Here is a 50772-nt window from a genome sequence, read left to right as displayed (position 1 = left end):
ACTCGGGGGAGGGTCCGTGAGGGGGTGTCCCCCTCCCGGTAACGGTGTTTTGGGACAACTTCTCATCCAAACTTTCGGCATACTCTAATCGGAGAGCATAATCCCTAGAAATCTGCCATATGAGGCCTATCCTAGGCGTTGAGGGTGAAACGGCTTTCCATTGAGTATCGCCATTGGGGGAGGGGCCGACGGGGAGGGGGCGTGCCCCCCTCCCCTGTCTCCACATTGTAATGGATCTCTTTAACCCCCACCACCCGCGCTTCGCGCTCCTCCCGCCCCCAAGGGGGCGGGCAGTGCGTGGCGATAGGCGATGGAAATCCGTGCATGGGGTTATGCGATATTCCGATGGGAACGACAGTCTGCAGGATGCGATGGCCCGGAGAGTGCGACGTTCCAACGGAACGGAGAATGGAGGGAGAAAGTGGTTCTTGTCAACCTCAAGTATACGTACCTTTCAGACCGGGACCCGGCCGCCCTGAGTGCAGAACCCTCTCTACCCCTCCCGGCGAAAAACCCCCTCCACCTCGGCCCGGGGGAGATCCTGCCCCCTGATCCGCATCCGCCAGCGGTGCGTCCGAACCGAGACCGCTGCGAGCGGCGCGAAGAGTTCCGCCGTCTCGGCCTCGGTGAAGTAGTGGGTGATGATGCCCCCGCCCCGCCGGAACGTCCACGGCTCCGTCTCCGTCCCCTTCCCGGCGCGCATATCCTCGACGGAGAAACTCCTGAAGAAGAGCGTTCCGCTGGGCCTGAGCACCCGGACGGCCTCGGAGGCTATGGCCGTTCTGCCCCGCAGGGGCAGGTGGCCGGCGATGTGGACCAGGAAGACCGCGTCGAACGCCTCGTCCCGGAACGGCAGGTGCCGGGCGTCCGCGACGGCGAGGTCGGCCTCTGCCGTCCCGGGGCGGCGCCGGGCGAGGGCGACGGCCTCGGGAGATATATCGACCGCGGTCACGCGCGAGGATCGCCGGGCGAGGGCTTCGAGGGTCTTGCCGTTTCCGCAGCCGATCTCAAGGACGGCGGCATCGGCGGGGATCTCCGGGAGCGGCGCCGGTGCTCCTCCCCAGAGGTTGCCCCGCCTCCGGTAGTCCTCGTCCCAGGGGGATGGTTGGGCGGTCACTGATCAGAGGTCGGCGCCGCTCCCGGATAATAGTTCGTGCAGGCGCAGTTCCTCTCCTCGGAATGAACCAAAATCTCGAATATCGGTTCCGGAGAAGATTCTTCTCTGGGTAGGTGAGACTTATGTTGCTGTGGATCTCCCGGACGCCGTTACAACGATACTGGCCCTCCTCTTCGTTACGGCCACGTTCTTCCTCCCCCCCCCGACACCGTTGGACGCCACTGGTCCCGGTACGCCTGATCCCGTCCAACCGCAGCCGGTCGCCGCTCAAAACCTCTCCTCTGTTCTCGTCGGGGTTCAGGAGCGGCTTCAGGACGGTCATCTTCTGAACTTCACGTCCGGTTCACCCACCATCCTCGATGAGAACGAGACCGAACCGCAGGTTGAGAACAGCACACCAGACGTCATTGAATACGACGACGATGAGCTTGTTCGACTGGTTGAAGATAACAGCGTGTCGCTCATGCTGCTCTCCTTGCAGAACATGTATGCCCTCTATGCCTGGGACGAGAAACTGGCACAAGAAAGTGGTGCAGAGCTCCAGAAGTTTGCAGCAATCCTCCTCGGGGAGTCGGCAGGTCTGGATCTTTCAGACGACGGAGAATCCCTGAAAGCCTCCTTCACCGCTGCTCTTGAGTTATATGAGGCTGCCGGCCGGATGCTGCAGGGTGACACTCCCCTCAACAGCACGATAGTGGATGGGGCATTTGAAGCGAACCGGCAGGGGTCGAACCATCTCCGTGAGGCGTTCGGATACCTGCAACACCCGGTGCTGGATGCCCCGGAGGAGATCGTGGCGGTCACTCTCTCTCTGCCCCCGGTCTCCGCAGGATCCGCATCCTGGGAAGAACTGGCGCTCATGCAACGCTACGTCTACGAAGACCGTTACCGTGCGAACGATATCTCGCTGATGTTGGAGTCGGCGCGGTTCATCAGAGTATTCCACATGTTAGATGGACAGGGCAACATGGTTGCGGCAGAACCCGGAAGGATGTTCCTGCTCGTCGAGGTGAAGGTCACGAACCTGGGCCATAAAGGGGATAACAGGGTGTACACGATACGGACTCCGGCCCTGAAGGATTTTACTCTCCGGTATCGCGGGACAACCTATGCCCCGATGACACTGGCACCCGGGACGTCGCTCGGTGAGCCGTACGCCGCGGCGACCCTGAACCGGTATGAGGTGAAGAAAGGGTATGTCGTCTTTGATGTCCCTATGGCGCTCACGCTTGATGAATCCTCTGTCCAGGTGAAACTTGACGGTGCTTCTCCGGTCTGGGCGCTCGGCAAGACGCCATGACCTGCATTCCGGGTCCCTCGCCGGCGCGCTTCCTCTGGTCCCGGCATCCCATGGGGCTGCGCTGTGCCGGTGTGTAGTCTATCACAATGAATATCCATTCCGTACGCGAAACGTTTACCTGTAACAATGAGGGGTTCTCACAGAATATTACTGCTTTCAGTCGGCTTCATCGGGGTGCTCTTTTCCGCTCTTCTCCTATTCTCTGGAGCAGCCGCTACGCTCTTCCCCTTTCTGCCGGATGGAGGGGACGATGGTTCCGGGAACGCATCCCCTCTCGGGGAGCAGTTGGAGACCAATACGACCCTTCTCTTTGAACCGGTGAGCGGCGATGAGAGGTTGGAGTCGTTGATCGCCGGGGCCAGTATATCCCTCCTGGAGATCTCCAACGCGCAGATCTATTCTCTATATAAATGCGACTACACGGCACTCTGGGGGCACGCAGCCGATATGTCTTCACTTGTGGAAGACTACCGTGCAGAGGCTGAAGCCCTTGAGTTCTCTCCCGGTATGGCGCCCGCATACGAGCAATTTTTCGTTGCGCTCGACGAGTTTGCTGCAACTGCCGCCCTGTTTAACGGGAGCACACACCTGAACCAGAGTGTGACGGATGATGGGCTGCACCACCTTGCTCTCGGGATCGAACACCTATCCGGAGCCCTGCTGGACTGCAACCTCTCTCATACCGAAAGTCCGGACACCCCCGCCGTTCTGGCGAGCCTTGTCGAAGATACTGTTGCTCTGTTCCCCGACTCTCTGCAGATCGGTGAGCGATTCGTCTACGAAGATGAGCGTAAAGAGAACTCGGCCTCGTTGATCGTCGGCCCGATAACCTGGTCGAACGCGTTCCAGACCACGGGGACGAAGCAGGTGCGGTATGCTGCTGAACTGGGGAAGGCATATCTTCTGGTCACTGTTCGGGTTACGCACCTCGGTCATAAAGGGGAGGGCGCGAATACTGTCCTCCAGACCCCGGAGGAGAGCGCGTTTCTGCTTCACTATGCCGGCGAGACCTCTCGTCCATTGAAGGTGCCCGGGCCGACCACCCGGGGAGAGCCGTACTCAAAGGTCCGTCTCAACAGGCATGAGTCCACGGCTGGATACCTCTTCTTCGAGGTGCCGGATGACCTTGACCCCGCCTTTGCACACCTTCGGGCCAACATTGGCGGGGAGAGCCCGGCCTGGGTCCTCGGCGAGAGATCATGACCGCCTCACGGCGGTGCCTCTTCTCATCGTTGCAACCCCTTCTCCCGCACGAACCGGAGCGACGCCGAGTTCATGCAGTAGCGCTGGAATGTCGGCGGCGGCCCGTCGTCGAAGACGTGGCCGAGGTGGGCGTCGCATCGCCGACAGAGCACCTCCGTCCGGTTCATGAAGAACCGGGTGTCGAGATCCGTCCTGATGTTCCGGTCACAGACCGGTTTTGTGAAACTCGGCCAGCCCGTCCCTGACTCAAACTTCGTCTTCGAGGAGAAGAGGTGGTTGCCGCAGCAGACGCAGACGTAGAGGCCGTCCTCCTTGCAGTCGTGGTACCTCCCGGTGAAGGCCGGTTCCGTGCCCGCCTTCCGGGCAATGGAGAACTCTTCCGGCGTCAGCTGCCGCCGCCACTCCTCGTCGGACCTGACGACCCTCTCGACCTCCTCCATCTCCCCGGTCACGGCGTTGCAGACCGTCACCTTCCCGGTGGTCTCTATTGCCTCCCTGCTCATCGTCCCTGCTCTTGTCCGGAGATGAGATAAATCGTTCCCCATCCCTATCCGGGTGACGGGCTGTAACCGGCGGGCAGATCCCGGGATACATTTTCGTATTCGTTATATACCCGCCGGTCGATGAACCATCATGGAGAAAGACCTCCTCCCGGGAATGGGCCTCGCAACGCTTATCCTTCTCTGCTGCCTCCTCGGCACTGCCGTGACGGCAGGCTGCATGGGGACCCCCGCAGAGCCGGAACCACAGGACCTTACCCCGGAGGCGACGCCGGGTGCTTATACCACCTACTCGCCCGCCGGGCTGAAACCGTCGTTCTCAGCCGACGTCACCACGCCCGAGAAGCGTATGCGCACCGACGGATCCTGTTACTGGACCGTGACGGGGAGGGTGACCAACGACGGTGATGCGCCCGCAAGAAACGTCGTCGTCCGGTTCATGCTCATCGACGCTGAGAGCAATATGATCCGGGCGACCGAGACCGTTCTCGCTCCCCGGTTCCAGGCGGGCGAGATGAAGATATTCACCACCAACCCGCTCCCCGGCGACTGTGACCGGCAGTATCACGCCGAGATCGACGTCACGTACGACATCCCGTAAGGCTGCGGGTAAGGGTTATCCGGGATACGGGTTTACAGACCGGAGGAGATGAGATGAAGATACTTGGAATCAATGGAAGTCCCCGCGCTTCAAGGAGCCAGACGCTCCGGCTCGTTCAGGCCGTCCTCGACGGGGCAAAGAGCGCCGGAGCGGAGGTGGAACTCGTGGATGTCGCGAAGCTCCGGATCGAGTACTGTATCGGGTGCACGATCTGCTACGAGCGGGGGGAATGCGTCAGAAAAGACGATTTTGCCGAACTCTACCGGAAGATGCTCGATAGCGACGGGATTGTTCTCGGGTCGCCCAACTACATCAATTCGGTCACTGGCCAGATGAAGACGATGCTCGACCGGATGGCGGACGCCATTCACTGCCAGACGTTCATCGGGAAGTACGGGTGCGCCGTCTCCACGGCGGGCGGTTCCGGGGCGGACGAGGTTGTGGAGTACCTGAACGGGGTCATGCAGACCCTGGGTGCGAACACCGTGGGCGGCGTCGGCGTGGTTCTCGGCGGCGACCCGGAGACGATCGTGCCTGCGGAGGGGCGGGCCTACGAACTCGGCAGGAAGCTTGCCCGGGCCATCGAGAAGAAGGAGATCTACCCCGACCAGGAGGAGTTCCACGCCGAGATGCTGGACCGGATGCGGGCGCTGATCACGGCAAACAGGGATCGCTGGCACCACGAGTACGACTACTGGAGAGAGGCCGGGCGGATACCCTAACTCTCCTCCTTTGCGCGGATCTCTCTCGCGATCCGCTGCAGCCTCTCCCGGATCCCCGGCTGCTCCTCCTCGCTCTCCGCCTGGTCGAGGGCCGGGAGCGCCACCCCGCCCATCTGGATCAGGGCCCATTCGGCCCGCTTTCTGACCGCGAGCGCATCGTCCTTGAGCGCCTGAATGAGCGGGACGACGGCGCCTTCTCCCCCGATCCGGTCGATAGCCCGGACAGCGTTCGTCCGCACCTCGATCAGCGGATCGGAGAGCGCTTCCGCAAGCACCGGCAGCGCGTCGGCGCCGATCCACTCCACCTCGGCCCACCTTCCCTGTGCCATGAGGTGGAGCGTCCGTTCTTCGCCGGTCTCCGGTCTCCAGCCGCCCGCTTCCAGCGCCTCGGCGACCCCCGCCCGGAATGTCTCGTCCCCCATGCGGAGAGCGTCGATCAGGTGCCGGCGCATCGTCTCGCCGGGATTTTTCAGGGCCTCGAGTGCGGCGTACCTGACCCGATCATCCACGTCGTGGAGCGCCAGAACCAGCGGTTCTAAGGCGTTCAGGTCGCCGATGTAGCCGAGTGACCGTGCGGCGGCGATCTTGACCGCTTCATCCCTGTCCTGCAGCGCCAGGGCCAGCGGCTCGATCGCCTCTTTGCTCCCCATGTACCCGAGAGCCTCCGCCACGGTCGTCCGGACCTCGGGGTCTGGCTCCTGGTGCAGCGAGCCGATCAGGACTTCGATAGCCCGTTTGTTCCCGATCCGGCCCAGGTTGCGGGCGGCAACCATCCTGACATACCGGTCGCTGTCGTTCAGGGCCTCCATGAGCGGCGTGACCGCGGTCTCGCGCATGTCACCGAGGATACTGGCCGCAGCCGACTGGATATCCGGGTCTTCGTCCTTGAGCGCACGGATGAGGCCGTCCACGGCAGGACGCCCCATCATGATGAGGCGTGTAGCGGCACCGAGCTGCGTGTTCCAGTCCTTGTCCTTGAGCGCGCCGATCAGGGTGTCGATATCCTGCCGGCCCGACTGCTCGAACGCCTTCTTATCCTCCACCCGGACCTTCCTCGTCTTCTTCGGGGCGCGTTCCTCTTCCTCGACCTGGCTGCCGAGCGTCCTCCGCCATACGTCGATCACCTGCCGTTTTCTGAGGGCGGCCGCGGCCCTTGTCCTCACTTCCTCGTCTTCATCGTCGAGAGCGTAGCGCAGAACGTCGGCTGCACCCTTGTCCGGAATCTCCCAGAGGGCATCGATCGCTGCAAGCCTCACCTCCTTAGTGCCTGTTCTCAGCACAAGGAAGAGCGGATCGACCGCCATGGCGCCGAAGGTGCTCAGGGCCCGGGCAACACTCCACCGGACGTCCGGCGCACTGTCCCCGAGATGTGTGATGAGGACGGGGACCGACTCGGTTGCGCCGATGAGCCCTATCGCTTTCGCCGCGGTCACCCGGACGACCGGTAAGGGGTCGTCCAGTGCCTCTTCGAGTTCCCTGAGTGCGTCACGGCCGAATTCCGCGACGGCATCCGCCGCAGCGACCCGGACGCCGTGGTACCTGTCGCGGAAGAGGTGAATGAGCGGGTCAACCGCACGGCGGTCGCCGATACGGCCGAGCGCCAGGATGACGGCGATCCGGACGTCTTCTCTCGCGTCGCCGAGCGCCTTGACCAGCGCCTCGACACCGTCGGGGTCCTCCATCTCGCCGAGCGCCTCCGCGGCGGCGATCCGGACGCTGTAGTGGGGGTCGGAGAGTGCTTCGATGAGGTATCCAAGCGCTTCCTCCCCCATGCCCTGGAGCGCGGCGACCGCCGCGGTCCGGATGCTGGGGTCGCTGCTCCTGAACGCTTCAAGGCAGATCTCAAGCGGCGTCTTCTCGGGGACCGGCTCGGGGGGTTCGGGCGGTTCGACCGGCTCCTTCGCGATCTCCGGGATCACCAGTTCCTGCGGCTCGGTGTCTTCCTCCTCGGGCTGGTAGGTGAAGAGGTCCTCCTCTTCGGCCTCGCCGATCCCGGCGATCTCCTGCTCAAACTCGGTTGGGATGAGCTGGTCGAGCGAGATCGCAACCTCGGGAGTTGCCTCGAGATCGGCCTTCCAGCGTGCCTTGACCCGTGCCCACGCCGCCTCCGCCTCCCGGCTCTCCTGGATGAGGTCGCTGAGGCTCACGGGCGCCTTGGGTTCTTCCTGCGTCTGCTCTACGGGTATCTCCGGCGTCTCTTCCCGGGCCGGCGCCGGGGGTTTTTTGGCCGGTTCGTTCGGGGCGTAGTTCGGACGCCCGAACTGCTTCTCGAACCGTTTCTGGATAGCAAGTCCTTCTTTGAGTTCCTCACTGTACCGGGACTTATCCTCCAGTGCGGGCTGGGTCAGGGTCGCTTCTTTCTGGCGCTGCCGGATGTAGTCGAGGGCGGCCAGGGCCTGCCGTTTCCGTGCGGGGTCTTTCGACGAGGCTTCCATATTCAGGGCGTTGAGTGCAGGCTGCCCCAGTTGCCGCAACGCTTCGCTCGCACCGGTGCGAACGCCCGAGTACCCGATCCCCAGCGCACGGATGAGCGGCGGGATGGCCGGTCTTCCCATCCGGATCAGGTCTTTCCACCGTTCGCCTGCGATCAGGTACTCCGCTCTCTGCAGGTCGCTCTGCGGCACCCAGCCCAGTTTGTCGAGGGCCCATGCCGCTTCCATCCGCACCTGGTGGTGGGGGTCGCTCAGGGCATCGGCCAGCGGGGGTTTCGCCCGGTCGTCGCCGACCTCGCCGAGCGCCTCGATGACCCGTATGCGGACTTCGGGCTGGGGGTCTTTCAGCGCCTTGATGAGCGGCGTGACCACCCGGGAGTCGCGGATCTTTCCGAGGGTTCGTGCCGACTCGACCCGTATTCGGGGGTTCTCGCTCTCCAGGGCCTTGAGGAGAATCGGGACGGCCGCTCCCTGGAATTTGGCGAGTTCCTTCCAGTCTTCCCGGAGGTAGCAAAACCGCACCTGCTCCTGGACGTCTTCGGGCGACCATTGCATTGAGGCAAGCACGTTTGCGGCCTCCCTCCGCACCGAGAGGTTGGCGTCACCAAGCGCTTTCGTGAGGGGCGGAACCATCTTCCTGCCCGCCCCCTGTAGTGCGATCACTGTAGCGCGCCGGATTGCCGGCTGTTCGTGGTGCAGTGCGGGCATCAGCATCTCAACCATCGAGTTATCCGCCTCCGCGATGGTGTGGGCGATGGATGCCTGCAGGTCGGGGCTGGCTCGGAGGATCAGGGCGAGGAGCAGCGGGATAGACGGTGCGCCGACTGAGACGAGCGACTCGGTCATCCGGGTTCGCGACGCGGGACGGGCACGCTCGAGCGCCCTGAGTATATCCGGGATGGCGGGAACCCCGAGGACGGCGAGAGCCCGGGCTGCATCGGCACGGTTGCCGGGATCTTCGCCGTTCAAAACCGCAACCAGGCCGGGGTAGTCCTTCGCCTGCTGTAACCCGTCGATCTTCGTCCGGAACTTATCAAAGAATGCCATTTCTGCTGCCGGTAACATATGTTATCGGAGGTGTCGTCTAAAATCCCGTTTATTTAGATTATATTCGGTATCCGTTACAATAAATCTTCCATTTTGCGTCTCGCGGTGCACCGGGGCCGTGGCCGGGCCAGCCCGGCCGATGCGAATCTTTATCGGTGGATGGCCGGTATACCGGGACTCCATGGTACGGCTTGATATCACCCGGCTGCCGGGGATCGTGAAGGAACTCGCGCCGGAGACGGAAGAACTCGTTTCGCGGATCTACTCCTGGTACGTCGAACCCGGACGCCTGGTCCTCACCGACGCGATGCTTGAATGGGTGCGGGAGAAGTACGGCGATATCGAGACGCAACAGATCGTGAGGGTGACCAACAACCAGACCGGCGAGAGCACGCTATTTAATTCCGTTCGGGCGCGCCGGCCGGTTCTGACGCCCCGCGCCGAGGAGACGCGGGATCTCTCGGCACTCTCGGCGGAGGGGCCGTTCGCAGACCCTCTCGAAGAGACGCCGGCCGATACGTTCGGGCGGATCGACGGCGACCACTGGGTCACGGCGAGCAACATCGCCAAGTACGATTACCTCCACGCCGTCATCATCGCAAAGGGGACCGATCCTTTCGTCACCAGCGAAACGCAGGTCGCCGATATGATCAGCGTGGCTATCCGGTGGTGCCAGGACGCGAACCGCACCGACCCCCGGGCGGTCTACCCCTTCGTCGTCTGGAACTTTCTCTGGCGTGCGGGGGCGAGCATCGTGCACAACCATGCCCAGGTGCTGCTCACGCACCTCCCCTACACCGCTCCGGCACGGCTTGAGCGGGTTCGCGATGAGTACCGGTGCCGTTACGGGAGCGAGTACTACGACGACCTCTTCGCCGCCCATACCGCCGTCGGCCTCGGTCTCGTCTACAGAGGCGCCCGGGTCATGGCGCACCTCACCCCGAGAAAGGAGCACGAGGTCGCGATCGTCACGGAGTCGCCGCACGATATCGCCCCGGCTCTCGCGAAGGTGCTCGAGTGTTACCGCAACATCGGGGTGCAGAGTTACAACGCGGCGATCTACATGCCCCCGCTCGGGGAAGAGGGGTATTATGTCACGTGGGTGGTCGACCGGGGCGACCTCCATTCCCGGACGTCGGATATCGGGGGGATGGAGTTCTATGCCGGGACGCCGATCGTCGCGTCCGACCCGTTCCGCCTGATGGAGCACCTTATGGCTGCCATGCTGCCGTGACGTCAGCAGGGAATAGTGTCGTGCTTTTCGAGTTTCCTGTAGACGCCTTCGATCCGCTCGCCGACACGGCCCCACAGGAACTCTTTCTTCACTTTGTCGAGCCCTTCCCGGCCCATGGCGAGCGCTTTCTCAGGCGAATCGGCCACCCGGGAGAGCCCCCGGGCGATCGAGTCGGGGTGCGGGCGCACCTTGACCCCGTCGGTCCCGTGCTCGATGTTCTCCGAGAGCCCGCCGACATCGGAGGCGACGACGCACCGGCCGGCGCTCCATGCTTCGAGGAGCACAAGCCCGAACGGCTCGTTTCTGCTCGGGATGGCGACGATGTCGCTTGCGTTGAGGAGCGAGACGTACTCCGCGTCGGAGAGCCGCCCGAGGAACCGGACGGGGAGCGACCGGGCCCGGGTCTCGAGCCCCCGGCGCATCTGCCCGTCGCCGACGAAGACGAACTGGCCGTCGGCGTGCTCCCGGAGGTGGCCGGGAGCTGCGTCCACCAGCATGTCGGGCCCTTTCTGCCACGCAAGTCGCCCGATGAAGAGTATCAGCGGGGAGTCGGGATCAAGGCCGTGGCGCCGCTTTACCGCTTCCGGATCGACGTCTGCCTGGTAGTGGTCGGGCACGATGCCGTTATGGACGACATCGATCTTCCAGTCCGGGATCTCGTAGAGGGTCATGGCCTCCCGCCGGAGGGCCGTGGAGACCGCGGTTATGTGCTTTGCAATCGATGCACCGTAGCGCTCGATCCTGGATATCTCCGTAAACGGCCACTCGTTGCTGAAATTGTTCCCGTTTCTTCCAAACTCGGTCGAGTGGTAGGTGAAGATCGTCTCCCTGTTCCGGAGCCGCTGGAGCGCGTCGACCACGTGCCAGTCGTGGAAGTGCAGGAGGTCGAACGGCTGCGTGTCGAACTCGCCGAATCGGTCGAGCATCTTCCGGCTCATGTCGGCACAGTACCGGACGATGTTCTCTCCTGAGGGCCGGCAGTAGTGGTAGTGCACCCCGTTGATCTCGGCGTCCTTCTCCTCTCCCCGGGTGAAGAAATGGACCTCATGGTTCCGCGCCAGCGTCTCGGCGAGGTTTGTCGCCGCGTTTGCGAGCCCGCCGACCCGCTCCGCATACAGCGACTCCCAGCAGAAGAATGCTATCTTTTGACTCTCCATTGTCGTCTCCAAATACTATTCCCGCCCCGTTGCAGGCGTTCCGGCCGATGGATGATCGATCTTGCGCCGTCGCGCCTCATACTCCCTGAACGTTGATATATCTTTGGATTCTCAAGAAATGGCCTGAAAGGCGAGGGTTCCGTAACCCTGCCGGGGGTGCTGCAGGCGCCCGGTCAGGGAGAGAAGGACTCTTTCAGGCGCTGCTCGAGCCGGTGACCGTGCGAGCCCATCCAGTAGAGTTTCCGGCATGTGGGGCACCACGAGAACTCCTTTCCCCGGGTCGACCGCGGTGCGTAGCGTGCCTCCCGGATCTCACGCAGGGTTGCCGGACGGAGGCGCGTGTTGCAGAGCGAACAGCGGCTCAGCCGGATCTCGGGCTCGATCAGCCCGAGGCAGGCAACCTGCCGGATCTGGGCCATGATCGCTTCGGACTCGATGTAGACCGCCTGCTCGGCGCCCCGCCGTGCGAGTTCGCGGTCGCGGGTGAGGAGGATCCGGCCGTCCTGGAGGGCGATCTCAAGGAGGAGGGTGTCTTCCCGGGTGCTCCCGGGAGAGAGGGTGTTTGCGCTCATGGTGTCGTAACCCATGAACCGGAGGTAACGGGTGAGGGTTCCGAGCATCCGGTCGGTCAGGAACCTCCGGCGTTCACCGGATCTCTGAGACATACTCGATCCGCCCGCCGCATTCGGTGCAGGTATGGTCGTCAAGCCCCGTTATCCGGACGGCGTAGCCCGACCGCTCGATGACAACGCTGCCGCAGGCGGGGCAGTAGGTGTTCTCGTAGGGGTGGCCGCCGACGTTGCCGAGATACGGGTAGTGGAGCCCGAGTTCTTTTGCCCGCTCGTAGATCTTCTCAAGGACCCTGACATCGGTCGGCCGTGCGTCGAGCATCCTGTAGTCGGGATGGAACCGGGTGAAGTGCATCGGGGTCTCGGGGCCGAGGTTTTCGAGCACCCACCGGATGAGGGTCTCCATCTCGTCCATCGAGTCGTTCTGCCCCGGGATGACCAGGGTGACCGTCTCGATGTGCATCCCGAGCTCCTTTGCAAGTGCCGTCGCGTCGAGGACCGGTTGTAGCCGCCCCCCGCAGACCTTCCGGTAGAAGGTATCGGAGAACGATTTGATGTCGACGCGAAACGCGTTGAGCGTCCCTGCGAGCTCGCGGAGCCCTTCTTCGGTGATGTAGCCGTTCGTGACGTAGACCGTCCCGATCCCCTTCCGCCGTGCAAGCGTCCCCATCGCGAGGGGGTACTCGTGCCAGATGGTGGGCTCGTTGTAGGTCCATGCGATGCTTGCACAGCCCGACCGGCCTGCCCGTTCCACGCCCTGCTCCGGGCTGATCTCCCTGAGCCCCTCCATATCCAGCGTCTGCTGGGATATGTGCCAGTTCTGGCAGTGCTCGCAACGGAAGTTGCACCCGATGCTGCCGAGGGAGTAGGAGAGGGTTCCGGGCAGGAAGTGGTAGAGCGGCTTCTTCTCGATGGGGTCGACCGCCTCGGCGATGACCTTGCCAAAGGTGGCGGCATAGAGCGTGCCGCCGCGGTTGATGCGGACGCCGCAGACTCCGTGTCTGCCCTCCTTGATGGTGCACCGGTGTGCGCAGAGGGAGCAGTGGACAGTGCCCTCCTCCAGTTTCCGGTAGAGTCGCGCCTCGTGCATATGATCACCGCGTGTGGGGAACCATGATAGTTATTGCGGGCTACCGGTCGTCCGGCTCTCTGTCATCATACTCGACGACCAGCGCTCCGGAGTAGCCGCAACGCTTGCAGCGATAGATACAGCCCGTATAACCGCCGGTGACCGGCCAGATGTCCGTAGAGTTGCATACGGGACAGTAGAGCCTCTTCACAACAGGTATATGAGTAAATCAGGGATAATAATAAGGTAGGATGAAGAAGATCGTAGTATCTCTGGGTGGCTCGGTTCTGGTTCCTTCGCTTGAATCGAACAATATCGGTCGATATGTGTCTGTTTTGAAAAATATGGCCGAGGTGTGCCGCGTTTTCATCGTCGTCGGCGGCGGCGGAGAGGCGCGCCGGTACATCGGTGTCGCCCGCGATCTCGGCGCCGGGGAGGCGGTAGCAGACGAGCTCGGCATCCTGGTGACCCGGCTGAACGCGCGTCTTCTCATCACCGGACTCGGGGATGCCGCCTATCCGCGCGTTGCGGAGAATTACACGGAGGCGCGGGAGTTCGCAGAGACCGGCAAGATCGTCGTCATGGGCGGGATCACCCCCGCGCAGACGACCGACGCGGTCTCCGCGGTTCTCGCCGAGAGCGTCGGCGCCGATCTCCTGATCAACGCGACGTCGGTCGACGGGATCTACAGCGCCGACCCGAAGAAGGATCCCGGGGCGGTGAGGTACGAGCGCCTTACGCCGCAGGAACTCCTTGATATCATCACGGGGAGCCGGATGGATGCGGGCGCGAACATCGTGCTCGATATCGTGGCGGGAAAGGTGATCGAGCGGTCCGGCATCCCGCTCCTGGTGCTCGACGGCCGCGACCCGGAGAACCTCTGCCGGGCGGTCGTGGAGGGCGCGTTCGTCGGCACCGTCGTCTGCGAAGAGGGGTCGAACCCCCTGCTCTCCTGAACCCCCTCCTTCATCGGCAACTATTTTTGTCTGGCTCTCTAACGTATGGAGGTACAGGGGCAGTAGGGTAGCCTGGTCCATCCTAGAGCGTTTGGGACGCTTTGACGGCAGTTCGAATCTGCCCTGCCCCATCAGTCATGAACCGCACGACCGCCTGCGAGGTCCATCGCCGTCTTCTTGAGGAGTATCCGATCGTCGACGGCCAGCGCCATTTTCTCGAATTTTATAACCCCTACGAGACGCTCATCCTCACGATCCTCTCCGCGCAGACGACCGATCGCGCCGTCAACGCCGTCCGCGACGCTCTCTTCGCCCGCTACCCGACGCCGGAGGCGCTTGCCCGCGCGGAGCCCGAAGAGGTGGAGCCGCTCATCAGGACGATCGGGTTTCACCGCACGAAGGCCCGCCACATCGTCGGGGCGGCGAGGAAGGTCGTCGACGAGTTCGGCGGCGAGGTCCCGCGGACGATGGAGGAACTCCTGCAGCTCCCCGGGGTCGGGAGGAAGACCGCGAACATCGTCCTCTCCCAGGCGTTCGATATCAACGTCGGGATCGCCGTCGATACCCACGTCGCCCGGCTCTCAAAAAGGCTCGGGTTCACCGGGAGCAAGAACCCCGATATCATCGAGCGCGACCTCGTCGCCCTCTTCCCCGAGGAGGTCTGGGGGGACATCAACTACCTCCTGATCCGCCACGGGCGCGCCGTCTGCACGGCACAGAACCCAAAGCACGACCGGTGCGTCGTCGCGGACCTCTGCCGGTATTACCGGGAACTGCGAGACGAGGGGAAGTGAGGGGGCGTCGGGGGGATGGTCGCCGGGTACCTCCCGCTGCTTTTGGTTGGGGATGGATTTTCCCATGCGCCGGGTAGTAGCCATTTTTCAATCCCTATCGGGTTTTCTGATGAGCTGTGACTCTCCCCGGAAGATCAGGCGGGACGGCGCAAGAGGGTTTCAATCCCTATCGGGTTTTCTGATGAGCTGTGACTACCCCCTCCGGTGAGCGGGCCGGCCGTCACCGGGACGTTTCAATCCCTATCGGGTTTTCTGATGAGCTGTGACTAGCATCTTCTTCCTCTTCGATAGCACTCTTTATGCGTAGTTTCAATCCCTATCGGGTTTTCTGATGAGCTGTGACCCTGCCCGTCGGCATCGACAGTCTCCGTCAGATATTGGTTTCAATCCCTATCGGGTTTTCTGATGAGCTGTGACCGATTCCGCCATGCAGGTGTACTGCATCCGCGCCTGGTTTCAATCCCTATCGGGTTTTCTGATGAGCTGTGACTCGTCGTCGAGCGCGGTGACGGTGATGGTGAGGTCGTTTCAATCCCTATCGGGTTTTCTGATGAGCTGTGACCCCGGCAGTTCGCGTCGCTGCAGCCGTCCGATGATCAGGTTTCAATCCCTATCGGGTTTTCTGATGAGCTGTGACTACAGGTAGTCTGCCGCCGTAGGGGTCAGCGGGTCGCGTTTCAATCCCTATCGGGTTTTCTGATGAGCTGTGACTCAGGTTCTCAGGCCGCTCCCCGGCGCGCTTGAAGTTTCAATCCCTATCGGGTTTTCTGATGAGCTGTGACGTCTTTCACCTCTCTACCAAGTCTTACCCGTTCCTGTTTCAATCCCTATCGGGTTTTCTGATGAGCTGTGACCTCGGCCCAGCCTCTCTCATACTTCTGCGCAGCGTCAGTTTCAATCCCTATCGGGTTTTCTGATGAGCTGTGACAGACTCGTGATCGTCAACCCTGACGGGACTACGATTACCGTTTCAATCCCTATCGGGTTTTCTGATGAGCTGTGACGGTGGGGGGGTCAGTAGCCAACGTGCTGCACGGCGTTTCAATCCCTATCGGGTTTTCTGATGAGCTGTGACCGTCAACCAAACCCTTGAGATCTACCCCAAGGAAGAGTTTCAATCCCTATCGGGTTTTCTGATGAGCTGTGACTGCAGCCGGAAATACGAGCGGCCGGCAGGCGTAACCTTGTTTCAATCCCTATCGGGTTTTCTGATGAGCTGTGACGATGTTGATGGTCGGGCCGTCACCCTTTAGTTCCCCGGTGTTTCAATCCCTATCGGGTTTTCTGATGAGCTGTGACCGTCGTGCTCCATCACCACGAGGAGGTGATACACGTCGTTTCAATCCCTATCGGGTTTTCTGATGAGCTGTGACTATGCGGTGGCGGCGGTCAAGGCGGGGTGGTTCCCGTTGTTTCAATCCCTATCGGGTTTTCTGATGAGCTGTGACTCTCCCCGCACTCACAGACCCGCCAGCCCGCGGGCCAGTTTCAATCCCTATCGGGTTTTCTGATGAGCTGTGACCGGAGTTGCCTGGCAGGATGCAGCTGTCACGCTCACGTTTCAATCCCTATCGGGTTTTCTGATGAGCTGTGACAATTCGGGCTTGAGGTATCCGCCGACCTTGCGCAGTTTCAATCCCTATCGGGTTTTCTGATGAGCTGTGACCACCGGGGGGCGCCCGGTCCTGTCCGCAGCGGGGGTGTTTCAATCCCTATCGGGTTTTCTGATGAGCTGTGACACCACATCTTCTCCCCAGCACTGGATCCCGCCGGTTTTGTTTCAATCCCTATCGGGTTTTCTGATGAGCTGTGACGGGAACGTCGGCGCTGGTGCAATCTCCCGTGTAGTCGTTTCAATCCCTATCGGGTTTTCTGATGAGCTGTGACCGAGAAAGTGTCACTCGGGGCGGCGGGTCGCTCACGAGGTTTCAATCCCTATCGGGTTTTCTGATGAGCTGTGACAAAAACCCCCGCCACCATATCACCGAGGAGAGAGGTGTTTCAATCCCTATCGGGTTTTCTGATGAGCTGTGACATGAGCACGCTTGTAGAGATTCTGTTTTCCCTGGTCGGGTTTCAATCCCTATCGGGTTTTCTGATGAGCTGTGACGGGAACATGTCCACGCCGACGCGCTCGGCCTGGGCGAGTTTCAATCCCTATCGGGTTTTCTGATGAGCTGTGACGCTGCGTCGGATTGCGCAGACGACCGGCAATGTACAGTTTCAATCCCTATCGGGTTTTCTGATGAGCTGTGACGCGGGGCATTGGGCGCGCCCGCCTTGATGATCTCAGTTTCAATCCCTATCGGGTTTTCTGATGAGCTGTGACTGGTGTCGCTGCCAAGCGCACCACCGAGAAGCTCGCGTTTCAATCCCTATCGGGTTTTCTGATGAGCTGTGACTACGGTTGCGACCGTGACCCCGTCCCATCCGAGGCCGTTTCAATCCCTATCGGGTTTTCTGATGAGCTGTGACGGTGATGTCGGCGACGTAGTCCGGCCGCTCCTCAGAGTTTCAATCCCTATCGGGTTTTCTGATGAGCTGTGACCATCGCCTCGCACACCGTAGCGAACGACGCCAACGTGTTTCAATCCCTATCGGGTTTTCTGATGAGCTGTGACAACATGGAGGACTAACCATGGACATCACACTGACTGTTTCAATCCCTATCGGGTTTTCTGATGAGCTGTGACACCGGGCCGAGATCGGGATCTGGAACCTCGCCGACGCGTTTCAATCCCTATCGGGTTTTCTGATGAGCTGTGACGAACCGGCTCACTGGTCCGCAGGCTGCCTGGTGCTCGAGTTTCAATCCCTATCGGGTTTTCTGATGAGCTGTGACCCGGCGGGGGCTGCACCAGAACCCACACCTATCGCACGTTTCAATCCCTATCGGGTTTTCTGATGAGCTGTGACCTTCTGGGCCCGGATCACGTCGGCTTCGGCAGTACCGTTTCAATCCCTATCGGGTTTTCTGATGAGCTGTGACTGCGCCCTCATCGACTTCTGACGCCGCCGCCATCCGGTTTCAATCCCTATCGGGTTTTCTGATGAGCTGTGACGGTCGGGGTGGACTGCGTGGTCGCGTCCCGGTTGTTTCAATCCCTATCGGGTTTTCTGATGAGCTGTGACAGGGTCTGGTCGTCCGTGGTGAGGGTATCCGAGTCGAGTTTCAATCCCTATCGGGTTTTCTGATGAGCTGTGACGCCACCGGGACCACCCTGGGGTGCAGCCCGTCCGGGTTTCAATCCCTATCGGGTTTTCTGATGAGCTGTGACGATGACATTGATACGGCCCGGAACCAGGTGATTCCAGTTTCAATCCCTATCGGGTTTTCTGATGAGCTGTGACGGCGAGGGACATGTTAGCGCCTCCCCCCTCCGGTGCTGTTTCAATCCCTATCGGGTTTTCTGATGAGCTGTGACGAGGAGATACATGCGAACAAGAAGCGTAGGCAGCCCGTTTCAATCCCTATCGGGTTTTCTGATGAGCTGTGACAGGAGTCGCAGTGCTGCAGCCAGCCATAATACGACATGTTTCAATCCCTATCGGGTTTTCTGATGAGCTGTGACTTCGACCTCCACCCCGCCTTCGTGCAGCGCGGCGGGTTTCAATCCCTATCGGGTTTTCTGATGAGCTGTGACGACAACACAGAGGGGTACTCCTCGGAGGACCTCGCGTTTCAATCCCTATCGGGTTTTCTGATGAGCTGTGACGCTGCAGCGGGGTAAGTGTGCCTGCTCGGGTGCCGGTTTCAATCCCTATCGGGTTTTCTGATGAGCTGTGACGAAGCAGAAAGGCGCTCAACCTCCGGCAGGTCAAGTTTCAATCCCTATCGGGTTTTCTGATGAGCTGTGACGCGACGGCCCCGGGGTTCCGGACGACTTGATCGCGAAGTTTCAATCCCTATCGGGTTTTCTGATGAGCTGTGACCAGATGTGGCGTGATGTGCTTCTCGACGCCCGCCCGGTTTCAATCCCTATCGGGTTTTCTGATGAGCTGTGACCTCCCTCCGCGATCGTACTCCCGTTGCCCTCGCTGTTTCAATCCCTATCGGGTTTTCTGATGAGCTGTGACGCAACCTACCAAAACCCCCCGGAAACTGCAACTATGTTTCAATCCCTATCGGGTTTTCTGATGAGCTGTGACCCCCGGCCGGGATTTGAACCCGGGTCGTCACCCTTGGTTTCAATCCCTATCGGGTTTTCTGATGAGCTGTGACCCGGGTCTACGACCGGATGAAGCAGATCGAGGCCGGGTTTCAATCCCTATCGGGTTTTCTGATGAGCTGTGACATACTTCGCTATGTATGCCCCGGTTTGCCGAATGTCCCGGTTTCAATCCCTATCGGGTTTTCTGATGAGCTGTGACGCTGCATCGAGACGCCGCCCGATGGCGTAAGAAAGTTTCAATCCCTATCGGGTTTTCTGATGAGCTGTGACTGCATCCGAAACCCGGCAGGGTCGAGCGAAGGATGAATGTTTCAATCCCTATCGGGTTTTCTGATGAGCTGTGACCGAAACAGAAGTAGTACCATGAACACGATAACGAGGGTTTCAATCCCTATCGGGTTTTCTGATGAGCTGTGACGCTGCTCTGGAACGCTGCCGGGGATATGCGGTTTCTGTTTCAATCCCTATCGGGTTTTCTGATGAGCTGTGACAGCCACCAGGAGCGGAGCCAGCGAACCGGGAGGTAGTGTTTCAATCCCTATCGGGTTTTCTGATGAGCTGTGACGCTAACGAAGCCAGCAGAGGCGAGAGTTCAACGTCCTGTTTCAATCCCTATCGGGTTTTCTGATGAGCTGTGACTGCGGAGGGGAGAACTGAAAATGCCGGAATGAACGAGTTTCAATCCCTATCGGGTTTTCTGATGAGCTGTGACAAACAATAGCGGCCGGTTCCCCGGCCCATTAGCCTATGTTTCAATCCCTATCGGGTTTTCTGATGAGCTGTGACAGGGGTCTCGACGATCCCGGAGAGTCAAAGCGTAAGTTTCAATCCCTATCGGGTTTTCTGATGAGCTGTGACCAAATACAGGATCAACAATCAAGTAACCTTTCTTCTGTTTCAATCCCTATCGGGTTTTCTGATGAGCTGTGACCCGTCATAGAGCCAGGGGAAACCGGGGGGTTCCCTGTTTCAATCCCTATCGGGTTTTCTGATGAGCTGTGACGACGATCGCCGCGGTCAACGAGTCGCACAGCCGGCTGCTGGTTTCAATCCCTATCGGGTTTTCTGATGAGCTGTGACGGGCGATCGCCACATTGCCCGGGAGTTCCTGACTGTCTTCGTTTCAATCCCTATCGGGTTTTCTGATGAGCTGTGACGGTCACCGGCGCCTCAGTCTCGGAGGATTTCAATACCAAGTTTCAATCCCTATCGGGTTTTCTGATGAGCTGTGACGTTAAAATCTATCGCTTTGAACCGGCAAAACCACAAAGTTTCAATCCCTATCGGGTTTTCTGATGAGCTGTGACTCATAGGTGACGGGGTGCGGCTCGAGGCAGGATGGTTTCAATCCCTATCGGGTTTTCTGATGAGCTGTGACGAGTTCTCAAAAGTTGTTTGCACCGTCTCCATTCTCACTGTTTCAATCCCTATCGGGTTTTCTGATGAGCTGTGACTGGACCCGATCAGGGGTGCGAGAGAGAATACCGCGTTTCAATCCCTATCGGGTTTTCTGATGAGCTGTGACGTAATAAGAGAGGTGAAAAGAACATGACAAGAAAGTTTCAATCCCTATCGGGTTTTCTGATGAGCTGTGACTTCACCATGTCGGCGGTTCTGACGAGTCAGGCAGAAAGTTTCAATCCCTATCGGGTTTTCTGATGAGCTGTGACATTTACTGGAGGGAGCGGCACCGGAACCACATCTTAGTTTCAATCCCTATCGGGTTTTCTGATGAGCTGTGACCGAGTTCACGGTTGTATTCGACATGGACGCCGCCCAGTTTCAATCCCTATCGGGTTTTCTGATGAGCTGTGACTACATAGGAGCACCCGCTTCAACATGCTCACGCTGTTTCAATCCCTATCGGGTTTTCTGATGAGCTGTGACACTGCCGGTGCAATGGGGGGGCAGCGCCCCTCCCAATGTTTCAATCCCTATCGGGTTTTCTGATGAGCTGTGACCGCAGAGGCTGCGGCGCGGAAGGGCTGGATGCCGTTGTTTCAATCCCTATCGGGTTTTCTGATGAGCTGTGACCCCTCTGCGGCCGCTTGCAGTTCCTTCTCGATGTGTTTCAATCCCTATCGGGTTTTCTGATGAGCTGTGACATACCGAGGCCACGAACCAGCGCGTCTCGCATGACTGGGTTTCAATCCCTATCGGGTTTTCTGATGAGCTGTGACGGTGTGCGGCTTGGTCTTCTCGCGGATCTCCTCCGGGTTTCAATCCCTATCGGGTTTTCTGATGAGCTGTGACGATGCGAGCATCTCTGATCGCCGGGTAGCGCTCTGGTTTCAATCCCTATCGGGTTTTCTGATGAGCTGTGACATCAATTTTTTGTCATGATCGCCACAACAATCATAAGTTTCAATCCCTATCGGGTTTTCTGATGAGCTGTGACATATCGCCTGTGCGGTGGAGGGGTTCTCCCTCTCCAAGTTTCAATCCCTATCGGGTTTTCTGATGAGCTGTGACAATCGCCGCCGGGGGTGCCGCAGCGGCCGGGGCAGTGTTTCAATCCCTATCGGGTTTTCTGATGAGCTGTGACACTCCCGCCCCGGATTTCGCCGGCGATACCGTCCCGGTGTTTCAATCCCTATCGGGTTTTCTGATGAGCTGTGACGAACAAGACCTTCTACCTCAAAGCACCGAACACGAAGTTTCAATCCCTATCGGGTTTTCTGATGAGCTGTGACCGTCCCTCAAGGGCCCGGTCGGCTACAACCTCCAGGTTTCAATCCCTATCGGGTTTTCTGATGAGCTGTGACCGTCCCTCAAGGGCCCGGTCGGCTACAACCTCCAGGTTTCAATCCCTATCGGGTTTTCTGATGAGCTGTGACCGGGCGATCTTGCCCTGCTCGGCAGCCCACTCACTCGTTTCAATCCCTATCGGGTTTTCTGATGAGCTGTGACTCGAGGTGCGGGCACCCGTCCACGTAGGGGTAGGTGGTTTCAATCCCTATCGGGTTTTCTGATGAGCTGTGACCGCGACCGACGAAGCGTATACTGGATCTCGATATCGTTTCAATCCCTATCGGGTTTTCTGATGAGCTGTGACGATGGCACCAGGACGACCTGGCCGGGTACCTCCTCGTTTCAATCCCTATCGGGTTTTCTGATGAGCTGTGACCCCTGCGGCACGGCCCCGGGCACAGCACACCCCGAAGAGTTTCAATCCCTATCGGGTTTTCTGATGAGCTGTGACCCGAGGTATCGGCCGCCCGTGCATCGATACGACTGTTTCAATCCCTATCGGGTTTTCTGATGAGCTGTGACTGAGATTCCCCCAGGACTGTAGTTTTATAACGCTCTGTTTCAATCCCTATCGGGTTTTCTGATGAGCTGTGACAGATCGGAGGGGCTACGGTGGCCGTCGCCGGGGGGTTTCAATCCCTATCGGGTTTTCTGATGAGCTGTGACCCGCGACGCTCTCGCGGCCCGGATGAGGTACGGGGAGTTTCAATCCCTATCGGGTTTTCTGATGAGCTGTGACTGTGGTTTTCGGCATGTGTTAGAAACTCCTTATTTGTTTCAATCCCTATCGGGTTTTCTGATGAGCTGTGACCTGGTATGAGGTGCCCCTACTGCGGATCGGAGTCGCTGTTTCAATCCCTATCGGGTTTTCTGATGAGCTGTGACGAAAAGGACGGCGTTGTCGTCGCTTACCTCGCGCCGTTTCAATCCCTATCGGGTTTTCTGATGAGCTGTGACTCCTCCCAGACAGTCTGATACGTCTCGGCGAGCGGTGCGGCGCGCGGGAGGTTTCAATCCCTATCGGGTTTTCTGATGAGCTGTGACGCCATCTTGGGGGTTAGCGCGTCCGGATTGCGGGGCGGGTTTCAATCCCTATCGGGTTTTCTGATGAGCTGTGACCCTGCCGCGGGATCACCGTCAGCCGGCAGAACAAGATGTTTCAATCCCTATCGGGTTTTCTGATGAGCTGTGACTGATCTCTTCTCGGAGGTCGGCGAGGTCACGCTCGGGTTTCAATCCCTATCGGGTTTTCTGATGAGCTGTGACCCGACTGCCAAGGAGCAGGCAGCCGCCGCCGTTGCAGTTTCAATCCCTATCGGGTTTTCTGATGAGCTGTGACAACCTCGATGCAGAGGTCCGGCAGAATGTCACCCTGGGTTTCAATCCCTATCGGGTTTTCTGATGAGCTGTGACCTACTATGTAGGTGTGGAGCCGCCCCGGGTCGACGAAGTTTCAATCCCTATCGGGTTTTCTGATGAGCTGTGACTTCGGCACGACAACGGCCCTCGCGGTCCTTGCCGTCGTTTCAATCCCTATCGGGTTTTCTGATGAGCTGTGACTGGGGATCATCTCGCAGGAGACCATCGTCGCCCACGTTTCAATCCCTATCGGGTTTTCTGATGAGCTGTGACCGACCTGGTCCGGGACGCCACCGCAGGCCAGGAGTCGTTTCAATCCCTATCGGGTTTTCTGATGAGCTGTGACCGGGTCATCGCCACTGAGTGCCTTTGCCAGGTCGTTGTTTCAATCCCTATCGGGTTTTCTGATGAGCTGTGACGTCCCTCAAGCCCCCAGCGGAGCCCGTAAAGCCGGGTTTCAATCCCTATCGGGTTTTCTGATGAGCTGTGACTCTTTCATCAATGCGTCGTGCAGTTCGCGGTCGATGTTTCAATCCCTATCGGGTTTTCTGATGAGCTGTGACAGGGTATCACAGGTTCAAATCCTGTCTGACACATTGTTTCAATCCCTATCGGGTTTTCTGATGAGCTGTGACAGAGCGACCCCGCTCGACGCCTGCATGAGTCAGTTGAGTTTCAATCCCTATCGGGTTTTCTGATGAGCTGTGACATGGCCCGCGGGCTCCTTTCGGTTGATTTTTATATGTTTCAATCCCTATCGGGTTTTCTGATGAGCTGTGACGGGTTCCGGCTCCCCTACATCAGCGTCTACGAGTTGTTTCAATCCCTATCGGGTTTTCTGATGAGCTGTGACCGCTCAGAGGCTAACGGGTTAACGGCCGTCCATCGTTTCAATCCCTATCGGGTTTTCTGATGAGCTGTGACCAGCGCCGAACCCGGCACAACCAGAACGGCCACCAAGCAGTTTCAATCCCTATCGGGTTTTCTGATGAGCTGTGACTAGCCTTTACCGGTGCGTCCGGGGCGGGGAAGCCCTCGTTTCAATCCCTATCGGGTTTTCTGATGAGCTGTGACGAAGTTCGCCGACGCCGTGGACGCGATCGCTGAGTTTCAATCCCTATCGGGTTTTCTGATGAGCTGTGACTCTGGATATCGGGCGCTGGCATGCACCTCTGCGCCCGGGTTTCAATCCCTATCGGGTTTTCTGATGAGCTGTGACAGCCCCCCATTTTTGGGTTATTCGGCGTAGTACCGGCATCTCTGGCTTGGATCGGAGCGACGGGTTCATGACCCCTTCCCGTACCCATGGTTTATCAACCTCCACGATCGGCACCCACCAACTAAAAATGCGTGTTTCCCTTGTATGTCTTTTTGCCCCGGGTGCATCATACTACGTTCGACATAGCCTCCGGGGACGGTTCCCCTATCTCAGTAATTTTTTTCATACACCGCTCACATAACTCATAGAATCGAACACGATCCTGCTCCCCAATCACACTCCGTATCTTTTCTCGCATCTGGACATGCTGAACGTCAGAGATTTCTAGTTCGAACACACTGTACTGTTTCCAGGCCCCATAACTCTCAAGGATCCTGAACACTTTTCTTCGCACCTTATCCTTTGCGATATCGTAAGTCACAACGATCCTCATCGCAGTCACCTTAGAAATACGAATGGATGATACCGTTTCATCTCTCCAACAATTGCTTTCCGGAGCAGGATCGCCTGCATGACCACCGCACGCCGCCGCGTTACGGTGTACCTGAACTTTGGGTGCATAAACGTCTCTTTCATGTAACTGTCGAAGTGAGAGAGGTACTTCTTGAGTGCGTGTTCTTTCAGGCGATTTTCAGCTGTAAAGTCGTCATGGTCAAGGATGCGCTGGTTAACCAACCGGATAGCAAAAGCGTCGCAGAAGATCGGTCGGAACTCCTCTATGAGATCGAGGGCCAGCGCCGGCCTGCCATGCCGATCGGTGTGCATTACGCCGATGAACGGGTCCAGATTGTACTGTCGGAGAGCGCTCATCACCTCGTTCTGCATCATGGCATATGTTAGAGATAGGAGCGAGTTAATGTGGTCCTGAGGAGGCCTTCGCGTTCTCTTCTCAAACGTCCACCCCTCAATGAGGCATTCATCAAGACATCCAAAATACAGAGCAGCTGCCTCGCCCTCTATTCCGCGGATCTGGTTCATATCGTTGACGGAATGTACATTCGCTTCGAGGACCTTCAGTCGTTCAGGGGGACGCACCTTTTTCCGGGAAAGCAGCGTACGCGAGTTTCGGATTTTGGCACCGATGATCGCCCGTACAATCCCCAATGCCTCCTCACAACCAAGTGACGCCTGGCAACGCCTGATCTCGGCAATCGTATTCTGTTCCGGGACGAAGCTCCCCACATACTTCCCGTACCACGTGAAGTAGTTCACCGACATTCCTGTCTTCCCACAACTCGCAAGGAATGGAGTGGATACAGATATGTTTCCAAACACATTGACTGTGCGCACCTTCTCCACTGGAAAAGAACTCACCGTTTCCTGCTTATCCGCTGTGGTAACGACAATCCGCCCTCCATCAAGCCCGATGCGGTTGCCCTGCGCCGACACATAGATCACTTCATCATCGAACAGTCCCTCTGCTGCCTTTACTTCGCGGAACTTCTCTGCACCATCGCTTGCTATCGCCTCCAATCAGACCTCCTCCAGAACTCTCGTCTCATAGGGCATACAATATCCGACCACACTACACTTCCCACACTTGCGTGGATTTTCGCAAAACGTCGGGATTTTATCAATCTGCATTGCACTGACATCCGCAACTGTATCCGTAACTTTTTGACGGAGCTGTCCTGTGATCTCGATTGGATGGCGCTCATTTGTTCCATAGAGATACAGGTATCCAAGAGGTACCGGTTCGCCAAGGTGCTCCTCCAAGAGCATTGCGTATGCCGCAAGCTGGACGAGGTCATTTTCAAAGTATGCGTTCCCCCGTTTGCGCTCGACCGGCGCCGCCTTATCCTGCATGTCGATCAGGTCAATCCTGCCGTGCAGTCGGAGGCGCTCAGATCTCAGGTAAACTTCCCTATACCATCCCCCACGACGCCCCTGACGGGCGTGCATCCCCCTGCCGTCCGCGAGGTGAACATTGATCTCCTGCGTTTTGAAAAACATGAGGTAATAGAGCCGCCGGGGGCAGTAGAGGTACTGGTTGAGATCGGAGATATTGACGAGATCTGCAATCATGGTCCCTCTCTCCGTTGATAAAGATCATGCACGGCACAGTCCACGTACAGGGCATCAATACCAAGAGCGAGGCTTCCGTCCTTGAAATTCATCAAAAACGTGTAATCGTCGAGATCATAGAGACGCTTTGAAATAAAACCTGAATGAGATAGGTATCTGCAGAAGAGACCCTGTTTTCCAATCTCCCTTGAAACATCCACGAGGTTAAGGGGGCGTTCATCTTGATCTTGGCTTCTTACGACTGGACGGATCCCAAGCGCCTTCGCGGGTTTTCGTGACGCCTCTGTCTCATCCATCTGGGGGAGCCGTGCTCCATCAAGCGAGACTCTTCGTGGGCGATCGTTCATTCGATGGATGATCGCACACCCAAGCGCCCTATCAAGGACCTCTTTTGCCTCCCTTACCTTCTCACCGGGGATCCGCCGCAGAAATGTCCGCCGGTCAACAAGTTCCAGATCCGCCCACCGGAGAAGGAAGAAGAGGTTATATGTCCCGATAGTACCCGTTTGGACCTGATAATAGGCAAGTGATAACTCGCTGCCGCGGAAATTTCCCAATTCTTCAATGATATCGAGGCATGCATCGCTCATTTTTTCGAGCTTCGGGAGAAGTTTCCAGGCCTCTCGTGGATTTATACCTCCATCCTTCAAGTAATGGAGATAAATCAGACTTAATCCTCGGTCTATATACCCTGATCGTATATCCTGTGGTACCCCTCCCTGCGATGGTGGGAAAGCGCGCAGATGTTTTATAACTCGTGCCTCACGGGCACCGATGCCCGTTGCGTTCCGATATATATACTCCCATGCCTCAAGGTAGCCGTATCGCCACCTGAAGTTCTCAAAGACGCGGGGATCCTGCATGGTCCTTCGCAGATCATTTTCCAGTTCCTGCCTTGACATCCGCTCATAGCCGGAGAAGTGTTGTACCACCCCGGCAGGAGCATAACAGAGCGCCTTGTACCTGACATCAGGTTGAGGGTTTCGGAGTCTTCCGAAACGTTGCAGGAACTCGCTCACGGTATTACTTGAAAAAACCAGGCGCTGGATGGCAGTATCCCCTTTAAAGTCAATTCCGACCTCCACTGCCTTGTTCCCGACAAGGATATCGAATGGCTCGTCGATCGGATCTTTTCGGAATCCGCTCACCTCACAGATCTCAAGATCTGTCTGGTTCCGCAGGGTTTCGCTGACCAACTCCACTTCGATAGCGCTATCCAGAATGACGGCGGTCCGGAATCCTTCTCGAAACTCAAGGAAGTCGCCCAGGTGTGCTACAATAGATTCTCCGGCCCGGAACCTCTTACCGTGCCGGAAATCAATATCAACTTCTGGTAAAATGAGTCGCTCATCGACCACAGGCTGACCACAGAAAACGTCTGCCACAATAGGTTGGACCCCGATCACATCTCTGACCTTCTCCAACAGAGAGGGTTCAGGCGTTGCAGACAGGAAGATGAACTTCCGCATGCCGGCAGAACCTGATGACAATAGATCATGCAGGATAAAGAGTATCAGGTCTCTCTGTCGAAGATCGTAGAGGTGGAACTCGTCAAAAACTACGGTAGTAACAAAACTCTTCAGCGCAGAAGAGAGGTATTTGTTGTAGTAGTAGTTCTTGATGGCATAGATGAAGATATCAGGATTAGTCACGACGATGCCGCTGCCTGCCCGGTACATCGAGCGGAGCAGATCTTCCAGGATATCCCCCCTGGTCATCCTCATACCGGCCTTATCACGCATGATGCCGAGGGTCTTTGAGGTTACAAACTCGACCGGTGTCTGAGACCCCAGGTGGTTGCGGAGGGAGGAAAGCGTTCTGAACTGATCTTCTGCGAGCGCGTTTGTCGGGTAGAGCGCCATAACAACGCCCAGGTTGCCGGAAAGTGCCGGTATTGCCCACGAGTCGGTCTTTCCAGACCCCGTTGGAGCTGTTACAAACAGGAAGAACTCATCATGGTTCCGAATTGTCTCGCGAACAACGACCTGGTGGCCGTAAGGAAGAAAAGAGTCGAGGAGCGGTTCAGCATCATAGCGAGGTATCGAGAGCCCCTCTACTATCACGCCCGGTACCTCCGAAGGAACCGGATGCTTGCCGGGAGCGCAAACCTGCCTGCGGGAGCTCCGCAGTCAAGCACCAGGTGCGGTTCGATAAACCTCCCGCGTTCAATAACATCGAACGGTTGCATGCGCTGAAAAGAGAGATCTCCGAGAGGCATCTCTGCAAGGTCATCGACAAGAACAGGGTGGTTCATCAAGAACTCTCCATCGGTCATGCTGACCGGGACTTCCCTCCATGTGACAAGTGCCTTTGACCGTTTCTTCCCAACGCGGATATATGGGGGCATATCAGGTTCACTTCCATCGAACGTGAGAACGAAGAATCGGAACCGGGCTCCTGGCTGGATCTGCTTCCTAGTTCCAATCTTCCCCGTTGGGGAGTTTTTCTGTTCTTTCAGCCGGTTATACTGGATATACTCATCGCTGCGAGCGTTTGAGTTTTCGCTTGTGTAGTGTATGTCTCCTATCGGGCGGGCAGGGCTCACGTATATGGTGTCGACGATACCGTTGGTCTCCTCGATGTAAGCCGGTTGCTGCTTTTTTGATCGCTTGTTTACCGGCTTGTTGACATAGTTACCCTGTGCGTACCCCAGTGCGTAGTAAAGGGCAGTATTCAGGATGATCGGCCGCGTTACGTAGTTGTTGCCTGGTTCGAGCGAAGCAAAGAATAACTCGCTCATGAGTTCGAGGACGCCCTCAAAGGCACGAGTACCTGCGCCATTATTCGGAGAACTCGATACCTGAGACATCAATACCTCCATCAATCCGCCGAAACATAATCTGCAATCTTATCTACCTGCGCCTCAAGGATGGCTTTAACAACTGCATCGTCCTTCATCTCATCGAGAATGGCACTTACCTCGTCCGCGTCAGATTTTACGTATGCAATCCGCTGCCTATCAGCAAGGTCTTCGTAGATCTGGACAGCGGCTCTGGTTACCGATTCGACGGGGAGGGTGTCTGCAGTCATGACTTTCTTGAGGTGCTCTGCTGGATCTGATGAATTCTCATCGCTTGCAACTGCCGCGTTTGCAAGGGCAACTGCAATCCCACGGGTGACCTCAAGGCTCGACGGGCCTTCGCGGTGGCTAGCATACACGCCGAGGATGTGGTTTCTGGTTTTGCCAAACCGTGTTCCGGTCGCACCGTACCGGACGTTCCGATCGGTAATGTTGAGGAAGAAGAGAACCTCTTCAGGCGTGACGTCTTTGAGGGTCACCACACAGGGGAAGAGCGTGCCTTCCTTGAAGAAGTCCGGCTCCCTGATAGCGGATGTGGCTCCTTTCGCATAATCGTCCCCGGGTGCGTTCTGGAAGTACTCCTCTACGATCGTGCCGATAGAGCGGATTGTATACGCTTCATCATACATCACACGTGACGTAATGCTGATCCCCTCATCTGATGCTGCACTGCCAAAAAGGGCGCATTCCGGGCACCGCTGACACATGCTGTTGACCACCATCGAGCAGCCATCCCACGTGCCTTTCTTAACTGCCGCGTTCATCTTGTCCTGGATGAGGGTTCTCTGAAGCGCTTTCGCAACTCTCCGATCGCTAGCAACCTGTTTCCGTCCAAAAAGCTTGCCGACGGTCTCCTCGATCTCCCCGACCCTGATAATAGCCGAGTTGGCTTCGGTTCCATCAGTGGTGAACCTGGCAGCGCTCTGTAACTCACGTAAGATCAGGATGCTTACGTAATTCTGTTTTGGTTTTCTCTCCGGTTTCTCCAGTGTGTAGCCAGCAATCTTTTCCTTAAATGAATCTATTTTCTCAGCCATAATGTCCAACCTCCTCAAATTTTCTCTTTCTTCTCTTGCTTCTTAGCCTCAATCGCCGCCCTCTCCCGCTGATACGCGTCATTCCTAATTTCAAGGGTGGCGGAGTAATAACCGTCGCTGATATCGTTTGCAGCACGCTTCAACTTCCCGGGATTACCATCGAAGAGCCCATAGAAGACGTGATCTACAAATGCCCCTGCAAACCGGTGGGTTCGGTCAAACTCATAGAGTCCCGGGATAAGGCTGAACTGATCAGTACCAGCGCGGCGCATCATCTTGAGCAACCGTCCAGATACTGCATCAACGTAGTCTTCTCGTGCAAACGAACCGTCACGCTTCGCGAGGACTGCTTTCACCGACTCACGGAAGAGTTTCTCGACCCGGTGCGGTTCATATCCCTTCGGGATAGCAACCGTCAGGCCGAGTTCAGCAAGTTCATGAATAGTCTCAACTGCCATTACATCACCTCCAATACGGTCAAGCCGTAACGCCAGGAAGACGAGCCCTGGATTGTCGTCATAAATAATCTCTTCATTCTCATTGCGGTACCCGCGGGCACGGTTGACGAATGCCCCTTTTCTTGATTCATTCTCATACTTTCTCCAGATATCTTTTAAGAGAGAACTCCCGGGAAACATCTTGTTTTTAAGCGTCTGCAGATGTTTCGGGAACCTCTTATCCTCCATCACATTCTCGTAACCGAGTACAATTACGAGCGATGCGAGATCGATCACACTGCTCAATTCTGTAAGCGGGATGACGTCGCCGGAGATCCGCTTCACAGCGGCATGCGGTGCATCGAGTTTCACCATCGCTGAGAACTCATCACCAGGACTCATGCAGATCGGGTTCTCGCCGACGACCACCCTGCATCCGGTCGCAGCAGCGAGGATTAGCCCGAGATATGATCCGAAAAACCAGTATTCAGTGTCGTTATCCCTCACCTTGTTAAAGACGACGTCATAGGTTGTGTGGAGACTCTTGTAACCATAGCCAGCATACCGCAGGACATTCTTCCGACCGGACTCCGAGACAAGGTCACGAACCAGTAGTTCGTACTGTGGAGTATCCCGGGAAAGGATATCAAGAGCAAGCGCCCGGACGTTTGTCTGGCAGTCTCCATTAAATACGCTTAAAAACTGTGAGAACAGGCGGGATAGAACCGGCGTATAGAAGTGGTCGGGAATAAGCCGGAAGTATATCCGGTTGGCTCCTCCTTTAATTCCATGACCGATATATCTTAATCCCATCTCGATCGCGATAGGGACTGATACATACAGAGCAGGCTCGCTTGCACCTACCGGCAAACGGTTGGAAAAGGAAAGACCAAGCATACCCACCCCAATGGATAACGGGATCCTCTCCTTGTCATAGGGCGTATCGTTGGAGAGGCGGCAGATACCTCCACCATTACAATATGCCTGGAACTTATCGGCCTTGTTTTCAAATGTGCCGTAGAACATCGAACCGTTGAACTCGAGGTTCTCGGATATCCAGACGAGCATCTTTTCCTGGTAAGGATAGAGTAACTCGGATTCGAGTTCCTGGATCTTTTCATGAGGAACTCTCTGGAGGTAGCGCGTGATGCAATCCTCAAGATACTGGATCTTCTCGTTGGATGTTCGAATGTCAGCAAACCAAATCCCATCAATATCCCGATCGAGAAGATCCCGGGCAATAACATATGAGTAGTTCCAGAACCCGCCAACGCGGTGGTGGTCATCTGTACGATGAGCCTGAGCATATCCGGATAGGCGCTCGGAGAGGGCTGCATCGACGCCGAACATTCTGCAGGTCTCAAGTACAGGGTCAGCCGAGTCCAGCGCACCGATCTTGATAAGAGGTTCAATGAGTTGCATCCGGAGCCCCGAGATTGCACGGGAGTAGGATATGATCTTTGAATCCCAGCCGATGTCGCTCCCGAAATCCTCCATAATGTGCGCCCGGTACCCGATCTGGCTGGTCATCAGGCCGGTCCCGTTAATGGCAACCTTCCCGGAAACTCTCTGCCCATCGATCTCTACGGATTCCGGGATCAGTGTGAATTTCTTTCGTTTCCGCTCTTCTGAGCGACAGCGGATCAAGACATCGCCCGTATCCACCGTCCGCCCGTCGACGGTGATGCCGGTGATACACTTCCGGGGAATACTTACCGTCTGCGCCGGAGGGTACTGCATATCTGGTTCTGTGTTTCCAACCTTGAGCACGCCACCGGTGCAGTCTACCTCGATGGTTGCGGTATTCTCACTCTCTCTCAATACAGCCGCAGCTGCGAAGGCTTTCGCAACCTTCTCTACTCCCGAATAGAAGAAGAAGACATTTTCAATTCTGTAAAATCCTTTGCTTGCTTGTGATGCATCGATACTCTTCTGCAACTCAAGCGTATCAGAGAATGTAGGATGGGAGGAGTTAAGCGCCTCCCTGAACGCCCGGTAGATCTCTTTGATATCCTCCTCCCCGTTCAACTCAAACTGTTTGTCCGCCTCCCCAAGGTAAAGAACTCCTTTCTCAAATATGAGGAGGGGGTGGAGCCCTTTTTCTGAAGCCCACCCGGCAATCCCGGTATGGACGAGATTGGTGAGGATACCGGTTGCCTCCTGAAATGTATGATAGTAGAAGTCGACCGAGGGGTCGATCCGGTCCAGTTGTTGCTGCATCGATGGCGTTGCCTGTGGCTGCTCTATACTTGCAAGCGTATCGGCGATCGTCAGCCAGGGGCGATAGAGGTTAAACTTTACTGAGAGATTCGCATGGAATCCGATCGATTTGTGCAGTGCGACGGCGACTGACTGGAAGTCATGTCCGGTGAGGTCGGGGGCGAATTTTGTTGCTCCGAACGCCTCAGCGTACTCGAGGACTTCTTCCTGCGAAATATCAAACTGCTCTTTCCAATCTTTTCCATGAATTTTGTGGAGATCATGAACCGAAAAGAGGGCAATCACTTCTCGCAGTTCCCGCTCAGAGAGAGCATTAGCAGAGCCGAGGGCGATTAGCCCGACATTGAGTTCAATGAGAGCCCAGACACCATTTCGGATATGGTTGAGCATCGTCTGGTCAACTTTCCCCATCTCCGTACTCTTTGCAGGGAGGTATGCAACGCTGGAGCCCCGGAGGGACGGGTCAATAATCTCATAATAATCGATAAGAACCTGATATGGATCATGGATTGCGTCCCCTGTCTCCGGGCGGAGATATTCGCGTAATACATCTGGTGGGATAATGCTCTCTGGCGACTTTACCATCATGTTTCCTTCTCCTCTAAACTTACGCTCACCTGGCCGCATCCCCGGGTGACGCTTGATCCAACCCCACTGAACTCCGCAAAAAGTGCAAGGATCGTGACAGCATTCCGGAAAGATTTTGGTGCATCCGGGGTGAATGCATACCCACAGCGTCCAACAAAACCCTGTTTGAAGATAGGGCGGGCATGGCCATTCACTCTGTCAAAAACCGTATTCACAAGAACGCTGTATGTGGTATATGATCGAACATCCGGTTTCTCTATCAAGTACCGACCAAATTCGTCGCGATTTATATCCATCCTATAACCGTCAGGGCACACCAGATTCCACTTTGAGAGTATGGAATGGAATACTGCAATTCGCTGCGGGAACATTTCAGTGACTTTACTGTTCTTGTACTGGATACATGTCGGAGTTAGAAAATTGATCTCCAGAGTTGAGCCGGCGTATCCGGCAACCTTACGAAACAGGTCTGTATACGACACTTGCCTGTCTTCTACATGTTCGACACATAACTCCCCTCTATCAAGTACAATATTCCGCCTTTCGAGGAGTATGGGGTATACAAGATTCTGGAAAAATTCCTCCTCATGCGAATCGATGACTCCGATCCGTATCGTGTATAACTTATCCGGCGCAAGGCGTTTGAAGCCGTTCTTGTTACTTCTCTCAAAATTTCCATTGAGACCTCCGACCGACATTGTGCGCACCGAAGAGCCATGTAATCTCTCGCTGACCTCTGGATTTACAGATTTAATGAGTGCAAGCAGGGCGGAGTATACCTGATACCCATCGCTATGTGGAACCTCGAACGCATCCTTCGGTCGCACCTTGATGAATATCTGGCGCATAATTTAGCATGTGTGCGGGTTCTGATAAACCTTTTGGCTTTTTTTAGGACCGGTTTTTGCAGAAAAGTGCAATTCATGCGGTCAATTTGTGTCAAAGTGCATATATACCGGCAGGGAAGTATTACTCAGTTGATGAAAACGTATCTCTCGCCACTCGGGTTCGACACCTCTCATATCATCTCCCTGATTGTCAGGTGCGGGATTGAGCGGGGAGACCGGATATGCCTGATCAGACCGGAGTTTGGGAAAGATGCCAGGGCAGACCGAGCCATCGACGCCGTCAGGGAGATGAGCCAGAAGATCAGCGGCGATATTAGTGTAGACGTTCTGCGAGTTGATAACCGTAATATTGAATCCATGATTCTTGCGCTTCTTGATGAAATTCGTGCATCAACACCTCCATTTCATCCGGATGGGAGCCTAATAGTCAACCTCTCCGGCGGCCCACGAGAGGTTCTCGTTGCTCTCACCACCGCCACACTCATACTCGCTCCACATATTCATCAATGTGCAATCTTCTCGGATATAGAACGAGAAACTGAAATATACAATCCTCCGCGCCTCCCATTTTCGATCGATGAGAGAGCGCTCCAGATACTGGCTGACGTCGCCGCACACAATCCAACCTCTATTTCAGAAATTGCCCGGAGAGTGCAGATATCCGAGAGCACAGCGTCACGTGTTTGTGCAAAACTTGCATCCAAAGAACTGGTTCATATACAGCAGGAGAAACAGAGCAGGGTTGTAACGCTACAGTTCAGCGGGAAAATAATACTCAAAACAGGGAAGAGACGCCTCCCGGGAACTCTGGAGAGCAACAACCTTCAGGCCCGATGATTATTTAGCGTTAAAGGAATCCCCTCTTTGTGCCGGGATGCTCAACCTGCTCTCTGCCAGATCCCTGATAATTCTAATTAGACCTGCCGCGAAATATCCGGGTAGACGAAGAGTTCCGTGATGGCAGGCGGCCATCCTGCGTATCCCCCTGCGCGTGGAGAACTCACGCCCCTGTCAGAAGACCCCGCCGAACACCGCTTAGTCGACGAGACAACAGAGCCCGGCCACGATCGCCGCCGCCGGGATGGTCAGGATCCATGCCGTGACGATCTCGCGGACCACGCCCCACTTGACCGCCGAGTAGCCGCGTGTCGCCCCGACGCCCATGATCGCGCCGGTGCGTCGTCGCGGACCTCTGCCGGTATTACCGGGAGCTCTCGGGCGGGGAGGAGTGAGGGGGGGAGGGCGTCGGGTCTTCCCCCGGTGCCCTGCGGATGGGAACCCGTATTGGTATAGCGCTACCGTAGTATCCGATAAGCCCGGGCTCAGCAGGTGATCTGCCAATTAACCGGTGCTCCATAAGGGATGTAGCGCGGGTCTGTGGACACGGGCCGGGGACCGCGGGTACTGAAGGGATTCTCACTCACACTTCGCGCGGTTCTTGCTCATATCATCTCATATCCATCTATTTTTATGCGAGAGGTGCCGGCGACCAATGTCAAAACCACGGCATCTCAGCAGAGGAAAGCGGCAAGAGACCGCCCGGGAACTACCTGACCCATCTCCCGGACCCGAGTAGCAAAACTCGTCCGGGAGAAGGTGTTGAGGATAAAGTCAGATTGATAGCACCACGCGATGAGGAAACAGAATGCAAAGCATAGACCATAAAGACGGCAGCCCACGGGATGAAGCGTGCGCCAACATCGATTCACACGGGACTGCCACCAGCTCTTCTCCGCCCGGAGTGATAAGACCATCTGAGGAAGACCGTGTCAGTACTGTCCCGCTCTTCCTCGTCCCGCGGGCGGTGGCGGATGTCATCCGGCGGTATGGAAGGGCGGTGCGGGAGATCCATGTACGGAGGACCAGGAACCACCACTACACCGTCGAAATCGAACGGGGGCGTCCATGATGCCTGAGTTAGGTATCCTTTCCGGCACATCGGCCGGCGGGCTCATCGTCCATGTCGAGGGGGAACGCTGCCGGATATCGCCCGCAGATGTCCGGGCGCTCATATTCTCTGGCCGGCCGGCCCCGGTCGTCCGGGAGCGGGTGCGGCGGGCAAGCGGCACCGTCATGGGGGAGGTAACGATTGAGGGATATGCGGCGCTGAACGCCGCGGGGAAAGCGGTGGTGATCCGGACCCGGGAAGGCACCTGGATCGTCCCCCTCGTCTCCCTCCGGCGGGTCGCCTGCGGAGAGGCGACAAGCGCCCCCCTCTTCTCAGAGGTGCAGGTATGAACGAGATCCTGCAGGCAGCAACGCTCCTCGCCCCCACTGAAGGCGTAATCGAGGTCCGGGCGCTCGCCGACGGCGTCACCCACTCCGGCTACTTCGACGATTACGAGTGCCTCGCCCGGGCCGTCGAGGCCCTCGATGCCGACCCTTCGGTCGCCGGGATCTACGTCACCTTGAATGCCGTCAACCCCGCCCTCCTCGCCCGGCGGGCGAACCGGATCAAGATGCGGCTCTCGCGGAAGGATGCGACGACCGCCGACGCCGACATCATCCGCCGGCGCTGGCTCCCGGTCGACATCGACCCGGTGCGGCCGAGCGGGGTCTCGTCGACCGATGCGGAGCATAACGCGGCGCTCGCTGTCGCGGAGCGGATCGCGGCGTATCTCGCCGAGCAGGGGTTCCCGGAACCCCTCCGGGCAGATTCGGGCAACGGCGCCCACCTCCTCTACCGGGTGGACCTTCCAAACAATGAGGCGGCAACCGCGCTCGTGAAGGGAGCACTTGCGACCCTCGACGCCCTCTTCTCGAACGAGGCCGTCACCGTCGATACCGCGAACCACAACGCCGCCCGGATCTGGAAACTCTACGGGACCGCATCGCGGAAGGGCGACAACACTCCCGAGCGCCCCCACCGCCGGGCGAAGATCCTCAACGCTCCAGAGGAGATCGGTGTGGTTCCGCTAGAGCGGCTAGACCGCCTCGCCGGGCTCCTCCCCCGGGAAGAACCATCCCAGCCGAAGAAGGGTTCCCGGAGGATCGACCTTGCCGCCTGGCTCGCGGAGCACGGCATCGCCGTCCGGTCGACACGCCCCTGGCAGGGCGGCACCCTCTACGTCCTCGCGGAGTGTCCGTTCTCCTCGGCCCACAAGGACGGGGCGTTTGCCATCCAGTTTGCGAACGGCGCCATCTTCGCCGGCTGCCACCACGCAAGTTGCGGCGGAGGGACGCAGCGCTGGCCGGAACTCCGGGGGATGCACGAGAGGAAAAGGCCGGAGAAGAAGGAGGAAGCCCCTCCCCCGGCACCGGTGGATGATGAGCACCGCCGCCGGGCAGGAGAGATCCTCAAGACCGGCGACCCGCTCGCGTTCCTCCTCGACACCTTCAACAAGAGCCATGTCGGCGATCGGACGGTCGCGGAGTGTCTCGTGATGTCTCTTGCGTCCCAATCGGTCGAGAACACGAACGGCCTTCATGTCGCCATCTCCGGCAACTCCGGGAAGGGGAAGAGCCACGCCTGCACCACCATGCTCCAGCAGGTTCCGGAGGAGTACCGCCTCGCCGGCACGGTCTCGGACAAAGCCCTCTACTACAACGGCAGCCTGCAACCCGGCACCGTCTTCCTCTTTGATGATGTCTCCCTCTCCGACGACCTGCAGGAAGTTCTCAAGGCCGCAACCGCGAACTTCCGGGTGAGCATCGAGCACCAGACGGTGACCACCGACCGGAAACTCCAGATCTGCCGCATCCCGGAGCGGTGCGTCTGGTGGCTCGCGAAGGTCGAGGACGCCGGGGACGACCAGGTGGCGAACCGGATGCTCACGGTCTGGATCGATGATTCCCTCGAACAGGACGAGCGGGTGCTCCGGTACATGAAGGAGCGGGAGGTGAGGGAGGACGGCGGCGACGGCGAGGACCCCGATCTCGTGATCTGCCGGGAGATCTGGCAGATCCTCAAGGCGGTTCGCCCGCACGTCTCTATCCCGTATGCCCGGAGCGTGCAGTTCTCCGCGACGACGAACCGTCGCAACCCGGGTATCCTCTTTGACCTGATCAAGGCCTCCGCCCTCATCCACCGCTTCCAGAGAGAGGCGTATGAGGGAGGCATCAGGGCAAACCTGGACGACTTCACCGCGGCGGCCCGGGTCTATGCAGCGATCAACGGCGAGACCGGGGGGCAGGAGACGAAGACGACGAAGAACGAGGCCGCAGCGCTCGCGACGGTGGCGACGATGGGCTGGGAGCAGTTCACGATCAGGATGCTCCAGGAGGCGCTCGGGCTCTCGTACCACCAGACCTATCGTATCCTCCACGGCTATACGAGCCGGGGGACGGCCTACTCGGGGCTGCTGGAGAAATGCCCGGCGGTCAGTTTCTTCGATACGATGGTCACCGAGGATGGGGAAGGATACGCGATGCGGCGGCGGGAGCACCTCTTCTCCTTTGACCTTGTGGTCTACCGGCGCTGGGCCCATGGCGGCGGGGTCTGGCTGGACGGGGACCGGGATGGTGGTCCCGATAATCCGGGGCGGCCACCGGACCGATCCGTGCGGACCGAAGGTTGCGACATTGCAGCAGGTTTACCGCAAGATTCCAGCACCGGGTGCAACAATCCAGCGGCTCGAAACGACGTTGAATTGGCCGATCTTTGTACACGTAGAGAGAGGCGTCTCCCTCTCGGTACTGAAGTACAGCAGAACGTACCCACAGTCCCCGGTACCGGCTCCGTGGTGAGTGCGTCTGCGGGTGCGTGTGAAACCCACAATGCCGGAACCGGTCCCGGGATACCGTCACTACGGGGCGGAAGCCTCAATCCGGCGCCTTTTAGTCGCCCTTCTGCTGGCATCGCCGGTTGTACTACGCTGAAAAGAGATGCAAGACGAGGGCCCATGCCGCAAGAGCCCCTATCGGGGGTCCTCGATCACCGGGAGTTTCTCCGGGTGAAGGTCGAGCTCGGCCGGTGCGATGTCTGCAGGACGGGGAAGGCGGTCTACCGCTCGCGGGAGGCGCAGACGAACCTCTGCGAGGGGTGTTACGCCAGGCTGGTGCGGGAGGGGAACGCGAGGGAGGGGGTGCGGTGAGGGACGGTTCGTAGAACCGGAGTTCGAGCACCGAAGGTGCGAGCAACGACTTCCCCAATGGGGAGGGAGTCTGAGCGCCACTAGATGGCGTGCATCACCGCAGGGACTTTTGAGGCATATCTTTCTATTTCCTGATCCTCCTCGTTTAGCAGGGCTGTAAGAACCGAAATCATAATCCCATCCCGCAAACAAAGGAACCTTCAGCAGAAGAATAGCATTACCGTTGTTCTGCCGTTTATCCTGGAGAAGACACGGTAGTTTCGCCCTTTATCCGATCAGACGTGCAGAAGAACGTGCAACCGGAGAGATGTTTCGCCATGCTGCAAAGGGAAGATATCGGGAGAGATGCGCTCGGCCGGTTCGTGCGCATCACTGTGAACGCGCTGCCGGGCTACACCAGGCCTGCCGACCGACGGTGAAGTGATGGGGCGTCATACATGAGAGAAGCACATGATGTTTTTGCTCGGGTACGGTGCTAGGTGTGAAGCACGTGAATGACCTATACTCCCTGCTCGCCCGCTTTGAAGGACGGCGGATCGATTTCAAGGAAGAAGTGAGTGCGAACCTCTACAGGCTTCTGTCCGCGTTTGCCAACACTGCCGGCGGGATAGCCGTCATCGGGGTCCGCGACCATGATCATGCCGTCGTCGGCGTCGACCTCAGAAATAATGCTGTCAAAAAACTCGCAGATAGCATAACCACCCGGCTTGGCATTCATCCGGCCATTGAGATCCGCGAGATCGAGAGGAAGTCCGTCGTCACCGTTGCCGTCGAACGGAGCCGCGTGCCGGTCGCCTGTGACGGCCGGTACTACACCCGCATCGGCGACACGACACGCGAGATGCTCCCGGACGAGCTTCGCGGGTTCTTCCAGCAAAGCATTGAGTGGGACAGCGTCGCGGGGCCGTACTCGTTCGACGAGATCGACGAGGAGACGGTGCGGCGTTTCCTTGCCGGTGCGAAGGCGGCAGGTCGCCTCGCTGCCGTCGATCCGGCCGAACCGGTCGAGGCCGTCCTTCGTCGCCTCGGACTTGCCGGGGACGGAGGGATCAGCAACGGAGCCATCGTCCTCTTCGGCAGAGAGCCGCAGCGGTACTTCCAGAACTGCATCCTCCGGATCGGGCGGTTCAAGCGGGCAGATATCATCGTCGGCGACCACGAGATCGGAGGCAATCTCTTTCGCCAGTTTGAGGAGGGCGAGCGGATCATCAAGCAGTATCTCGGCGTCAGGTACGATATCTCGGAGGAGGCGATGCAGGAGTCGTTTCAGAGGAGAGAGGTCTGGGACTACCCGCTTCCGGCGATCCGGGAGGCGCTTCTCAACGCGCTCATCCACCGAGATTACTTCAACAACACGGTCCAGACGCAGGTCAAGATCTTTGACGACCATATCCGCTTCCACAATCCCGGCAATCTTCCCGCAGGCGTTACCATCGATATGATCCTAAAAGAGCACTACTCTTACCACCGCAACCCGAAGGTTGCCGAGATTTTCTACCGTGCCGGGCTCGTCGAACGCTACGGATCAGGTATCGAGCGGATCATCACGGCCTTCCGCAGCGCCGGGATGCCGGTTCCCGCCTTCGTCAGCAGCCCGCTTGGGTTCACCCTGACGATGCGGATGGATATGCTGAACGAGAGTTCCCTTCGGAAGATGGAACTGAATGAACGGCAGATCCTTGCGGTGGAACGGGTCAAGGTCGAGGGGAGCATCACCAGCGGTGCCTATCAATCACTCACTGGCGTCTCGGCAGCGACGGCTTTCAGGGATCTCAAGGCCCTGGTTGACCGTGGTATCCTGGAGCAGGTGAGCCCGTCGAGGAGGAATACACGATACGTCCTGCGGGAGAGGCCATCATGATGTGTGGGTATTTCCAGAGCGTTCCTGCGGAATACGAACTGATCCGGGCCGGAAACCAGGTGGATTCCCCACCTGGCAGGGATAGATGATGGATGAATGAGAGATGAGTGAAAGATGGATGAGAGATACGATGGAATAAGAAGAACTGATCGAAGGTGAGTGATGAGCGCCGGGCCGAGTGTTTCGGGGACGGGACGGGAGGACGGTGCCACACCATCCAGCAGAATCTCGTCCGCGAGTTCCGGAGGGCGGTTGCGCACCTGAAGCGGAACGGTTCGGCAGATACCCTCCTCGCCGATGCCGAGAGCCGGGGGTGGAAGACCGTCCCGCTTCTCCGGCATGTTGCCGAACTCTGTCGCGAGCAGCCGGCAGCGGCCCACAAGACGCTCCTCGCGGTGAAAGAGCGGTATGAAGAACTCTGCCGGCGGCGGCGTTTGGTTCTTGAGGATCGGAAGGTGCTGGCGCTCCACGCACGAACGGAGCCCTACCGCGATATCTGGGACCGGTTCAGTGCGGCCATCGATGACTACGACGACTGCGAGGTGCTCCTCGACGCCCACCATGTCGCCACGGCGATCGACGGCACGGTGCTCTACACCGGGGACTACCGTCACATCATTGTCAACGGGAGCTCATTCTTTCGGAAACCAGCCTCCACGATGTCCGGTACCTGGGCGACCGGATGGGCGGACGGCCGACGGCGTGAAGGAACCGTCGGCGGTTTTTCATATCTCCGGGAAATAAGGCCTGAAGAAACAGTGAGCATCCTCGCTGTTGAAGAGTAGAAAGCCCATCCAGGGCACCCCGAAGGGGAAACATGTGAGTGATAGATAAGATTTGACATCCGGATCTGCGTAACGTCGGGAGACACGAGGCATACGACTTCACCATCCGGCTGAGGAGAACATCGATGCCCTTGTTCTATCACCCGGCAACGTTTACCGGAAACAGAATGCGGGTGATTTCATGGACCGGGATCAAGTACCCATCAAGTACGGAAAAGCCGGCAGATATCTGGATATATGCAGATCGTCGGCAATATTTCCGACATTGATATCAGGAAGCGGGTACTCCGAATACAACCCATCAAGCATTCCTCCCGTCTGGTGCCGCCCACTGACGGAACTGGGTGGCTCTTCGGGAATTGACGCGATATCCAACCGAGATTATGGCATCAAGGTTGTAGTAGTCAAGAGTCCGTGAATCTTCACGATCACCCTCGATTTGAACTGTTAGATATTTTCTAATAGTTGCATCACGGGTCAACTCGCCACATTCGTAGATGTTTTTCAGGTGTACGTTTATTGTCGGAACCGTCACATCGAAGAGCGCCGCCATCATCTTCTGGCTTAACCAGATGGTTTCGTCCTCGTACCTGACCTCGATTGAGTCTTCACCGGCGGCCGAGGTAAATAGCAAAAATTCAACCGTGCTGTTCCGTATCAGTTTCTTCTCATCTCCGCTCATAGTTCCACCCCTGCTCGTACGATATTGTGACGACCCTGCCGAACGCCGGGCTTTCTCTTCTGTGATCCCCGGATCTTCTATGGCGGTTCATGATGCATTCCTCGTTCATATCCGTCAGGAGAAACGCCTTCTCCTAACGGCCCGGCCGCCACCTGAGGGGGGATGGCTATTCGAAGCCGGGACGATCTGCTCAAAGTCGAGCTCCGAACATTTGCCGGAGATCTCCGAACATTTGGTCGCAAGCTTCGAACATTTGGATATATTACGTAAAATTGCGGAACCTATCCGATCTCTGAGGAAAGCGCCCAGAGAATGTGTCGAAGCGACGATCCTCCGCCTCTGTGAGGAAGGATTCCTGACCCTCGATGAACTGGCGGAACTGCTGGACAGCAGAAAGGACTCGCTCCGGAACCACTACATCAATCCCATGCTGGAAGATGGCAGGATTGAGGCGAGATACAAGAATATCCGCAACCATCCCCGCCAGGGGTACCGGACGGTGGCCGGGATTGAGGGTGAGGAGTGATGGGTACCTGCTGGCAGCACCAGGATCCTCCATGGCGCACTGGACGATAACTCTCGCGCGAGAGGGAGCCGCGATCGTCGTCCGGGGCGAGGGCGACGACCCTCACGCTCCTGACTGGATCGACTACGAGATTCGCGGCAACCCCGGCCGGGTGTACCGGGCGTTGCTGGACAGGATCAAACCCGGCCCGTGGTCGTTTCAGGCTGACCGGATGAAGGATGAGCGCGACCTCTACTGGATTGCCGACTGCGCCTATACCGAGGCGCTGCTGCACCCCGGGTGGTCGGTGGAGACCGATCTTCCCCCGCTGCCGGAGGAGCTTCCGGAGGAGTTCCTCCGGCGGGTGCGGGAAGATCCTGCTGGAATCCAGAGTGTGAATCGCGCTCGCGGTGGGACCGGCCCCGCCCGGTGCAAAACTGTTAACATTCATGCAGTCCGAATTGAATCTAACTCCGGTTACGGGAATATTCGATAGATCCGCATAACTTGGCGTCACATTACTCTTAATTCACGGGAAAACGACCGGAAGGAAACCAGATACATAAGGGATGAGAAACTTGGCAATCAAAAAATCCGAACTCTACAGCTCGCTCTGGAGCAGTTGCGACGAACTCCGCGGGGGCATGGATGCCTCACAGTACAAGGATTACGTCCTCACGCTGCTGTTCATGAAATACGTCTCCGATAAGTACGCGGGAAAGCCGGATGCGATCATCGAGGTGCCCGAAGGAGGGAGCTTCGCCGACATGGTGAGGCTGAAGGGCGATAAGGAGATCGGCGATAAGATCAACAAGATCATCGGCAATCTCGCAAAGGCGAACGGTCTCGAGGGGGTCATCGACCAGGCCGACTTCAACGACGAGGATAAACTCGGCCGGGGCAAGGAGATGCAGGACCGGCTCTCCAAGCTGGTAGCGATCTTCGACGGCCTTGACCTTCGGGCGAACCGTGCCGAGGGCGACGATCTGCTCGGCGACGCTTACGAGTACCTGATGCGGCATTTTGCTACGGAGTCGGGCAAGAGCAAGGGACAGTTCTATACCCCTGCCGAGGTCTCGCGGGTCATTGCCAGGGTGGTCGGTATCGGTCCCGGTACCCGCCAGGATCAGACCATCTACGACCCCACCTCCGGGTCCGGGTCCCTCCTCCTCAAGGCGAGCGATGAGGCTCCGCGCGGGATCACGATCTACGGTCAGGAGATGGACAACGCCACCTGGGCACTCTCGCGGATGAACATGATCCTCCACGGCCACCCGGGCGCGGAGATCTGGCGCGGCAATACGCTTGCCGACCCGTACTTCAAGAATCCCGACGGGAGCCTGAAGAAGTTCGACTTCGCGGTCGCGAATCCCCCCTTCTCCTCCAAGGCCTGGACGAACGGCCTCAGTCCGGAGAACGACGAGTTCAAGCGCTTCGAGTACGGTATCCCGCCGGCGAAAAACGGGGATTATGCGTTTCTCCTCCACCTGATCACGTCGCTCAAGAGCACCGGGAAGGGTGCGATCATCCTCCCCCACGGGGTGCTCTTCCGTGGGAATAAGGAGGCCGACATCCGCCGCAATCTCATGAAGCACGGGCTCATCAAGGGGATCATCGGCCTGCCCCCGAACCTCTTTTACGGGACGGGCATCCCGGCCTGTATCATCGTCGTCGATAAGGAGCATGCACACGCCCGCACCGGGATCTTTATGATCGACGCCTCGAAAGGGTTCGAGAAGGACGGGAACAAGAACCGGCTCCGGTCGCAGGATATCCGCAAGATCGTGGACGTCTTCAACAACCAGGTCGAGGTGCCCCGCTACTCCCGCATGGTTCCCGTCGCGGAGATTGCAAGCCCCGCGAACGACTACAATCTGAACATCCCGCGCTACATCGATTCGAGCGAGCCTGAGGATATCCACGACCTCGACGCCCACCTCAACGGCGGCATCCCGGTGCGGGACGCCGACGCGCTGGAGCCCTACTGGGCTGTCTTCCCGACGCTCCGGGGTGCGCTGTTCCGGTCGAACGGTCGCGCCGGGTACCTGGAGCCGGAGGTCGCGCCCGGCGAGGTGAAGGCCACGATCCTCGCTCACCCGGAATTTTCGGCGTATTCGGGCCGCGTCGCCACTGTCTTTGATGGGTGGCGGGCGGCGCACGAGCCGCGCCTTCTGGGTCTCGGTGCCGGCGACAGCCCCCGGGCCGTCATCCATGCGCTCTCGGAAGACCTGCTCGTGCGGTTCGCCGGCGTGCCGCTGCTGGAGCGGTACGACGTCTACCAGTGCCTGATGGACTACTGGGCCGGGACGATGCAGGACGACGTCGACCTGATCGCTGCGGAGGGGTGGGTCGAGGGGGCAAAACCCCGCGGGATCGTCGAGGACAAGGAGAAGAAGATCAAGGAGACTCCGGATCTCGTCATCGGCCGGCGGAAGTATAAGATGGACCTGGTCCCGCCGGATCTGATCGTCAACCGGTACTTCGCCGCGGAGCAGGCCGCCGTCGAGGAACTCGCGGCGTTGCAGGAGAGCGCCGCCCGCGACCTCGAGGAGTTCGTCGAGGAGCATACCGGGGAGGAGGGGCTGCTCGAGGACGCGACAAACGACAACGGCAAAGTTACCAGAGCGTCGGTAAAGGAGCGAGTGAAGGCGATCGGGAGGGACCCGGAGTTTGCCGGGGAGCGCGAGGCGCTCACGCGGGTCACGGCGCTGATCGAGGCGGAGGCCCGGGCGGCGAAGGCGGTGAAAGAGGCCCGGGCCGCGCTCGATGAGCGGGTGCTCGCCCGGTACTCGAGCCTCGCCGAAGACGAGATCAAGAGCCTCGTGGTGGAGGATAAGTGGTTTGCCTCGATCCAGGCTGCCGTCGAGGCCGAGGTCGAGCGCCTGACGCAGCGGCTGGCCGGCCGGGTGAAGGAACTGGACGAGCGGTATGCTCGCCCGTTGCCGGAACTGGAGCGGGAGGTGGAGGCGTTCGGCACGAAGGTCGAGGAGCACCTGAGGAGGATGGGGGTGGAGTGGGGATGACAATGCCCGGCGGCTCTCGGGATAAACAAGGAACGCCCGCTATGACAACTCAGGAACGCCGCCTGGTACAATCGGAGATCGGTGCCCTCAAGAAGATGCTCGCGCAGCTGCCGGAGTCGAGCATCATCGAGCGGATGAGCCTTGAGGCCAGAAAGAGATCTTTAGAGGAGGAACTCGCCTCACAACGGCAGACCGGGGCTGAGGAAGTGCCGCCGGGGTATAAACGGACGGAGGTGGGGGTAGTTCCAGAGAATTGGAGAGTCGAGACTATATCCAAAATTGCGAATGTGAAAACCGGTCCCTTCGGATCCTCATTACATCAACATGATTACGTTGAAGAGGGCACCCCAATAATCACCGTCGAGCACCTTAGCGAGCATGGCGTTGTCCACGATAACCTTCCTTTGGTTTCTGATTCCGACCGGTTACGGTTGAAAAGTTACAGCCTGCGGAAAAATGACATAGTTTTTAGCCGAGTCGGTTCCATAGACCGAAATTCTCTCATTAGTGAGGCTGAAGATGGGTGGCTGTTCTCCGGGCGGTTGCTAAGGGTGAGAGTATCAGATCACACCGTCCATTCCCCTTATCTTAGTTATCACTTTCATTCCGAGCCTTTCAAGCAGAGAGTTCGTGGCGTTGCCGTGGGACAGACTATGGCCTCGCTAAATACACAGATCCTAAAGGAGATATGTATTGTTCTCCCATCCCTCCCCGAACAACGCACCATCGCCGCCGCCCTCTCCGATGCGGACGGGCTCATCGGGGCGCTGGATGCGCTCATCGAAAAGAAGCGGGCCATCAAGCAGGCCGCCATGCAGCAGCTCCTCACCGGGAAGAAGAGGCTGCCGGGGTTCAGCGGAGAATGGAGGACCACAACGCTCGGAGAAACCGCGGACATAAGGAATGGAGCAACACCAAGCACCCAGATTCCTGCCTACTGGAACGGACAGATCCCATGGTGCACACCAACGGACATCACGGGTACCCCAGGGAAGTATCTCCTCGAAACAGAGCGCAGCATCACCGTGGAAGGACTGGAAAATTGCGCGGCAAGCCTGCTTCCTGTTGGCGCCTTGTTACTGTGCAGCCGAGCGACCATCGGGGAGATCAAGATTGCTGCATCACCAGTCTGTACCAATCAAGGCTTCAAGTCGTTAGTCTGCAAGAGTGGGATATCTAATGAGTTTCTATACTACCTCCTTTTGACACTCAAGCCGCAGATGATTGAACGGGCTATCGGATCAACTTTCCTTGAGATAGGTAAACGTGATGTGGCGTCAATCAAACTGAGGATCCCAGAGCACAGTGAACAAACCGCCATCGCCACCGTCCTCTCCGACATGGACGCCGAGATCGCCGCCCTCGAGCACCGCCGGGAGAAGGCAAAACAGATCAAGCAGGGCATGATGCAGCAGCTCCTCACCGGACGCATCCGATTGCCATCAGCAGGCAGGGTGAGCGCTCAATGAGCGCCGAACGTTGCCCCGCAGGCCTTGGGATCACGCACCAAGACTTCGCGGATTGTGGCTGGAAAGAGGTCTTGGCCAAGACAGAGCGAGACGGTTATTTGTCCATGTGTCTGGCCTTTTATGCGGCTGCAAAACAGGCAACGGAGGAGGGACGGCAGTCCCATGGAAAGGTGCTTTGGCTATTGGGTGACGCGTGCTCAATGATGCTGTCACCCAAGAGCCCCAGTGAACCCTTCAGGCCCTTTATGGGAAAGAAAGACCTGCTTGAGACCGAAATAGATTTCTTTGCGCAGATTATCGATACCATTGACGATCCCTGGTTGAAAGCGCGTCTGGCAGACCTGATCTGGCTCAATAAACAACCACACGATGTCAGGTTCGCCTTGGTAGCAATCGATAGTTATCGGTCGGTTCCGTTGAATACCAAGACATGGGTATCCGGTGGCCGCGATTGTTGGGGGCGTGCCATAGGTTTGACTCGCATGCTCAAAGCGGGTTCCGGAGACCGCTTGAAGGATATGGAGAAAGCCATTGTCAGCGCATTTGGCTCGGCTACGTGTCAAGATGGCTTTCTCGGCCTCTGGTTGGCAGAGCTGCTCGTCAACCATGGATTGGCACAGGACAAAAAATTGCATATTGCCCAGAGACTCGAGTTCCTTGCCCGCGAGTTCGATGACGAAGATGATTACCCCCGTGCCCGAGGATTTTTTAAGGCTTCAGCAAAGCGGTTTAAGGCAGCTGGTGATAACGCAAAGTCTACTGAGATGACGGTCGCCATTGCGGAAAGTTTCGTCAAGGAGGCCAGGGCCAGAATAACAGTTGACCAGCCAAGTCATATGGCCGCTGTGAGATTTTACGAGAAGGCTGTTCAGACCTACCGCACCATTCCCCATTCTGAACGACCTGCTCACCGGGTAGACGAGCGACTCAAAGAGCTTCACTTATGTCTCAGTGAGTCCGGAAAGAAGGCGCTGGACGAGATGGCAGTCATAAGCTCACCTAGTGTGAACCTCAGCCAGACCATCGAAGACGCCAAGAATTCTGTGCGTGGTAAGAGTGCTATTGAAGCGCTGGATGCATTCACCAACCTACAGCCGTTTATAAAAGTCAAAGAACTACGCGACAATGTGATCAAGAGCAACCAGCAGTGCCCACTACAGGCTATATTCCCAGCAGCCATCATGAGTCGTGACGGTCGCGTTATAGCCAGACGGTCGAGCATGGGCTTCAGCGATACACCTTCCGAGAATGACGAGATCAGCATCCATGCTGAAATGATCCGTGCCCACAAACGCTTGGTTGGAATGGTTGTTCAGGGCCGCATCCTACCTGCACTTGAAGTTCTACAATTAGAGCACCGCATATGCGAAGCAGATTTCATTTATCTCGCCAGCGAGTCACCTATTGTGCCCATAGGCCGCGAGCGTCTCTTTGGAATGGCTCTGTTTGACGGTTACGACTATGACTTCGTGACGGCACTCCACCTCCTGGTACCGCAGATCGAGCATATGGTCAGGTTCCATCTGAAATCCGCCGGCGTCAAGACCACAACCCTGGATGGCAAAGGCATTGAGACCGAGAACGGCCTGAGCACACTCATGGATCTGCCTGAGTGTGAAACGATATTTGGCGAGGATCTGACTTTCGAGATACAAGCGCTGTTCTGTGATGCCTTCGGGCCGAACTTGCGTAACGAGCTCGCACACGGCCTTCTCGATGACAAAGACTGTCAAACTGCTTATGCGGTGTATGCCTGGTGGCTTGGCCTCAAGCTCGTGCTCAATACGTTCTGGAACGCTGCACGTAGGAGCGACGGAGACGATGAGGAGGCAGCAGCATGACCCCCGTCCGGATCTTCATTAGCAGCGTGCAGAAGGAGTTCGCTGACGAGCGGGTGGCTCTCCGCGACTACCTGCGGGGAGATGCACTGATGCGGCGGTTCTTCGAAGTCTTCTTCTTCGAAGACGTCCCGGCCGCCGACCGCCGCACCGACAACCTCTACCTCGACGAGGTCCGGCGGTGCGATATCTATGTCGGACTGTTCGGGAACGATTACGGCTCCGAAAATGCCGAAGGTCTCTCGCCGACCGAACGGGAGTTTGACCTCGCCACCGCCGAAGGGAAGTACCGGCTCATCTACGTCAGGGGCACGGACGACGATGCCCGTCATCCGAAGATGCGTGCGCTTGTGAGCAGGGCGCAGGCCGGGCTGATCCGGAAGCGGTTCAATACCTCCGCTGAATTGGTCACCGGGCTCTATGCGGCGCTGGTCGATTACCTTGCAGAGAAGCAGCTCATCCGCTCCGGCCCCTTCGACGCGGCTCCGTGCGCGAAGGCGACGATCGAGGACCTGGACCCTGAACGCATGGCGTGGTTCATCCGCACAGCCAGAAAGACCCGCCGGTTCCCCCTCGCCGAGGGCGCATCTCCTCATGAACTGCTGGAGCACCTGAACCTGCTCGATGATGGGCAGCTGACGAACGCGGCAGTCCTCCTCTTTGCAAAACAACCGCAACGGTTCCTGATCTCCTCAGAGATTAAGTGCGCCCACTTCCACGGCACCGAGGTGGCCAAACCGATCCCGTCCTATCAGGTCTACAAGGGAACGGTCTTCGATCTCGTGGATGCGGCGGTGGATTTCATCCTCAGCAAGATTGCCCTCTCGGTAGGCACCCGTGAGGCCGGCCCGCAGGCGCCGCTGCGCTACGAGATCCCGAAGGAGGTGGTGGCGGAGGCGGTTGTAAACGCCGTCGCTCACCGCGACTACACGAGCAACGGCAGCGTCCAGGTGATGCTCTTTTCAGACCGCCTGGAGGTCTGGAACCCGGGCACGCTCCCGCCATCCCTGACCCTGGAAAAACTCCGGCAGGCCCACGGCTCGGTGCCGGCGAACCCGCTCCTCGCCGAACCGATGTATCTCGCCGGCTACATCGAGCGGATGGGTACAGGAACGCGAGACATGATTCGGCGTTGCACCGAGGCAGGTCTGCCCGAGCCGGAGTTCGCGGTCAGCGACGGGTTCCAGACGATCATCCGGCGGATTCTGGTTCCCGGACCCTGGCTATATCCAGGGCCACAGCTAAGGCCACAGGCAGGGCCGCCAGAGTCGCAACCATCCAGGGAAGAAACTAGGGAAGAAACTAGGGAAGAAACTAGGGAAGAAACTAGGGAAGAAACTAGGGAAGAAACTAGGGAAGAAACTAGGGAAGAAACTAGGGAAGAAACTAGGGAAGAAACTAGGGAAGAAACTAGGGAAG

The 50772-nt window shown here is 57.9% G+C and carries 35 protein-coding genes, 1 tRNA gene and 1 CRISPR repeat array; of the genes, 20 read left to right on the top strand and 16 right to left on the bottom strand.

Annotated elements, in window-relative coordinates; translation table 11 throughout:
- Positions 1 to 493 precede the first annotated feature (493 nt).
- Positions 494 to 1117, bottom strand: coding sequence for a class I SAM-dependent methyltransferase (locus FKB36_RS12735; RefSeq protein WP_261598470.1), 624 nt, complete (start codon positions 1115 to 1117; stop codon positions 494 to 496).
- Between the two features lie 130 nt (positions 1118 to 1247).
- Here FKB36_RS12735 and FKB36_RS12730 point away from each other — a divergent pair, with 130 nt between their 5' ends.
- Both FKB36_RS12730 and FKB36_RS12725 read left to right on the top strand, forming a co-directional pair.
- Complete coding sequence (locus tag FKB36_RS12730) at positions 1248 to 2417, top strand: DUF4352 domain-containing protein (RefSeq protein ID WP_261598469.1); 1170 nt, start codon at positions 1248 to 1250, stop codon at positions 2415 to 2417.
- A gap of 285 nt (positions 2418 to 2702) precedes the next feature.
- A complete protein-coding gene (locus FKB36_RS12725) occupies positions 2703 to 3620 on the top strand; it encodes a hypothetical protein (protein WP_261598468.1) in 918 nt (305 codons plus the stop codon).
- Positions 3621 to 3643: 23 nt separating this feature from the next.
- Here the strand turns inward: FKB36_RS12725 and msrB are convergent, their stop codons facing one another.
- Positions 3644 to 4123, bottom strand: coding sequence for a peptide-methionine (R)-S-oxide reductase MsrB (gene msrB, locus FKB36_RS12720; protein ID WP_261598467.1), 480 nt, complete (start codon positions 4121 to 4123; stop codon positions 3644 to 3646).
- A 130-nt stretch (positions 4124 to 4253) separates the two neighbouring features.
- Here msrB and FKB36_RS12715 point away from each other — a divergent pair, with 130 nt between their 5' ends.
- Both FKB36_RS12715 and FKB36_RS12710 read left to right on the top strand, forming a co-directional pair.
- Complete coding sequence (locus FKB36_RS12715; RefSeq protein ID WP_261598466.1) at positions 4254 to 4721, top strand: FxLYD domain-containing protein; 468 nt, start codon at positions 4254 to 4256, stop codon at positions 4719 to 4721.
- 53 nt (positions 4722 to 4774) lie between these two features.
- Positions 4775 to 5443 (top strand): flavodoxin family protein, encoded by a 669-nt coding sequence (locus FKB36_RS12710; RefSeq protein ID WP_261598465.1) that lies wholly within the window; start codon positions 4775 to 4777, stop codon positions 5441 to 5443.
- On the opposite strand, the gene FKB36_RS12705 is transcribed toward FKB36_RS12710, so the two are convergent.
- Positions 5440 to 8922: a HEAT repeat domain-containing protein gene (locus tag FKB36_RS12705; protein WP_261598464.1), complete on the bottom strand. Its 3483-nt coding sequence runs from the start codon at positions 8920 to 8922 to the stop codon at positions 5440 to 5442. The genes FKB36_RS12710 and FKB36_RS12705 overlap by 4 nt on opposite strands.
- Before the next feature lie 181 nt (positions 8923 to 9103).
- Between FKB36_RS12705 and FKB36_RS12700 the strand changes: the two genes are divergently transcribed.
- Positions 9104 to 10156, top strand: a complete 1053-nt coding sequence (locus FKB36_RS12700; protein ID WP_261598463.1) for a hypothetical protein — start codon at positions 9104 to 9106, stop codon at positions 10154 to 10156.
- A gap of 2 nt (positions 10157 to 10158) precedes the next feature.
- On the opposite strand, the gene FKB36_RS12695 is transcribed toward FKB36_RS12700, so the two are convergent.
- The 3 genes from FKB36_RS12695 to amrS form a co-directional block, all read right to left on the bottom strand.
- Positions 10159 to 11313, bottom strand: coding sequence for a glycosyltransferase family 4 protein (locus FKB36_RS12695; RefSeq protein ID WP_261598471.1), 1155 nt, complete (start codon positions 11311 to 11313; stop codon positions 10159 to 10161).
- Between the two features lie 173 nt (positions 11314 to 11486).
- Entirely contained in the window at positions 11487 to 11978 is a 492-nt protein-coding gene (locus tag FKB36_RS12690; protein WP_261598462.1) for a Mut7-C RNAse domain-containing protein, read from the bottom strand.
- Positions 11959 to 12972: an AmmeMemoRadiSam system radical SAM enzyme gene (gene amrS / locus FKB36_RS12685; RefSeq protein ID WP_261598461.1), complete on the bottom strand. Its 1014-nt coding sequence runs from the start codon at positions 12970 to 12972 to the stop codon at positions 11959 to 11961. Before amrS ends, FKB36_RS12690 begins: the two co-directional genes overlap by 20 nt.
- A 230-nt stretch (positions 12973 to 13202) precedes the next feature.
- On the opposite strand from amrS, the gene pyrH reads away from it, so the two are divergent.
- From pyrH to nth, 3 genes are all read left to right on the top strand, one after another.
- Positions 13203 to 13907: a UMP kinase gene (gene pyrH, locus FKB36_RS12680; protein WP_261598460.1), complete on the top strand. Its 705-nt coding sequence runs from the start codon at positions 13203 to 13205 to the stop codon at positions 13905 to 13907.
- A gap of 56 nt (positions 13908 to 13963) precedes the next feature.
- A tRNA-Pro gene (locus FKB36_RS12675) sits at positions 13964 to 14038 on the top strand.
- 6 nt (positions 14039 to 14044) lie between these two features.
- Complete coding sequence (gene nth / locus FKB36_RS12670) at positions 14045 to 14701, top strand: endonuclease III (protein WP_261598459.1); 657 nt, start codon at positions 14045 to 14047, stop codon at positions 14699 to 14701.
- An 84-nt stretch (positions 14702 to 14785) separates the two neighbouring features.
- Positions 14786 to 24202: a CRISPR direct-repeat array (repeat unit 37 nt; unit sequence GTTTCAATCCCTATCGGGTTTTCTGATGAGCTGTGAC).
- A gap of 166 nt (positions 24203 to 24368) precedes the next feature.
- Here the strand turns inward: nth and cas2 are convergent.
- Genes cas2 through cas6 form a run of 8 tightly spaced genes read right to left on the bottom strand, consistent with a single transcriptional unit; the run spans position 24369 to position 34157 of the window.
- Positions 24369 to 24635: a CRISPR-associated endonuclease Cas2 gene (gene cas2 / locus FKB36_RS12665; protein WP_261598458.1), complete on the bottom strand. Its 267-nt coding sequence runs from the start codon at positions 24633 to 24635 to the stop codon at positions 24369 to 24371.
- A 5-nt stretch (positions 24636 to 24640) separates the two neighbouring features.
- Complete coding sequence (gene cas1d / locus FKB36_RS12660) at positions 24641 to 25675, bottom strand: type I-D CRISPR-associated endonuclease Cas1d (RefSeq protein ID WP_261598457.1); 1035 nt, start codon at positions 25673 to 25675, stop codon at positions 24641 to 24643.
- On the bottom strand, positions 25676 to 26227 hold the full coding sequence (gene cas4 / locus FKB36_RS12655; protein WP_261598456.1) for a CRISPR-associated protein Cas4: 552 nt from the start codon (positions 26225 to 26227) through the stop codon (positions 25676 to 25678).
- On the bottom strand, positions 26224 to 28290 hold the full coding sequence (cas3, locus tag FKB36_RS12650; protein ID WP_261598455.1) for a type I-D CRISPR-associated helicase Cas3': 2067 nt from the start codon (positions 28288 to 28290) through the stop codon (positions 26224 to 26226). Before cas3 ends, cas4 begins: the two co-directional genes overlap by 4 nt.
- Positions 28287 to 29048, bottom strand: a complete 762-nt coding sequence (gene cas5d / locus FKB36_RS12645; protein ID WP_261598454.1) for a type I-D CRISPR-associated protein Cas5/Csc1 — start codon at positions 29046 to 29048, stop codon at positions 28287 to 28289. The genes cas3 and cas5d overlap by 4 nt, the downstream gene beginning before the upstream one ends.
- Positions 29048 to 30064, bottom strand: coding sequence for a type I-D CRISPR-associated protein Cas7/Csc2 (cas7d, locus tag FKB36_RS12640; RefSeq protein ID WP_261598453.1), 1017 nt, complete (start codon positions 30062 to 30064; stop codon positions 29048 to 29050). The genes cas5d and cas7d overlap by 1 nt, the downstream gene beginning before the upstream one ends.
- A gap of 14 nt (positions 30065 to 30078) precedes the next feature.
- On the bottom strand, positions 30079 to 33309 hold the full coding sequence (cas10d, locus tag FKB36_RS12635) for a type I-D CRISPR-associated protein Cas10d/Csc3 (protein ID WP_261598452.1): 3231 nt from the start codon (positions 33307 to 33309) through the stop codon (positions 30079 to 30081).
- Positions 33306 to 34157, bottom strand: a complete 852-nt coding sequence (gene cas6, locus FKB36_RS12630; protein ID WP_261598451.1) for a CRISPR system precrRNA processing endoribonuclease RAMP protein Cas6 — start codon at positions 34155 to 34157, stop codon at positions 33306 to 33308. The genes cas10d and cas6 overlap by 4 nt, the downstream gene beginning before the upstream one ends.
- 132 nt (positions 34158 to 34289) lie before the next feature.
- Between cas6 and csa3 the strand changes: the two genes are divergently transcribed.
- Entirely contained in the window at positions 34290 to 34994 is a 705-nt protein-coding gene (gene csa3, locus FKB36_RS12625) for a CRISPR-associated CARF protein Csa3 (protein WP_261598450.1), read from the top strand.
- 198 nt (positions 34995 to 35192) lie between these two features.
- Here csa3 and FKB36_RS12620 read toward each other — a convergent pair whose 3' ends face one another.
- On the bottom strand, positions 35193 to 35321 hold the full coding sequence (locus tag FKB36_RS12620) for an inorganic phosphate transporter (RefSeq protein ID WP_390895721.1): 129 nt from the start codon (positions 35319 to 35321) through the stop codon (positions 35193 to 35195).
- 481 nt (positions 35322 to 35802) lie between these two features.
- On the opposite strand from FKB36_RS12620, the gene FKB36_RS12615 reads away from it, so the two are divergent.
- From FKB36_RS12615 to FKB36_RS12595, 5 genes are all read left to right on the top strand, one after another.
- A complete protein-coding gene (locus tag FKB36_RS12615; protein ID WP_261598449.1) occupies positions 35803 to 36066 on the top strand; it encodes a hypothetical protein in 264 nt (87 codons plus the stop codon).
- Positions 36063 to 36395 (top strand): hypothetical protein, encoded by a 333-nt coding sequence (locus tag FKB36_RS12610; RefSeq protein ID WP_261598448.1) that lies wholly within the window; start codon positions 36063 to 36065, stop codon positions 36393 to 36395. Before FKB36_RS12615 ends, FKB36_RS12610 begins: the two co-directional genes overlap by 4 nt.
- Positions 36392 to 39190, top strand: a complete 2799-nt coding sequence (locus FKB36_RS12605; RefSeq protein ID WP_261598447.1) for a hypothetical protein — start codon at positions 36392 to 36394, stop codon at positions 39188 to 39190. Before FKB36_RS12610 ends, FKB36_RS12605 begins: the two co-directional genes overlap by 4 nt.
- A gap of 490 nt (positions 39191 to 39680) precedes the next feature.
- Positions 39681 to 41051 (top strand): ATP-binding protein, encoded by a 1371-nt coding sequence (locus FKB36_RS12600; RefSeq protein ID WP_261598446.1) that lies wholly within the window; start codon positions 39681 to 39683, stop codon positions 41049 to 41051.
- Between the two features lie 155 nt (positions 41052 to 41206).
- Entirely contained in the window at positions 41207 to 41836 is a 630-nt protein-coding gene (locus tag FKB36_RS12595) for a conserved oligomeric Golgi complex subunit 6 (RefSeq protein ID WP_261598445.1), read from the top strand.
- Positions 41837 to 42137: 301 nt separating this feature from the next.
- Here FKB36_RS12595 and FKB36_RS12590 read toward each other — a convergent pair whose 3' ends face one another.
- Positions 42138 to 42518: a virulence RhuM family protein gene (locus FKB36_RS12590; protein ID WP_261598444.1), complete on the bottom strand. Its 381-nt coding sequence runs from the start codon at positions 42516 to 42518 to the stop codon at positions 42138 to 42140.
- 79 nt (positions 42519 to 42597) lie between these two features.
- On the opposite strand from FKB36_RS12590, the gene FKB36_RS12585 reads away from it, so the two are divergent.
- From FKB36_RS12585 to FKB36_RS12560, 6 genes are all read left to right on the top strand, one after another.
- On the top strand, positions 42598 to 43044 hold the full coding sequence (locus FKB36_RS12585) for a hypothetical protein (protein ID WP_261598443.1): 447 nt from the start codon (positions 42598 to 42600) through the stop codon (positions 43042 to 43044).
- Positions 43045 to 43075: 31 nt separating this feature from the next.
- The gene (locus FKB36_RS12580) at positions 43076 to 43519 is read left to right on the top strand and encodes a hypothetical protein (protein WP_261598442.1); all 444 of its coding nucleotides are present in this window, start codon (positions 43076 to 43078) and stop codon (positions 43517 to 43519) included.
- Between the two features lie 82 nt (positions 43520 to 43601).
- Positions 43602 to 46046: an HsdM family class I SAM-dependent methyltransferase gene (locus FKB36_RS12575; protein WP_261598441.1), complete on the top strand. Its 2445-nt coding sequence runs from the start codon at positions 43602 to 43604 to the stop codon at positions 46044 to 46046.
- Between the two features lie 41 nt (positions 46047 to 46087).
- The gene (locus tag FKB36_RS12570) at positions 46088 to 47515 is read left to right on the top strand and encodes a restriction endonuclease subunit S (protein WP_261598440.1); all 1428 of its coding nucleotides are present in this window, start codon (positions 46088 to 46090) and stop codon (positions 47513 to 47515) included.
- A complete protein-coding gene (locus FKB36_RS12565) occupies positions 47512 to 49356 on the top strand; it encodes a DUF4209 domain-containing protein (protein ID WP_261598439.1) in 1845 nt (614 codons plus the stop codon). The genes FKB36_RS12570 and FKB36_RS12565 overlap by 4 nt, the downstream gene beginning before the upstream one ends.
- The coding region (locus FKB36_RS12560) for a DUF4062 domain-containing protein (protein ID WP_261598438.1) at positions 49353 to 50772 on the top strand (1420 nt) is incomplete at its 3' end. The genes FKB36_RS12565 and FKB36_RS12560, both read left to right, overlap by 4 nt.

Source organism: Methanoculleus formosensis (assembly GCF_025384765.1).
In the GTDB taxonomy this organism is placed as follows: Archaea; Halobacteriota; Methanomicrobia; order Methanomicrobiales; family Methanoculleaceae; genus Methanoculleus; species Methanoculleus formosensis.
This window is presented reverse-complemented; position numbering and strand designations above follow the sequence as displayed.

Excerpts from the sequence above, each read along its gene's own strand:
- msrB (WP_261598467.1), bottom strand. The coding sequence starts at position 4,123 with ATGAGCAGGGAGGCAATAGAGACCACCGGGAAGGTGACGGTCTGCAAC.
- FKB36_RS12715 (WP_261598466.1), top strand. The coding sequence starts at position 4,254 with ATGGAGAAAGACCTCCTCCCGGGAATGGGCCTCGCAACGCTTATCCTT.
- FKB36_RS12710 (WP_261598465.1), top strand. The coding sequence starts at position 4,775 with ATGAAGATACTTGGAATCAATGGAAGTCCCCGCGCTTCAAGGAGCCAG.
- FKB36_RS12705 (WP_261598464.1), bottom strand. The coding sequence starts at position 8,922 with ATGGCATTCTTTGATAAGTTCCGGACGAAGATCGACGGGTTACAGCAG.
- FKB36_RS12700 (WP_261598463.1), top strand. The coding sequence starts at position 9,104 with ATGGTACGGCTTGATATCACCCGGCTGCCGGGGATCGTGAAGGAACTC.
- FKB36_RS12695 (WP_261598471.1), bottom strand. The coding sequence starts at position 11,313 with ATGGAGAGTCAAAAGATAGCATTCTTCTGCTGGGAGTCGCTGTATGCG.
- FKB36_RS12690 (WP_261598462.1), bottom strand. The coding sequence starts at position 11,978 with ATGTCTCAGAGATCCGGTGAACGCCGGAGGTTCCTGACCGACCGGATG.
- amrS (WP_261598461.1), bottom strand. The coding sequence starts at position 12,972 with ATGCACGAGGCGCGACTCTACCGGAAACTGGAGGAGGGCACTGTCCAC.
- pyrH (WP_261598460.1), top strand. The coding sequence starts at position 13,203 with ATGAAGAAGATCGTAGTATCTCTGGGTGGCTCGGTTCTGGTTCCTTCG.
- nth (WP_261598459.1), top strand. The coding sequence starts at position 14,045 with ATGAACCGCACGACCGCCTGCGAGGTCCATCGCCGTCTTCTTGAGGAG.
- cas2 (WP_261598458.1), bottom strand. The coding sequence starts at position 24,635 with ATGAGGATCGTTGTGACTTACGATATCGCAAAGGATAAGGTGCGAAGA.
- cas4 (WP_261598456.1), bottom strand. The coding sequence starts at position 26,227 with ATGATTGCAGATCTCGTCAATATCTCCGATCTCAACCAGTACCTCTAC.
- cas5d (WP_261598454.1), bottom strand. The coding sequence starts at position 29,048 with ATGGAGGTATTGATGTCTCAGGTATCGAGTTCTCCGAATAATGGCGCA.
- cas7d (WP_261598453.1), bottom strand. The coding sequence starts at position 30,064 with ATGGCTGAGAAAATAGATTCATTTAAGGAAAAGATTGCTGGCTACACA.
- cas10d (WP_261598452.1), bottom strand. The coding sequence starts at position 33,309 with ATGATGGTAAAGTCGCCAGAGAGCATTATCCCACCAGATGTATTACGC.
- cas6 (WP_261598451.1), bottom strand. The coding sequence starts at position 34,157 with ATGCGCCAGATATTCATCAAGGTGCGACCGAAGGATGCGTTCGAGGTT.
- csa3 (WP_261598450.1), top strand. The coding sequence starts at position 34,290 with ATGAAAACGTATCTCTCGCCACTCGGGTTCGACACCTCTCATATCATC.
- FKB36_RS12620 (WP_390895721.1), bottom strand. The coding sequence starts at position 35,321 with ATGGGCGTCGGGGCGACACGCGGCTACTCGGCGGTCAAGTGGGGCGTG.
- FKB36_RS12615 (WP_261598449.1), top strand. The coding sequence starts at position 35,803 with ATGCAAAGCATAGACCATAAAGACGGCAGCCCACGGGATGAAGCGTGC.
- FKB36_RS12610 (WP_261598448.1), top strand. The coding sequence starts at position 36,063 with ATGATGCCTGAGTTAGGTATCCTTTCCGGCACATCGGCCGGCGGGCTC.
- FKB36_RS12605 (WP_261598447.1), top strand. The coding sequence starts at position 36,392 with ATGAACGAGATCCTGCAGGCAGCAACGCTCCTCGCCCCCACTGAAGGC.
- FKB36_RS12590 (WP_261598444.1), bottom strand. The coding sequence starts at position 42,518 with ATGAGCGGAGATGAGAAGAAACTGATACGGAACAGCACGGTTGAATTT.
- FKB36_RS12585 (WP_261598443.1), top strand. The coding sequence starts at position 42,598 with ATGGCGGTTCATGATGCATTCCTCGTTCATATCCGTCAGGAGAAACGC.
- FKB36_RS12580 (WP_261598442.1), top strand. The coding sequence starts at position 43,076 with ATGGCGCACTGGACGATAACTCTCGCGCGAGAGGGAGCCGCGATCGTC.
- FKB36_RS12570 (WP_261598440.1), top strand. The coding sequence starts at position 46,088 with ATGACAACTCAGGAACGCCGCCTGGTACAATCGGAGATCGGTGCCCTC.
- FKB36_RS12565 (WP_261598439.1), top strand. The coding sequence starts at position 47,512 with ATGAGCGCCGAACGTTGCCCCGCAGGCCTTGGGATCACGCACCAAGAC.